Origin of the sequence: Croceibacterium soli (assembly GCF_009828065.1) — a bacterium.
GTDB lineage: Bacteria > Pseudomonadota > Alphaproteobacteria > Sphingomonadales > Sphingomonadaceae > Croceibacterium_B > Croceibacterium_B soli.
On record NZ_WTYK01000002.1, the window covers coordinates 1 to 57,671 of the forward strand.

Here is a 57,671-nt window from a genome sequence, read left to right on the forward strand (position 1 = left end):
GACAGTCGTGCCTCCCCGCTTATACCCGGGGGACCTACCGTCCGTTTATGTTGGCGACCGAAGCGGCGAGAACCGGTAGAAACCAGCAGCACCCCGTCGGTGAGAGGGCATATATGGAGGGGCTTTCGAACCGTCAACCCCGATCCTCACTTTTCTTGTTTTTCCCGGACCGCCCGCCTGTGCGGCAGGTTCAAGGGGCTTCCGCAGCCCGGCTCCACTAGGAGGAAGCGCGGCGCTCCGGTAGGAGAGCGCCCACATCCGCACCCGCTTCCTTCCCTTGCTCAGGTACAAAATGTCCGCACAACTCGACCGGCTCCTCTCGATCATGTCCCGCCTGCGCGATCCCCACACCGGGTGCGAATGGGACCGGGCGCAGGACTTCTCCACGATCGCGCCCTACACCATCGAGGAGGCCTACGAAGTCGCCGACGCCATCGAGCGGGGCGACATGGACGATCTCCGCGGCGAACTCGGCGACCTGCTGCTCCAGGTCGTGTTCCACGCGCGAATCGCCGAGGAGGCCGGGCACTTCGACTTCACTGAGGTGGCCCGGTCAATCGCCGACAAGATGGAAGCCCGGCACCCGCACATCTTCGGCGAGGCCGAGCACTCGGCAGGCTGGGAGGAACTGAAGGCGGCGGAGCGTGCAGACCGGGGTGCCCAAAGCGCGCTCGACGGAGTCGCCGCCGCGCTTCCGGCGCTGCTCCGGGCGGAGAAGCTGCAGAAGCGCGCCGCACGCGCGGGCTTCGACTGGCCGGACCCGGCGGGCCCGGCGGCCAAGGTCGTGGAGGAAGCGCAGGAGCTCGCCGAGGCGGCCGACCATGAACGTGCCGAGGAAGCCGGCGACCTGCTGTTCGCGGCGGTCAACCTGGTCCGCGCCTACGGCGTGGCGCCGGAAGAGGCATTGCGGGCAGCCAACCGCAAGTTCGAGCGCCGCTTCCGCGCGATGGAAGCCCTCGCAGGCGGGCAGGAGCGCTTCGCCGCCTTGTCTCTCGACGAGCAGGAAGCGCTCTGGAACGCGGTCAAGCGCGGCGAGCGCTGATCCTCAGAGCGAAGCGTAGCGGCCGAATTCCTTGGCGGTGAGCCGCACGTCGACTCGCCGGAGCGGCCCGTCCTCGTCCTCGCCCGCCTCCGCCTCTTCCAGAACTTCGCCGTGCGAATGCAGCCAGGCGATCCGAGCACCGTCCTTTGCCGGAACCAAGATGCTGTAGACCCGCGCGCCTTCGGTCAGCAGCTGGCTCACGCGTTCGAGCATCGGCTCCACGCCGAAACCGGTCTCCGCCGATAGCGGCAGCACATCGGGATCCTGCTCGGCCATCCCCGTCAGCTCTTCTCGCCGGTCCTCGTCGAGCAAGTCCCACTTGTTCCACAGCTCGAGGATCGGAACGCGGCTCTCGCCCCCCTCCCCTTCGATCACGCCGAGATCGCCGAGCACCCCGATCACCTGGCGTTTCTGCGCCAGGCTGTCCGGGTTGGCGATGTCCCTCACGTGGAGGATCACGTCGGCTTCGATCACTTCTTCGAGGGTCGCCCGGAAGGCGGCGACGAGCTGCGTCGGCAGGTCCGAGATGAACCCGACCGTGTCCGACAGGATCGCCTTGTCGACGCCGGGCAGCGAGATCGCCCGCATGGTCGGGTCGAGCGTCGCGAACAGCAAGTCCTCCGCCATGACGTCGGCCCCCGTCAGGCGGTTGAACAGCGTCGATTTGCCGGCGTTGGTGTAGCCGACCAGTGCGATCACCGGCCAGGGCGCCCGTCCGCGGCGCTTGCGGTGCAAGGCGCGCGTGCGCCGCACTTGCTCGAGCTCTTTGCGGAGTCGGCCCATCCGGTCGCGGATCATCCGCCTGTCGGCCTCGATCTGCGTCTCGCCCGGGCCGCCGAGGAAGCCGAAGCCGCCGCGCTGCCGCTCCAGGTGGGTCCAGCTCCGCACGAGGCGGCTCTGCTGGTAGTCCAGGTGGGCCAGCTCGACCTGCAGCCGGCCTTCGGCCGTCGCCGCCCGCTCGCCGAAAATCTCCAGGATCAGCCCGGTCCGGTCGATGACCTTGCGCTTGAGCTTCTCTTCCAGGTTGCGCTGCTGGATGCCCGACAGCGAGCCATCGACGATGACCAGCTCGGCATCCTCCAACTCGCACGCTGTGGCCATGCGCTCGATCTGGCCTTCGCCGAACAGAGTCGCCGGCCGCACCTGCCGCAGCGGCAGGACGAAAGCGTCGGCCACGACCAGGCCGATCGCCAGGGCGAGCCCTTTCGCTTCCTCGAGCCTTGCCTCGGGATCGACTCCGGCGCGCGCGCCGCGGATCTCCGGATAGACCACGAGCGCACGGGCGCCGCGGGCTACCTCGCCAATGTCTTCATCGAAGCTCAGCTTGCCTCGCCCCCACCGTCTTCGTCGTCCCAGTCGGTCGTCAGGTCGACCGGGGCGGCGGGCTGGATGGTCGAGACGGCATGCTTGTAAGCGAGCTGCACGAAGCCTTCGCGCTCCAGCAGCATGCAGAAGAGGTCATAAGCGGCGATCCGGCCCTGCAGCATGACGCCGTTGACCAGGAACATCGTCACCTGGACGCCGGCGTCGCGGACCCGGCTGAGGAACACGTCCTGCAGCAGGCGCTGCTTGCGGCCGCTGTCATTGGCGCTCGCGAACATTCCCGCGTCCACCGGTTGACTGGGCATGACCGTGGAGATGGCGTGCTTGTAGACCAGCTGCGACTGGCCGTCGCGGCGCAGCAGGATCGAGAAGTTGTCGAACCAGGTGACGATGCCCTGCAGCTTGACGCCCTTCACCAGGAACATCGTGACGGGCATCTTCTCCCGCCGTAGGTGGTTCAGGAAGATGTCCTGCAGGTTCGCGGCCTTGCCGCCGCCGGCTGCGGGACTGGGGGTCGCGGCCGCCTTCGGTGCCGGTTCACTGACGGGCTTGGGCCGAGCGGAAAGCTTTTCCTTTGCCATAAGGCGCACTCCTTCTTCTTTTTGGCGGCCGCTTGGCGGTCCGCATTCTGGCCCAGCGAGGAGCAGGGCCGATTCACGCAAGAGACTTCATGCCCTGCCCGCGCGATTCAGGAAATGCCTATTGCGGGTGTCAGTTCCGTGACTCTCGTAGCGATACCTAGTCGAGCAGATCCCGCTCGCCCATGCCCAGGAGCTTGAGCTTGCGGTGCAGGGCCGATCGCTCCATGCCGATGAAGCCGGCAGTCTTGGAGATGTTGCCCGAGAAGCGGCGAATCTGGATCCGCAGATACTCGCGCTCGAAGCTCTCGCGCGCCTCCCGCAGCGGCACGCCCATCAGCGCGGCGATGCCGTTCCCGTTTTCCGAGGAGCCGCCGGTGATCTCTTCCGGCAGCATGTCCGGCTCGATCGTCCTCATGCGGTCGCGCGGCGTCAGGATCACCGTGCGCTCGACCACGTTGCGCAGCTGGCGGACGTTGCCCGGCCAGTCGTAAGCCTGCAGCGCGGCCATGGCCTCGCTGCTGATCTCCGGCGCGGCCAGGCCTTGCTCGCGGGCGTAGCGGGTGAAGAAGTGCGTCGCCAGCGCGGGGATGTCGTCGCGCCGCTGGCCGAGCGAAGGGATCGCCACCGGCACGACGTTGAGGCGGTAGAACAAGTCCTCGCGGAAGTGCTTGTCCTCGATTTCGCGCTCCAGGTCGCGCGCGGTGGAGGAGACCACCCGCACGTCCACGCCGACCTGCCGGTTCCCGCCGACGCGCACGAAGCTCTGCTCCGTCAGCACCCGCAGGATACGGGCTTGCGTGCTCATCGGCATGTCGGCCACTTCGTCGAGATAGAGCGTCCCGCCGTCGGCCATCTCCAGCAGACCGGCGCGGACCAGCTTTCCGTCGGCCTCTTCACCGAACAGTTCCTGCTCGAAGCGCTCCGGCGTGATGCGGGCCGAGTTGACCGTCACGAACGCCTTGTCCGCCCGCGTGCTCCAGGCGTGGAGCAGCCGCGCGGCGACTTCCTTGCCGGCGCCGGCCGGGCCGGTGATCATCACCCGGCTGCCGGTTCCGGCAACCCGCTTCAGCGTGGCGCGGACCTGATTGATAGCGTTGGAGTTGCCGGTGAATTCGTCGGTCTGCACGAAGCCTTCGCGCAGCCGGGCGTTCTCGCGCCGCAGGCGCTCCGTCTCAGTCGCGCGCTCGACCAGCAGCAGCAGCCGCTCGGCCTCGAACGGCTTCTCGAGGAAGTCCATCGCCCCGCGGCTGACGGCGGAGACAGCGGTATCGATGTTGCCGTGACCGGAAAAGATGATCACCGGCATGTCCGGCTCGCGCAGCTTGATCGCGTCGAGCAGCTCGAGCCCATCCATCGCGCTGCCGTGGAGCCATACGTCGAGCAGCACGAGGCTCGGTCGGCGTTCGTCGACCAGTTCCAGCGCGCGGGTGCTGTCGGCCGCGGTCCGGCATTCGTAGCCTTCGTCGCTGAGCACCCCGGCGACGAGCTCGCGGATGTCCTTTTCGTCATCCACGATGAGGATGTCGAGCGCCATCAGATGTTCTCCGTCATTCTCATTCTGCGGCCTCTGCGTCGGCCGCGGCAAGGGGATCGCGGGCGAAGCGCAGCGTGACTTTGGTGCCGCCTTCCCCGGGTTGGGCGAAGCTCATCTCGCCGGCGTGCTCCTCGACGATCTTCTTCACGATAGCCAGGCCCAGGCCAGTGCCCTTCTCGCGCGTGGTCACGTAAGGTTCGAGGATCCGCTCAGCCCCCTGGTGCGGCAGGCCGACACCGTTGTCCGCGACCGTGACGGACAGGTAGCGCTCGTCCGCAGCCACCCCGACGGCGATTTTCCCGCGGAAGTCCGGCTCGGCATCGCGCCTCCTGGCCTCGATCGCCTCGGCGGCGTTCTTGAGCACGTTGGTCATCGCCTGGCCGAACTGGTGGCGGTCGCAGGCGATCGCCGGCAGCTCGCCTTCGGCCGAGAAGCTGTAGTCGATCTCCGGCCGGGCGACTTCCTGCAGGAACAGCGCCTGCCGCACGAGATCGACCGCATCCTCCTGGCGGAATACCGGCTTGGGCAGGCGGGCGAAGGACGAGAACTCATCCACCATCTTCCGCAGGTCGCCGACCTGGCGGATGATCGTCGCGGTCAGTTCCTCGAACAGTTCGCCGTCATGCTCGATCTGCTTGCGATAGCGGCGCTTGAGGCGCTCGGTGGCGAGCTGGATCGGGGTCAGCGGGTTCTTGATCTCGTGCGCGATGCGGCGGGCGACATCGGACCAGGCGGCCTGGCGCTGGTCGAGCAGCTGGCGCGTGATGTCCTCGAACGTGATCACCCAGCCCCCTGCCGCGGGCGCGAGCTTGACCGCCAGGGTCAGCAGTTCGCCGTCCCGGTTGGCATGGACCAGGCCATGATCGTTGCCGCTCTTGAGCAGCGCGGCGATCTCGGGAGCAATGTCCTCCAGCTTGAGGCCGAGCGGCGCCGCCGCCCCTTCGCCGAGGAGCAGGCCCTGGGCGGAGCTGTTCATCAAGCGGACCCCGCCTTCATGATCGACCGAGACGATCCCGGCGGTGACCGACTGCAGCACCGTTTCGATGAAGGCCCGCCGCTCTGCCAGCTGGCGGTTGGCGCCGACCAACGCGGCGGTCTGCTGCTCGATCTGGCCGGTCATGCGGTTGAAGGCGCGGTTGAGCAGACCGATCTCGTCGGGCCCGGTGCGGCCTTCGACGCGCAGCGCATAGTTGCCGCTGCCGACGCGGCGGGCGGCGGCAACGAGCTCGGTCAGCGGGCGCACCTGGCGGTCGGCGAAGCGCAGCGCGAACCACACCGCCAAGCCGACCAGCGCCAGAGAAACGACGAACAGCACAATGTTGAAGCGCAGCTGCATCGTGCGCGCGCGCTGGGTCAGCTGGTCGTACGACTGGATGACGCTTTGCGCCCGTTGCCACTGTTGCAGCGCCAGATCGTCCGAATTGCGGGCGTTGTAGAGGTAGATCCCGGCACCGGCGTCGATCACCGTAACGGCCTCGATCCGGTTCTGGCTGGCGCGGACGACCACGTCCTTGCCGGCCCGCAGTTCCGGCAGCGCGGCTTCCGTGGCCCGCTGCACGAGAGTGCCCTCCTGCGGATCGACGATCGCCGCGACGCGCAGTTCGCCGCCGGCCACTTCCTGCAGGATCGCGCTGCGGTCCAGCTCGCGCTGCAGCACCTGAAGCGAATAGCCTTCGGCGAACTCCGGACTATCGAGCGTAACCTGCTGCAGGTAGAAGCGCAGATCGCTGGCCATCGTGACGGTGTTGTCGGCGACGTTGCGCTGGTTCTGGTCGTAATAGCCGCGCGCCAGCTCGTTGGCGTTCTCCAGGATGCCGCGCGAATCCGCCGAGAACCAGAACTGCACGCCCGACTGGAACAGGATACTGGCGAACACCGCCACCAGCAGCGTCGGCACCGCGGCGACCAGCGAGAAGAAGAACACCAGCTTGACGTGAAGCCGCGCGCCCGAGTCCCCGGCCCGGCGTATGGCCAGGCGCCGCCCGCCCAATACGACAAGCGCCAGGGCCGATATAAGCGTCCCCATCAGCAGCGCAGCGGCCTGGAAAGGCGGCAACGGTTCCGACGGGTTGGCCGACCCCGACAGCGCCAGGTAGGCACTGGCGAGCATCACGACCAAAGCGATGCTGAACGCGATCTCGAGCCAGAGGAACAGATTGACCCGGCGCGAGGTAACCAGCGCGCGCCGCCACCAGCGCGGAAACCGGCGTAGGCGCGCAGGTTGCGCAGGCAGGGCGGCGTCAGCCATCGTTGCAAGCTTACAACGGGACTGTTGCCGGTTTGCAAGGGCTTTCTACAGCGAGGGCCTCAGCTTGCCCCGGAAAAACGATCGGGGTCGATCTCGAGCTCGCTGAGCCGCTTGCGCAGCGTGTTGCGGTTGATACCGAGCAATGCCGCGGCGCGTAGCTGGTTGCCGCCCGTGCGGGCCAGCGCGTGTTCGAACAGCGGCTTCTCGAAGGCCGCCAACGCCGCGTGGTACAGCGTTCCTTCGGCAGGCTGCGCCTCACCGAGCCAGGCCCGCAGCGCGTTGCCGAAATCGGCCTCGGCCGCGCTTTCCGCCGCCGGCGCTTCGGCCAGGAGCTGGGCAACGGCGGCGGCATCGATGGTGTCCTCCCGCGCCAGCAAGGCCGCCCGGTAGACCAGGTTCTTCAGCTCTCGCACGTTCCCTCGCCAGGGCTGCCGGGCGAGCAGTTCGGCGGCATTGGCGGAAAGCTTGCGCGATGGCAGCCCCTCCTTTGCCGCAAGCTGCAGGAAATGGCGCGCCAGCGGCTCGATATCCGCGGTCCGGTCGCGCAGCGCGGGAAGGCGGATCGGCACGACGTTCAGGCGGTAGAACAAGTCCTCGCGAAAGCTGCCGGCGGCGATCATCGGGGCAAGGTCGCGGTTGGTAGCGGCGACGATGCGGACGTCGATCGCCACTTCCTCGCGCCCGCCCACCCGGCGGATTCGGCCCGATTGCAGGGCGCGCAGCAGGCGGGTCTGCGCTTCCGCCGGCATGTCGCCGATCTCGTCGAGGAACAGCGTGCCGCCGTTCGCCTGCTCGAACTTGCCGATCGATCGCGTCACGGCGCCGGTGAACGCGCCCTTCTCGTGGCCGAAAAGCTCGCTCTCGATCAGTTCGCGCGGGATCGCAGCGGTGTTGAGTGCCACGAACGGGCCATCCTTGCGATGGCCGAGCTGGTGGATCGCCTCTGCCACCAGTTCCTTGCCGGTGCCGGATTCGCCCAAGATCAGCACCGTCAGATCGTTGCGCAGGACGCGCGTGATCATCCGGTAGACGTCCTGCATCGCGGGGCTTCGGCCGATCAGCGGCAGGCCTTCCGGGCTGTCCGCCCCCCCCTCGCCCCCGGCGTCGGACCGCTCGGCGGCCTGCCGCGCGGCGCGGACCAGCTCGTCCAGGTCGAACGGCTTGGGGAAGTACTCGAACGCGCCGGTGCCGGTCGCCCGCACTGCCGTGTCGAGCGTGTTCTGCGCCGAGAGGATGATCACCGGCATGTCAGGATGCGCGCGCTGCACCGGGCCGAGGGTCTCGATACCGTCCCCATCGGTCAGCATGATGTCGGTCAGCATGACATCGTAGCGGCCTTGCGCCAGTAGCCGGTCTCGGCCGGCGATGCTCTCGCAGCGATCGACGGTGAAGCCGTCTTCCTTCAGCGCGGCGGTGATGACGGTGGCGATCGCACCATCGTCCTCCACCAGCAGGGCGTTCCGGGCCATCGGCTTCTCCTAGCTCGCCATCGGCAACTGGACGCGGAAATGCGTCAGGCCCGCTGCTTCGTCGCGTTCGTGCGTGATGCGCCCGTTCATGTCGCGCACCAGCTTGTTGACCAGCGCGAGGCCGAGGCCCTGGCCGCCCGACTTGCTGCTGACGAATGGCTCGAAGATGTGGTCAGCCAGCGCCGGGTCCACACCGGGGCCGTTATCGGTCACCTGGATCTCTATAGGCAGCTTCACCGGCCGCCCGAGGCGGATGACGTTGAGCACCAGGCCGCTGACGAAGCGCGTGCGGATCGTGATCGTCGGTGAAGGCCGGTCACGGCTCGCGTCCCGCGCGTTGGCGAGGAGATTGATCAGGACCTGCACCAGGGCCCCGTCGTTGGCGAGCACGGGCGGAAGGGAGGGATCGAACTCCTCCTTCAGCGCCACGCCGCTCGTATCGGCGGCGAGGATCGTGTCGCACGCACGGCGGATCGCCTCGTGCAGGTTGAGCGGCGCCACCGGCTCCGGCTGTTCGCGCCCGAGCCGCTGCATCCGGTCGATCAGTTGCGCGATCCGGTCGACCTCCTCGGCGATCAGGCCGGTCAGCGCGCGCTCGCTCTCGCCCACCTTGCGGGCCAGCAATTGCGCGGCCCCGCGAATGGCCGAGAGCGGGTTCTTGATCTCATGTGCCAGGATCGCAGGTCCGCGAAGGGGAGCAGGCCGCTCCTCGTCGCCCGCGCCTTCGCCCTGCCGGGCGTCGGAGAATGTCAGCACCCGCCAGCCGGGATGGTTGGGCAGCGCGGAAACGGTGAGGTTCACCCGGTGCTCGCGCTCACCGACGCGGATCGCCACGCCGCGTGCGGTAATCTGCGCATCGGGCTCGGCAACGCGCGCGGCTATACGTGCGTCGCAGAAATCGACGATGTCGCCGATGGTCTGCCCGGTCAGCCGCCGGGCGCTGGCGCCGAGAAGGTCTTCAGCCGCGTGATTGGCGCTGCGCACCGCTAGATTGCTGTCGAGCAGCACCAGCGCAAAAGTCAGTCCGGCGATCTGGTCGGCCGCCGAGGGGGCGGCGCCCTCCCCCGCAGGGTCGCTCACGCCGCGCGGCGCCGCAGGAACGGCTCATAGAAGCGCTCGATCTCGCCGAGCACCTGGGCGGCGTCGTCGATGAAGTTCACGTGGTTCCGGAACTCGGCGGACCCGTGCATGCCCTTGGTGTACCACCCCAGGTGCTTGCGCGCGACTTTCACGCCGACGTCGCGCCCGTAGAGCTCGAGCATGCCTTCGTAGTGCTCGACCAGGATGCGGTACTGCTCGTCGTAGCCCGGCGTCGGCAGCGCCTCGCCCGTGCGCCACCAGTGCATGACCTGCCCGAGCAGCCACGGCTTGCCGTAGGCCCCGCGCCCGATCATCACGCCGTCGGCGCCGGACTGCGCCAACGCCTGCGCCGCATCCTCGACCCCGCAGATGTCGCCGTTGACGATCACCGGGATGGAAACCGCCTCCTTGACCTTGCGGATGAAAGCCCAGTCGGCCGAGCCGCGGTACATCTGGTTGCGCGTGCGACCGTGGACGGTGATCATCTTGACCCCGATGTCCTCCGCGATCCGCGCCAGCTCGGGAGCGTTCAGGCTGTCATGATCCCAGCCCATCCGCATCTTGACCGTGACCGGCACCGACACGGCCTTGACCGTGGCTTCCATCAGCTTCGTCGCCAGCGGCACTTCGCGCATCAGCGCCGATCCGGCGAAGCCGTTAGTCACCTTGCGTACTGGGCAGCCGAAGTTGATGTCGATGATCGCCGCGCCGCGATCGGCGTTGAGCCTGGCCGCCTCAGCCATGGAGACCGGATCGCAGCCGACCAGCTGCATGGAGACCGGCTCCTCGATCTGGTCCCAAGATGCTTTCTGCAGGCTCTGCCGGGTCTCCCGGATCATCGCCTGGCTGGCGATCATCTCAGTGACGTTGAGGCCCGAGCCGTAGCGGCGCACGAGCGTGCGGAACGGCATATCGGTCACGCCCGTCATCGGCGCGAGCACGACCGGGCAGTCGATCTGCAGATTGCCGACCGTGATCGGCCGGAGCGCCGGAGGGGGTGGTAGCGTCGTCATGGGAGTGGTGCCTAAAATGTGGGCAGCCGCATAGTGGATTGCTAGGGCTGCCGCAAGCCGCTAGCGGCCCGCCCTATGGCCTCGCTGCCTCCATTCGCCGCTGTGATCGTCGCCGCCGGCAAAGGCTTGCGTGCCGGGGGGCCGCTTCCGAAACAGTTCGCCGCGTGGCGCGGAAAGCCGCTGCTGCGCCATTCCGCGGAGACGTTCGCGAAGCTTGGGGCGTACCCCATCGTGGTGGCGATCCCCGAAGGCGCGGAGGAACTGGCGGCCGAAGCGCTCGCCGGAATCGACGGCCTGAGCTTCGTGAAAGGCGGCGCCACCCGCCAGCTCTCGGTCCGCGCCGCGCTGGAAGCCATTGCCTCCGCCGCGCCCTCGGCGATCCTGATCCACGACGCAGCGCGGCCCGACTGTCCGCCGACGGTGATCGGCCGCCTGCTTTCCGCCCTCGAAAGCCAGCCTGGCGCCATTCCAGTTCTGCCGGTCGTGGACAGCATCGCGATAGATCACGCCGGGCTGATGGCGGGTGCGGCGAACCGCGAGAAACTCCGCCGGGTGCAGACGCCCCAGGCGTTCCGCTTCCCCGACATCCTCGCGGCGCACCGTGCCTGGGCTGGTGCGGCGGAGGCCGGAGACGACGCCCAAGTCGCCCGTGCCGCGGGTCTGGACGTCGCCCTCGTCGAAGGCGACGAGCGCTTGCGCAAGTTGACCTTTGCCGGCGATTTCCGCACTGGCGCGCCAATGATCCGCATCGGCACCGGTTACGACGTCCACCGCCTGGCCGAAGGCGAGGAGCTGTGGCTGTGCGGCGTGCGCATCGAGCACGACCGCGGGCTCCTGGGCCACAGCGACGCCGACGTCGGGCTGCACGCCGTCGTTGACGCGATCCTCGGCGCAGTCGCCGCCGGCGATATCGGCCAGCACTTCCCGCCGAGCGACCCGCGCTGGAAAGGCGCCTCGTCTGACAAGTTCATCCTCCATGCAGTCGCGCTGGCGGAAGAAGCCGGATACCGGGTCGGCAACGTCGACGTGACCCTGATCTGCGAGGCCCCGAAGATCGGCCCGCACAGGGAAACGATGCGCGGGAAACTGGCGACATTGCTGAACGTTGATCTGGCGCAAGTGAGCGTCAAGGCGACGACGACCGAACGGCTCGGCTTTACCGGGCGCGGCGAAGGGATAGCTGCCCAGGCCGTCGCCACCCTGATTTCACGGGAGGACCCAGTGTGATGAAGCGCATCTCGAGAATGGCGGCCGTTGCGGCCCTCGCATTTACTTCGATGCTGCCCGCCGGCGCACAAGCGCAAAGCAGACTGCCCGATCTCACCGGTGACGAGGCCGCCGCGCTGGCCATCTATGCCGTGCCTGCCCTGATCGACGCGACCGAGCAGGCTTGCGCGGGCCGCCTGTCGTCCAACGGGTTCCTGGCCAAGCGCGGCCCCGCACTCGCGCAGCGTTATGCCGCACAGCAGAACGCCGTCTGGCCGAAAGCGCGCGGCGCCATGTTCAAGTTCGCCGCGGGCAAGGCCGCCGGCGAACAGTTGCGGATGTTCTCCAGCCTTCCTGACAACGCCGTACGGCCGCTTGTCGACGCGCTGATCCGCCAGGAAGCCGCCGCCCGCGTGGAGCCGAAGTCTTGCACGTACATCGAGCGGATGGCCGAAGCCCTCTCGCCACTCGAACCCGCGCAAGCCGGCAAGATCATGGGCGTCCTGTTCGACGTCGCTTCGGCCAGCGGCGAGCTTGCCGCCCGCGCCGGCGCAGCGGTTGGCCGTCCATGAGCGACTCGCTCCTCCCCGATGAGATCGTCGACCTCGCCCGCCGGGTGATCGAAGAGAACCGCGCCATCGGCCGCAAGATCGTCGTCGCCGAAAGCTGCACCGGCGGGCTCGTCGCCGCGGCGCTGACCGAGATCCCCGGCTCTTCCGCCGTGTTCGACCGCGGCTACGTTACCTACTCCAACGAGTCGAAAAGAGAATCCCTCGGCGTCGCCCGCGACGTGATCGACGCGTTCGGCGCGGTTTCGATCGCCTGCGTCTATGCGATGGCACAGGGCGCGCTGCAGCGCAGCGGGGCCGACGTGGCGGTCGCGATCAGCGGTATCGCCGGCCCGGAAGGCGGCTCGGCCCAGAAGCCGGTCGGCACGGTGGTCTTCGCCCGCGCGTTCCGCGACGCGGAGGAGCGCGACGCCGAATCGAAGCTGTTCGATTCCGAGGACCGGCGTGGCGTGCGCCTTCAGGCGACGCTGTGCGCGCTGGAACTCCTGCTGCCGTAAAGCTCTTCCGCGCGCGTCTCGAACGCGGCGACCATCTTGCGGAAGGCGCGGTCGAAGTACTGGCCGGCGAGCGCTTCGAACATCAGGTTCTTGAACTTGAACTCGACGCAGAAGTGGATCTCGCAGCCGCCGTCTTCGAGCGGTTCGAACTCCCAGACATTGTCCAGGTCCTTCAGCGGCCCGTCGACATAGATCACCTCGAGCCGTCGGGGACGCTCCTTGTAGACGCGCGAGGTGAACTTCTCCCGCAGCGCCTTGAATCCGACCAGCATGTCCGCGACCATCTCGGTTTCGCTGTCGGAACGCACCCGCGTGGCCACGACCCACGGCAGGAACTCGCCGTAGCGGTCGACATCGGCCACGAGGTCGAACATCTCCTCGCAGCTGTAAGGCAGCCGTCTGGTCTCTCGAATACCGGGCATCAGATCAGCCTTGCGTTCCGCTTGTCCTGAGTCCGATCCCGTTCGTTCCGAACCCAACCCTGCTCGTTCCGAACCCAACCCCGTTCGTCCTGAGCTTGTCGAAGGACCGTTTTTCTTCGAGCGTCGTGCTGAAACAAGGGCGGCCCTTCGACAAGCTCAGGGCGAACGGAATGGCGGAGCGGACGGGAGGGAGAGGGAGCCATCAGCCGAACTTCACCCCAGCCTGCTTGGCCAGTTTCGCTTCGCGCCGCGCCTTCATCTCGGCGAAGTCGTCGCCGGCGTGATAGCTCGAACGGGTCAGGGGGCTCGCGGCGACTTGCAGGAAGCCTTTCGCACGCCCGATCGCGCCATAGGCGTCGAAGGCCTGCGGGCTGACGAATTCCTCGACTTTCGCGTGCTTTGGCGTCGGCTGGAGATACTGCCCCATCGTCAGGAAATCGACATCGGCGCTGCGCATGTCGTCCATCACCTGGTGCACTTCGAGCCGCGCCTCGCCGAGCCCCAGCATGATGCCGGACTTGGTGAAGATCGCCGGATCGTGGGCCTTCACTTCCTCGAGCAGGCGCAGGGAGGCGTAGTAGCGCGCGCCGGGACGGATCGTCGGATAGAGCCGCGGGACTGTCTCCAGGTTGTGGTTGTAGACGTCCGGCCCCGCCGCGCAGATCGCCTCCACAGCGGGCCGCATCTTGCCGCGGAAGTCGGGCGTGAGGATCTCGATCGTGGTGTTCGGCGTGTTGCGGCGCAGGGCCTCGATCACTTTCACGAACTGCCCCGCCCCGCCGTCCGGCAAGTCATCACGGTCGACGCTGGTGACGACAATGTGCTCGAGCCCCAGCTTGGCGGCGGCGGTGGCGACATGCTCAGGCTCGAGCGGATCGACCATGCGCGGCATGCCGGTCTTGACGTTGCAGAAGGCGCAGGCGCGCGTGCAGACATCGCCCAGGATCATCACCGTCGCGTGCTTCTTGGTCCAGCACTCGCCGATGTTCGGGCAGGCCGCTTCTTCGCACACGGTGTTGAGGTTGAGGTCGCGCATCAGCTGGCGCGTCTGGTGATAGCCTTTGCTGACGGGCGCCTTGACGCGAATCCAGTCGGGTTTGCGCTGGCGCTCGGGCCGGGGCGCGCCCAGATTTGCCGGGGACAGGTCGTTCATGCAGCCCACTTAGGGAACCCTCTTGTCAGTGGCAATGGCGCGCGGCATGGCAGCGCCATGACTGAAGACACGCCCACCGAAGCGCTCGCCCATCTCCTCGACGGTTATCACAGGTTCCGGGAAAAAGGCTGGCATCCCCAGCGCGCCCGTTGGGACCGTTTGCGCGAGGGCCAGCAGCCGCAGGTCATGGTGATTGCGTGTTCCGACAGCAGGGTCGATCCGGCGCAGATCTTCGACGTCGATCCCGGCGAGATCTTCGTCGTGCGCAACGTCGCTGCCCTGGTGCCGCCGTTCGAGACCACCCCCGGCCACCACGGCGTCTCGGCCGCGCTGGAATTCGCGGTCCAGGTGCTCAAGGTGAAGGAAATCCTCGTACTCGGGCACGGCATGTGCGGCGGCTGCAACGCCGCGCTGACCCAGGCCATGCGCGGCGCGGCGCCGGGCGAAGGCGGTTTCGTGGCGGACTGGATCTCGCTGCTCGACGATGCGCGCGAGGCGGTCGTCAGCGAGTACGGCACCGAAGGCCACGCGGCCCAGCGGGCGATGGAGCACGCCGGCGTCAAGGTGAGCCTCGATAACCTGCGGACGTTCCCCTGTGTCGCCGCACGGGAGGCGAGCGGCAAGCTGACGCTGCGCGGCGCGTTCTTCGCCATTACCGACGGTGTCCTCCACCTGCTGGATGAAAGCAGCGGGAAGTTCCGCCCGGCCTAATCGCTTGTCGCCGCCGCTTCGGCGAGCCATGTAGCGCCCATGCCGGAAGCCGACCTCAAGAACATCGCCCTGCTGATCGACGCCGACAATGCCTGCCATGCGGGCATCGATCCTGTGCTGACCGTCCTGGCGGAGTTGGGCCAGGTGAACATCCGCCGCGCCTACGGCAACTGGGCCAAGCCGGCGCTGGCCAAGTGGAACCAGATCACCCACCGTTATGGCCTGCAGCCGATGCAGCAGTTCGATCTGACCAAGGGCAAGAACGCCACCGACATGGCAATGACGATCGACGCGGTCGACCTGCTCTATCGCGGCAAAGTCGACGGGTTCGGCATCATGAGTTCGGACAGCGATTTTACGCCGCTGGTCACGCGGCTGAGGCAGGATGGCCTGCTGGTCTACGGCTTCGGTAGCGCCCAGGCACCGGAAGCCTTCAAGACCGCCTGCACGCGCTACATCGATGTCGATCAGCTCATCCGCACTTCTTCGCAGGAGGAAGGCGGAAAGCCTGAAGGGCGGCAGATCGACCAGGAGCTCATCGAGCTGCTGGGCGCGGCCTGGCGCGCCGCAAGCCGCGACGAGGAAGGTTTTGCCAGGCTGCAGGAAGTCGGCCAGATCGCCGGCAACCGATCGAGCTTCGACGTGCGCAACCACGGCTTCAAGCGCCTGTCCGACCTGATCCAGGCGGCGGGCGACAATTTCAAGCTAGAGCGGCGCGAGGGCAACCAGCTCTATGTAAAGCGCTTGCGCTGAGGCACGAAACGGCAGCTTCTTCGTTGATCGTCATCAGATCGATGGAGAAGGCATGGTCGACAAGAGCGAAAAGTTCAGCTGGCTGGTCCGCCTCGGCTATGCCGCGCGGGGCGTCACGTACATCCTGCTCGGGTGGCTTGCGCTCGGCACCCGTGCCGAAGCCGGCGAAGGCAATCAGGGCGTGTTCGCGCACCTGCAGGAGATGCCGCTCGGCACGCCGATCCTCTACCTCATGGCCATCGGCCTGACCGCTTACGTCCTGTTCAAGTTCGCCGCGGCGGTCGGCGACGTCGAGAACCGCGGCAGCGACACGAAAGGCATCGTCAAGCGCATCGGCGATGCGGCGAGCGGCGTAGCCTATACCATCCTGGCCTTCGCCGCCCTGCAGTTTGCCAGCGGCTCCAAGCAGAGCGCGGCGGGCGGAGAGAGCCAGCAGACCGCGAGCAGCATCCTGGACTGGACTCTCGGTGGCTTGCTCATCGGCGCTGTCGGGCTCGGATTCCTCGTTGGTGCCCTGATGCAGGCGAAGGAAGCCGCCACCGGCCACTTCATGCACCGCGTCAGCCCGCGCGCGCCGAACGGGATCGAAGCCGTCGGCCGGGCCGGCCATGCTGCCCGAGCGGTGGTGTTCGCCATTATCGGCTGGTCGCTGGTGCAATCGGCCTGGTTCAACTCGTCCAGCGAAGTGAAAGGGCTCGGCGAAGCGCTCGTGAGCCTGCGTGAGAGCGGCACCGTTTACACGCTCGTCGCCGTGGGCCTGATGCTGTTCGGCGCCTTCAGCCTCGTGGTCTCACGCTACCGCATCATCCCCGACCTCGACAGCACAAGCTTGAAGCCAAGCTTCCGCTGATCAGACCCGGTCGAAAGCGCCGAGTATGGGACAAGGTCCGTCCCCACCCCTGGCGCAGTCGCGGGCGAGCCGGGCCAGCGATTCCCGCGCCGCCTGCAGCTTGGCGATCTGCTCGTCGAGGGCGGCGATCCGCTCGGCGGCCATGGCGCGGGCGCGCGGGCGGTCGTCGGTCCGGTCCAGCTCGATCAGCTCGGCGATCTCGGCCAGCGTGAAGCCGGCGACTTGCGCATGGCGGACATAGCGCAGGCGCTTGACGTCATCCTCGCCATAGTGCCGCCCGCCCGGCGCTTCGCCGCGGGGAACGGTCAGCAGACCTTTGCGCTGGTAGAAGCGCACCGTCTCGACGCCGACGCCACCTTTTCGCGCCAGTTCCGAAATGCGCATCATTTTTCCCATTGACTCCGTACCGTGGTACGGAAGCTATAGACCCGGGCATGACCAAGGACAACACACCGAAGATCGCCCGCCTCTACCGCATGGTGATGGAGAAGCACGTCTGCCCCTATGGGGTAAAGGCCAAGTGGCTGCTCGAGCGCAGCGGCTACACGGTCGAGGACCACTGGCTGACCACGCGCGAGGAGACCGACGCGTTCAAGCGCGAACACGACGTCCCGACCACGCCGCAGACCTTCATCGGCGGCAAGCGCATCGGCGGGTACACCGAGCTGCGCGCGTTCCTGGGCAAGCCTCTGCCTGCTGAAGGTTCAACCAGCTACAGGCCGGTGATCGCCGTCTTCGCCATCGCCGCCGCGCTTGGCCTGGCGGTGAGCCAGTTCGCCTATGGCAGCCCCTTCACGGTGCGCGCGGCCGAATGGTTCGTCAGCTTCACGATGGCGATCCTGGCCATGCTCAAGCTGCAGGATATCGAGAAGTTCTCCAGCATGTTCGTGGGTTACGACCTGCTCGCGCGCCGCTATGTGCCCTATTCCTATGCCTATCCTTACCTCGAAGCAGCCGCAGGCGTGCTGATGGCCGCGCATGCGCTCGACTGGCTATCGATCCCGATCGCCCTGACGATCGGCACGATCGGCGCGATCAGCGTGTTCTATGCCGTCTATGTGCAGAAGCGGGAGATCAAATGCGCCTGCGTCGGCGGGTCGAGCAACGTCCCGCTCGGCTTCGTCTCCCTGACCGAGAACCTGTTCATGATCGGCATGGCCGTCTGGATGCTGATCTAACTCTCAATACCGAAGGACCATCTGAATGTACTCTCGTCTCCTCGCCGGCGCCGCCGCCCTGGCCCTGTTCCCGGCAGCCGCCCCTGCCCAGGACCATTCCGGACACGCCGAGCCGGCGCCGCCGGCGGCCGCGCAGCCGGCCGCTGAACCGCAGTCCGACCACTCGGCGATGAACCACGGCGCCGCGGAACAACCGCAGCCGGATCACTCCGCCATGGACCACAGCGCCATGGAACAGCCGCAAGTGGATCACGGGGCGATGGGACATCCGCAGAAGGACCATTCGCAGATGAACCATTCGCAGATGGACCATTCCACGATGCCGATGGCCCGGGGCGATCATTCGGCTCACGTTTCCGACATGTCCGGCGAAGGCTCCGGCACTTCGCGCCTGCCGCCGAACGAGACCATGAACCATGGCGCAATGATCGGCCTCGGCGGCGATGACACGCTGATGCTGCACGGCTTCCTGTGGCCGGTCTACACGAACCAGGGCGGCCCGAGGGGCGACGACAAGCTCTATGTCCAGTCGATGGCCATGGCGACGATGACCGCTCCGTTCGAGGGCGGCAAGTTCACCTTGCGCACGATGATGAGCCTCGAACCGCTGCTGCGGCACGACGGTTATCCGAGCCTCTTCGCCACGGGCGAGGTGGCTTATGGCGAGCCGCTGGTCGATCGCCAGCATCCGCACGATTTGTTCATGGAACTGGCCGGCCGCCTGGACGTGGACATCGCCGAAGACACCAGCGTGTTCCTGTACGGCGGCCCGGTCGGCGAGCCGGCGCTCGGGCCGAGCGCATTCATGCACCGCGCCAGCGCCCGCTACAATCCCGAGGCGCCGATCACGCACCACTGGTTCGATTCCACGCACATCGTCTATGGCGTGCTCACCGGCGGCGTTGCTGGCCCCCGCTGGCAACTCGAGGCAAGCACCTTCCGCGGGCGCGAACCCGACGAGTTCCGCTGGAACATCGAGGAGCCGAAGTTCGACTCTTGGAGCGTCCGCGCCAGCTTCGCGCCTGCGCGCTCCTGGCTGCTCCAGGCAAGCTATGGCGAGATCGACGAACCCGAGGAGATGCACCCGGGCCAGGACGAACACCGCACCACCGCCTCCGCTCACTACAACAACGGCCACGGGCTCTCCGCGATGGCTGCTTACTCGGGCAAGAACCGGCAGCCGGGCGACACGCTGGACGCTTGGCTCGGCGAAGTGAACTGGGACCTGACGGACCGCCACACCGTGTTCGGCCGGGTCGAGAACGTCGAGAACGACGAGCTCTTCCCCGACCACCACGATCCCCTGCACGACCAGGCGTTCCGCGTGACCAAGTTCCAGGCCGGCTATGCCTACCGCATCCCGCTCGGCCCGTTGGATTTGGCGCTCGGCGGAACGGTCTCCGCTTTCGCCAAACCCGATGCCCTGGATGAAGCCTACGGCTCCTCCCCGATCGGATACACCCTGTTTGCCCGCTTCAGCCTGGGCGACTGACCAGCGAAAATCCTCCCCGTTTCCGCGGAGCGGGAATGGGGAGGTGGCAGACGCCGTCAGGCGGCTGACGGAGGGGTCCCGGTGCGCCATACCCCTCCACCACGACACCTGCGGTGTCGCGGTCCCCCTCCCCATTCGGCTGCGCCGAACAGGGAGGATTAGAGTCTCAGCTTCCGCATTGGACGGTGCCGATGGTAGCGTAGAGTTCCGCCCCGGCGCCGTCGACCAGGCGGACGGACCCGGTGAAGTTCACCGTCTCGTCTCCCGCCTGGGTCCCCTCCCCTTCCACGGTCAGGTAGAGCACGCGATCCTCGGCGAGGTAGCGCGTGCGCGAGCCGAGCACCGCGCCTTCGCTCTCAGGATCGACTACGAACCGCTGGATCCGACCGCCGATCTTCATCGCTGCCTGGTCAGCATTAGCGAGCACGATCGGCGCCATGGAAGCGCCGGAGGCGTAAGCGCAGCCGGCGCCGAACAGGTCGTTCGCCTCGATATCCGGGTAAGTGATCGCCTGTGGCACGACCGTGGGAGCAGGCGGCTCGGCTTCGGTTTCGCCGCAGGCCGGCAGCGCGGAGCAAAGCAGGAGAACGAACCGGCGCATCAGTGCCTCCCGAACAGTTTCTCAACATCGCCCATCGACAGCTTCACCCAGGTCGGCCGCCCGTGGTTGCACTGGCCGGAGCGCGGCGTGCGCTCCATCTCTCGCAGAAGCGCGTTCATCTCGGCGACGGAGAGCGTACGCCCCGCGCGTACAGAGCCGTGGCAGGCCATCGTCGCCAGCACGTGCTCGATCTTCTCGCCCAGCAACAGGGCCTCGCCGTGCTTGGCGAGATCGTCGGCCAAGTCAGTCAGCAGCCGATGCGGATCGGCGCCGTTGAGCGCTCCCGGCATGGCCCGCACGAGCATGGCGGAAGGGCCGAAGCGCTCGATCGCCAGGCCGAACTCGGCGAAACTGGCGGCGTGTTCCTCCAGGCGGTCGCACGCCGGCTCGTCCAGCTCTACGACCTCGGGGATCAGCAGCGCCTGGCTGGCGGCGACCTTCTCGCCCGCACCCGCCGCCCGCAGGCGTTCGAGCACGAGCCGCTCGTGTGCCGCGTGCTGGTCCACCAGCACGAGCCCGTCGGCCGCTTCGGCAACGATGTAGGTATCGGCCACCTGCCCGCGAGCAATGCCGAGCGGATAGTCGGCGGCCTCCTCGGGCAGCGGCTCGGCCTGCTCCGCCCTGCCCTGCGGCGCGTCGAGCACGCTGGCCTCGTAGCTGCGCCAGGCAGAGCTTGCCTCCCGCACCGCAGCCGAAGGCGCAGTCCAGTCGCGGCCGCGGAACAGCGAGCCGAGCGCGGGCGCGAGCTGCGGCTCCGTCTGCCAGCGCCCCATCGCGGCGGCGTCCGGGGCTTGCGCGCTACGCCGGTCGCCCGTTGCGAGAGCCTGCCGCAGGCCCGAGACGATGAAGCCCCGCACCGCCGCCGCGTCGCGGAAGCGGACCTCGGTCTTCGCCGGATGGACGTTCACGTCCACGTCTTCCGCCGCGATCTCCAGGAACAGCGCCAGGACAGCGTGCCGGTCCCGCGCCAGCATGTCGGCATAGGCGCCGCGCACCGCGCCGATGAGCAGCCGGTCCTTCACCGGGCGGCCGTTGACGAACAAGTACTGGTGATCGGCCACGCCGCGGTTGTACGTCGGCAAGCCGGCGACACCGGTCAGCCGCATGGTCCCGCGTTCCATGTCCAGGGCCACGGAGTTGTCCGCCAGCTCCCGCGCCACGATCATGGCCACCCGGGCGGCCAGGGCCTCCCCGCCTTGCAGGTCGAGGATGCACCGCTCCCCGTGATCGAGCCGGAAGGAAACGTCCGGCCGGGCCATCGCCAGGCGGCGCACGACATCCAGGCAAGCGGCGTATTCGCTGCGCGCCGTGCGCAGGAACTTACGCCGCGCGGGCACTTTGCCAAACAGCTGTTCGACCCGCACACGCGTCCCCGGCGGCAGCGCAGCGGGGCCTTCGTCCGTCAGCGCGCCGTGATCGACCACCCGCCGCCAGCCCTGCTCGGCGCCGCGCACCCGGCTTTCAAGCGTCAGCCGCGCGACGCTGGCAATCGACGGCAGCGCCTCCCCGCGGAAGCCCAGCGTGGCGACCTGCTCGATAGCGTCGTCGGGCAGTTTGGACGTGGCATGCCGCTCCAGGGCCAGGGCCATTTCCTCGGGTCCCATTCCGCACCCGTCGTCGGTGACTTCGATCCGCGACAGGCCGCCGTCCGACAGCGCAACCGCGATCCGGCCCGCGCCGGCATCGAGCGCGTTCTCGACCAGCTCCTTCAGCGCAGAGGCGGGCCGCTCCACCACTTCGCCCGCGGCGATACGGTTGACCAGCGTCTCGGGAAGTCGGCGGATTTCCGGCATGACCGCCATGGTAACGGCAGGGTGGCTGCAATTCGAGCCGGACAGTGTAAAAACCCGTCGATTGCCCCACAAAATTTTGGCCTTTGCAAAGCCCTTGCGATAAGGACCCTTGCAAGGCGGGTCCTCCCGGCCTTTCGTCATACCAACAATCCGTGGCAAAGCTCGGAAACTACGGGATCATCATGAGCTCCTTCTTCTCCCGCCTTTTCTCGTTCGGTTCTCCCAACATGGCTATCGACTTGGGCACGGCCAACACACTGGTCTATGTCCAGGATCGCGGGATCGTGCTGAACGAGCCGTCGGTGGTCGCGATCGAGACGCTGAACGGGATCAAGCGGGTCAAGGCCGTCGGCGACGACGCCAAGCTGATGATGGGCAAGACGCCCGACAGCATCGAGGCGATCCGCCCGCTGCGCGACGGCGTGATCGCCGACATCGAAATCGCCGAGGAGATGATCAAGCACTTCATCCGCAAGGTCACCGGCCGCAAGACGAGCACTTTCCGCCACCCGGAAATCGTCATCTGCGTGCCTTCGGGCTCGACCTCGGTCGAACGCCGCGCGATCCGCGATGCCGCCTCCAACGCCGGCGCTTCCGAAGTCTTCCTGATCCTCGAGCCCATGGCCGCGGCGATCGGCGCCGACATGCCGGTGACCGAGCCGGTCGGCTCGATGGTCGTGGACATCGGCGGCGGCACCACCGAAGTCGCCGTGCTCTCGCTGCGCGGCCTTGCCTACACCACTTCGGTCCGCACCGGCGGTGACAAGATGGACGAAGCGATCGTCTCCTACGTCCGCCGCCACCACAACCTGCTGATCGGCGACGCGACCGCGGAACGGATCAAGAAGGAATACGGCGTCGCCACCGTGCCGGAAGACGGCGTGGGCGAAACGGTCACCATCAAGGGCCGCGACCTCGTGAACGGGGTGCCGAAGGAAATCACCATCAACCAGGGCCACATCGCCGAGGCTCTCAGCGAGCCGATCGGGGCCATCGTCGAAGGCGTGCGCATTGCGCTGGAGAACACGGCGCCCGAACTGGCGGCGGACATCGTCGACCAGGGCATCGTCCTCACCGGCGGCGGCGCGCTGATCCGCGGGCTCGACGATCACCTCAAGGAAGAAACGGGGCTGCCGGTCAGCGTCGCGGAAGACCCGCTGTCCTGCGTGGCGATGGGCACCGGGCGCGCGATGGAAGATCCGCTCTACCGCGGCGTGCTGATGACCGCCTGATCCTTCTGGGAAGTTAAGCAGGAAGGGCGGCAATGGCTCCGCCGAAGATCCGTTCCAGTTCGAACCGAAAGGCGCAATTGAGCGTCTTCACGGGCTACCTGATCGCGGGCATGGGCACGCTGATCGGGGCTGCGCTGCTGATCATCTCGCTGATGCAGCCGCAGGCGCTCGCAGGTCTGCGCAGCATGGCCACCGACGCCGCCTCCTCCGCCGGCGAGGCTGGCGCCACGGCGCGCACCGGGGGCAAGAGCTTCTTCGAAGCGATCGCGGGGTACTACCGCGCCGGCAGCAGGAATGCCGAGCTCGAGCGGGAGATGCGCATCGCCCGCGTCAGGCTCGTCGAAGCCGAAGCGATCAGGCAGGAGAACGCCCGCCTCAAGCGCACCCTCGGCCTTCGCGAAAGAGACACCCAGCCGGTCGCGCTTGCCCGGCTGATCGGGTCCACCTCGTCCAGCGCGCGGCGCTTCGCCTACATCTCCGCCGGGCGCGAGGATGGCGTGCGGCCGGAAATGCCCGTCGTCTCGCCGATGGGCCTGGTCGGGCGGGTGCTCGAAACCGGCGCGCGCAGTTCGCGCGTGCTGCTGCTGACCGATAGCGAAAGCATGGTGCCGGTCCGCCGCTCCACGGACAACGTGGTCGCCTTTGCCGAAGGCCGCACCGACGGCTCGCTGCGGCTGCGCCTGATCAACCTCGGGATCAACCCGATCAAGCCGGGGGACGTCTTCGTCACCTCCGGCGCCGGCGGCCTGTTCCGGCCGAACGTCGCGGTGGCGGTCGCCGAAACGATCACCCGCGACGGCGCCATCGCGCGCGTTCTCAGCAACCCGGCCGCGACCGACTATGTCGCGGTCGAGCCGGTTTGGCAGCAGGAAGCCAGGGCGATGCTTCGCGCCCCGCCCGCTGCCGAAACAGAGGCCGAATGATCGACCAGATCAATCCGCGCGCGCGGCGCGATGCATTCGGCACGAAGATCAACCGCGATCACTCGCGGCTGCTGGCCTACGGCGTCCCCTGGCTGGCGATCCTGCTGTTCTCGCTCACCCCTATGCTGCCGGTGATCGCCTCGGCGCCGGTCATGCCGCCGCTTGGCTACATGTTCATGCTCGCGTGGCGCCTCATGCGGCCGGGCCTGCTGCCGATGTGGGCCGGGCTGCCGCTGGGGGCGTTCGACGATCTGTTCTCGGGCCAGCCTTTCGGCGGCGGCATCCTGCTGTTCTCGCTGACCCTGATTGCCGCCGACTTCCTCGACGCGCGGTTCCCCTGGCGCAGCTTCTGGCAGGATTGGATGATCGCCAGCCTGGTGATCGCCATCTACATCGGCTGTGCTGCGCTGGTCTCCGGCGCGGACCTCGAAACGCCGCTGCTGGTCGCTCTCGTGCCTCAGCTCTTGCTGTCGGTGCTGGCCTTTCCCATTATCGCCCGCATGGTATCCCTGCTCGACCGACTCCGGCTCCTGCGCATCCGCCGGCTCGGCTAGGCGATGCAGAGGTTTACCGCATCTTCGCTCAAGCAGAGCTTCGACCGGCGCAGCTTCGTCATCGGAGCGGTGCAAGGCGGCATTGGCCTGCTGCTCGCCGCGCGCATGGGCTACATCGCCGTCGCCGAGAACGAGAAGTACGAGATGGAGGCGGAGAGCAACCGCGTCAATCTCAGCCTGATCCCGCCGCGCCGCGGCTGGATCCTCGACCGCAACGGCGCGCCGATGGCCTCGAACCGCGCGGACTTCCGTGTCGATATCATCCCGGAACGGCTGGAGGACCCCCGCCGGACCGTCCAGACACTCGGCAAGCTGCTCAACTTCACCGCCGACGAGATCGAAGATCTCAACGTGCGGCTCGAGACTGCCGCGGGTTTCCAGCCGGTCCCGGTCGCCAGCGGGCTGGACTACGACGAGTTCGCCGCCGTCAGCGTACGCCTGCCGGAGCTTCCCGGAGTCGTGCCACAGCGCGGCTTCTCCCGCTACTACCCCACGGGGCCCGCGGTCGGCCATCTGATCGGCTATGTCGGCGCCGCAAGCCGCGAGGAGTACGAGCAGGAGCCGATCCCGCTGCTCCTTACTCCCGGGTTCAAGCTGGGCAAGGACGGGCTCGAGAAGCAGTTCGAGCAGACCTTGCGGGGGGAACCGGGTGCCCGGCGCGTGGAAGTCACCGCCGGCGGCCGTATCGTGCGCGATCTCGACACGCGCGAGGACGTCCAGGGCAAGTCGATCCAGCTGACCATCGACGGGCCCCTGCAGGACTACGCCGCACGGCGGCTGGGGCTGGAATCCGGCTCGGTCGTGGTGATGGACTGCCTCACCGGCGACCTCATGTGCATGGCGTCGATGCCCAGCTTCGACCCGAACAGCTTCTCCGACGGAATCGGCCGCGTCGAGTACCAGATGCTCAGCCAGAACGAGCGGGTGCCGCTGCGCAACAAAGTACTCAAGGGCCTCTACCCGCCCGGATCGACAGTGAAGCCGATGGTGGCGATGGCCTTTCTCGAGGCCGGTCTGGACCCGTCCGAATCCGTCAACTGTGCGGGCGGGCTCAGGGTCGGCAACCGCGTGTTCCACTGCTGGCAGCGCCGGGGCCACGGCAGGGTGGACATGGCCAAGGGCATCTACCAGTCCTGCGACGTCTACTTCTACCATTTCGCCCAGCGCCTGGGCATGGATGTCATCGCGCCGATGGCAAAGCGCTGCGGCATGGGGCAGGAGTTCCCCCTTCCCGTCGCCAGCCAGTTCTACGGCACCGTGCCCGATCCCGCATGGAAGCTGAAGAAGTACGGCCAGCAATGGCAGCCATACGACACGGTGAACGCGACGATCGGCCAAGGCTACATGCTCGCCAACCCGCTGCAGCTCGCCGTGATGGCCGCCCGCCTCGCGACGGGCAACAAGGTCATGCCGCGCATGCTCCTGCGCAAGGACAAGCCGCGCTTCGACAGTCTGAACTTCCACGGCGATCACGTCCAGGTGATGCAGCAGGCGATGAGCGACGTGGTCAACGGTCCGGGTACCGCCGGGCGTGCCCGCCTGCCCATCGACGACGTGCTGATGGCCGGCAAGACAGGCACGGCCCAAGTCGTCAGCCTCAGCGTCGGCAGCGGCAAGGGCGGCCTGTGGAAGCACCGCGACCACGGCCTGTTCATCTTCTTCGCCCCGTTCGACAATCCGCGCTACGCCGGCGCGGTGGTGATCGAGCACGGCGGCGGATCGGGCGCGGCCTATCCCATCGCGCGGGACGTCATGACGTTCATGTTCGACCCCGCCAAAGGCCTGGAAGCGCTGCACGCGCTCGAGAAGCAATGGGGCGGCACCGCGCAGGAGCGGCTCAATGCCGATTACGCGCGCTTCGCAGCCGCAGCCGGGGTCGACGTGCCCCCTGCCCCGGCCGATCCGGTCACGGTCGCGAGGCAGGTCGACGCGGAAGCGCGCAGCGCAGCCGAACCCGCCCGGCCCCATCCAGGTCCGATCGACCCCGCTCCCGAACCCGTGGGCACTGCCGCTCCGCCGGTCACTCCCACCCCCGCGAGCGCCACACCGACGCCGGAGCCACGATGAGGCACGCGATACTTCCCCCCGCGATAGCATCCCAGCCGTGGCGGGTGCTGCTGCCGCTAACGCTGCTGGTGTGCTTTGGCGCCGCCGTGCTCTTCTCGGCAGCTGGCGGCTCGATGCAGCCTTACGCCGCTTCGCACCTCGTCCGCTTCGCCGTGTTCCTGGCGGTGGCGATGATGATCTCATACCTCCCCGCGGATCTCGTCCGCTGGGCCGCTTACCCGGCTTATGGCGTCGTCGTCCTGCTGCTGATGCTGGTCGAGGCGCTCGGCCAGCTCGGCGGCGGCAGCCAGCGCTGGCTCGACCTTGGGCCGATCGTGCTGCAGCCGTCGGAACTCATGAAGCCGGTCATCGTGCTGGTGCTGGCGAGCTACTACCACTCGCTGCCTGCGGGGATGATCGCAAACTGGCGAACGCTCCTGCCCCCCGCGGCGCTGATGGGTTTCCCGATGGCGCTTGTGCTCCTTCAGCCCGATCTCGGCACGTCGCTGGCGATCGTTTTCGGCGGCGCGGTGGTGATCTTCCTTGCCGGCGTGCCGGGCAAGTGGTTCCTCGGGGCAGGCGCAACCGCCCTGGTGATCGCCCCCCTCGCCTACTTCTTCGGCTTGCACGATTACCAGCGCCGCCGCGTCACCACCTTCCTCGATCCGGAGAGCGATCCGCTTGGGTCGGGCTACCACATCACCCAATCGAAGATCGCGATCGGCTCCGGCGGGATCACCGGGAAGGGGTTCGGCGAGGGGTCGCAGAGCCATCTCGACTACCTCCCCGAACCGCATACCGATTTCGTCTTCGCGACCATGGCCGAGGAATGGGGCCTGATCGGCGGCCTGTTCGTGCTGCTGGTGTTCGGCATCGTATTGCGCTGGGGCCTAATCGTGGCCCGGCGCGCGCCCGACCGCTTCCTCCGCCTGCTCGCCGGCGGGATGACGGCAACGATCTTCTTCTACGCCGCGATCAACCTGATGATGGTCATGGGCCTCGCGCCGGTGGTGGGTATCCCGCTGCCGTTCATGAGCCACGGCGGTTCATCGATGATGACCAACATGATCTGCCTGGGCACTTTGATGATGGTCGACCGCTGCAGCCGGCGCGCCGTGACGCCCGGTCTGGGCTGAGCGAAATCTCCTCTTTTATCGCAGCGCACAACCGCTATATGAGCCGCTCCCGGCGATTCGCCGGGTACCCAGCGGCCCCAGGTTCTCCCTGGTTCCCCCGGATGGACGCATAGCTCAGTTGGTAGAGCAGCTGACTCTTAATCAGCGGGTCCTTGGTTCGAGCCCAAGTGCGTCCACCATTTTCTCTCTTCAGATCGAAGCTCTACGGAGCAGCGCGAATGCCGTTCCGACGAAGTCAGAATGGTCATTCCGACAGCTTCCAATCGAGCGGTCAGACCGGGTCGTAGCCGAGCTCATCCACCCAGGGCGCGAGTTTGGGAAGTACCTGTTCGAGGTGGGCGCGATAGCGGAGCCATCGGCCGGAGGCGCGGCGGTAGATGGGCTCGACGACCTGCGAATAGCTGGCGGTGGTAATCAGGCCGCGTGATCTGGCGGTCCTCGTATGGTCAAGCACGGCCGGATCCCATTCCAGGCCCAGCCATTCGACGAGCGGCTGCACCTGGCCTTCCACGTCATCGACCAGGTCTTCGTATTTCAGGCTGAAGACGTTGTCCGGAAACAGCTCATGCGACTTCGTCCAATGGGTGAAGGACAAGTCGTAGAACCCGGCGGCATCCTCCGGCCGCAGGAAATTGGCCATCGCCGGATTGAGCCGGAAATTGCTCATCAGGCAGCTGAGCACGACATCGCACGGATGGCGCAGTGCGAGGATGACTTTAGCCTTGGGGAACAGTCTGCGGATCAGCGGAAGGCGGTAGAGGAACAGAGGCGATTTATCGATCAGCAGCTGGCCCGGACCGACCGGCTGGATCTTGTCCACTTCCGCGAAATAACATGCCCGCGCGTCCGTGATCTGGTCCGCGCTCATGCCTGGCAGGGCAGTGAGCCCACCGAGCTTCTCCTCCACCCGGTTGAGGGGCGGCTGTTCCTCCATCACCGCCGTCCCGGGATGCCCCATCAGTATCGTGTCGAGCAAGGTCGTCCCCGACCGCGGAAAGCCGACCAGGAATGCCGGATCCGGCCGGCCATCATCGACGGCCACGTCGATCCAACCGGCTCGCCAGGCGGGGGTAATCTGCGCGATCTCCGCCTCAAGCTGCCTGCGCAGCTCCGCCGCCCTTCCCAGCGGATCGTTGGGCGTATCCTCGAGCAAAGCATTGGCCGTGGCGAAAGCCGCGAAAGCCTCGTCGGTTCGGCCGAGCCGATCTAGCAAAGTCGCGCGCATATGCGTCGTACGCACGGGCTCGACGTCTGCGGGCACCTCATCGAGTTTCACCAAGGCATCCGCGAAGCGCTTCTGGCGGCGCAGTTCGAGCGCTTCGATGAACGCGAGAGACTTGGCGGCAATCCCGTTCTTACGGCCAAGCGCAATCAGGGGCGCGAACTGATCTTCGCGATTGGTGTGCTCGAACTGGATCGCCAACCCGACGTAGGCATCGGCTTCCGACGGGTCGAGATCGATCGTCCGGCGGTAAGCCCGCTCGGCTTCCTCCGTCTCGCGCGCTATCCCGTGCTCGATCCCCAGCTTGAGCTGCACGCTGGCCGAATTGGGTTCGCGTGCCGCGGCCTCGAGCAGCGCAGCCATCGCTTCTTCTTGCCGCTGCTGCGCCTTGTAGAAGACATAGAGCTGATGCGGAGGCCGCCAGTCCGCCGGAAAATCGGCACTTGCCCTGACCAGTTCGACTTCCGCCTCGTCCGTACGATCGAGCGCCAGCAGGGCTGACGCCAAGTTGAGACGCGTCGGCGCGGCTCGCGGGTCCAACGACACGGCTCGCCGAAGGACATCGACCGCGCCGGCATAGTCCCCGGTCGCCACCAGGGCATTGCCCAGATTGTTGAGGCATTCGAAATCATCGGGAGCGCTATCAAGGACCAGCCGGTATGCAGCGACCGCTGCGGCGAAGTCCTCCAGCTTTTGCGCCAGGAAGCCGCGCAAACGTGCGACCCGCAAGCTCGGGTCGGCCTTCGCCAGATCCTCGGAAGCGACGGTCAGCGCCTGTCCATCCAGCCCGGCATCCATCAGGATGGAGATCAGGTTGCAGGCGATCGTAACGTCGTCGGGCCGCAGGGCGTGCGCCCTGAGCAGGTTCTCAGTCGCGGCCTCCAGATCCCCCGATCGGGCACAGACCATGCCGAGGAAGGCATGATGGGCGACAGCATTTTCAGGTCCCGCGTCGAGGCTCGCCGCCGCGAGTTCGCGCGCCAGGAGGAAATCGCCCTGCCGTGCTGCTATGACCGCGCGCTCGAATGGCGGCGGCCCGTCCAACTTGGATGGGGATTGGGCAGTCATTTCCTCGACCTACATGCTTACGAGAAATGGGACCAGCCCGCGCTGGCCCTATGGAGAAGGGAGGGCTCCGCCCGGAGCCCTCCGCACCCCTTTTCCTCGCCCGCCTTAGAAGTCGAACGTGATGCCCGCGAAGATGTAGCGCCCAAGGGCGTCCCAGGTCGCAGGGTAGGTGTTGCCGTTACACGGACCCGTCGGGCACAGGTTCGAACCGGCGCGCGATCCGCTCCCCGAGGTAACCAGCGGCGGTTCCTTGTCGAGCAGGTTGTTGACGCCGAGACGGAAGTTGTACTTCTCCGCCAGGTTGAACAGCAGCGTTGCGTCGAGATAGTTGAACGCCGGTATCCTCAGGCCCGGGTCGAAGTTGAAATCGCCCTGAAGCGCCTCGAAGGACGAAATCGTCTCCGCCTTGACTTTGCCGACATGGCGCCACTGGAGCGAGAGGCCCACGCCGGAATCGTGTTCGAAGGTGACGCGCGCCTTGTGGCGCCACTTGGGCAGAGGAGCGCCGGCATCGGTCGTGCCGCCCAAGCTGCAGGTCGGCCCATAAAGGCCGGCACAATCGTAGCTGGGGGCAAGACCGTTATCGACAACGTACTTGTCCAAATAAGTGCCGTTCATCTGGAAGCCGAGGCGCCCGAAGCTGAGCGGCATGGAGTAGCTGCCGGCCACTTCGACACCTGCGGTTTGCACCCGGCCGACATTGTTCGGCAGGTCATTGGTGTAGCCTTCCGGCGTCAACCAGAGCGATCCGGCCGTGTCGCGATTGATGAGCGCGCATGATTCCGGGGTGAAGCTTGCAGTCGCATTGTCCACGCAGTGATTCAGGATCGTGTCGGGACCGAACGAACGAATGGCGTTGTCGATCTCGATGTTGAAATAGTCCACCGAGAACACGAGCCGCGGGACGAACCTCGGCTGCAGGACCAGGCCCGCCGTCCAGGTCGATGCCTTTTCCGGCTCGAGGTCGGGGTTGCCGCCCAGCAGTGCGTTGTACTGGCCGGCCGGGTTCGGCGTAATCGTCCGGCCCGGGGTCAAGCCCTGGGCAAGACAGCCGTAATCGGTGGCCGTGAGAGTGAACCCTGCGCAAGGATCGACCGACCCGTTGAGCCCGACTGCGGGAGTACGGAACAGTTCCTGAATGTTCGGCGCACGAACCGCGCGATTGTACATCGCGCGAACCCGGATGTCGCTGATCGGGGCCAACTCCAGTCCCACCTTGTAAGTGTCGGTTTTATAGCTGCGGTCGGCGGTCGTTTCGTAGTCCGAGTGGCGATAGCCGGCGCTGATGGAGAAGGAATCCACGATCCCGTCTTCGATGATCGGGATCTGTGTCTCAGCGAAGAATTCGAGCACCTGGAAGCCGCCGGAAAGCGGGATCGTCGCACCGCCCTGCCCGGTCAGGTCGCCCGTCTGGAAGGCCTGATCCGTCCGCAGATCGAGTGATTCCTTGCGCCATTCGGTGCCGAAGTTCACCTGGACACCCTCGGACGCCCACGGGAATACCAGTCCGTACCCGGCGAGATCGCCGGTGAAGGAGACGTTCGCCACCTGCTCTTCGGTTTCGCCGTTCTGGAACCCTACTGCCGAAAGGTACTCGACCGACTCCTGGCTAGCGGCACCTTCACCGCCGAAGACGTTGTAAGGCACGCAGTTCGTGTCGGCGCCGGTGATAACGGAACGGCAGACGACCTGGCCATTGGTGGCGCTGCCCGGTCGATTGTCGATCACGGCGTCCAGCGCATTTCGAAGGCGCGCCACGGAGAACTCATTCTCGTAGACCTGCGAGTACTTCACCTTCCCGTACTGGTAATAGGCGTCGTAAGACCAATTTGCGCCGATATCGCCATCCGCGCCGATGACGCCGCGATAGGTGGTGTGGTCGAGCTGCCCCCTGCGCGGGCCGCCCTCGGCATTGCGGCGAAGCAGCAGGAAGTATGCCTGGTTGTAAGTGCCGCCCTGGCCATCGGCGAAGTCGATCGGCGCAGCCCCGGGGTTCGGATTGTACGGCGCGGTGGTTGCCGTGGGGAAGTTGCCGATGAACCCGTTGATCAGGTTGTCGTCGTCACAGACCACATTGCGCTGCGCGGCCGACATCAATGGATTGTCGCAGTTGATGGTCAACGTATTGCCGAAGTTGCCCGACGGCGCGATCTGCGCGGTCGTGTGGTCGTCCATGAACTGCAATTCCAGGTACGGCCGGAAGGCGGGCGATACTTCGTAATTCACGAACGCGCCGCCGGTGAAGCGCTCGTCATTGCGTTGGTAGTAGTTGAGCGGGGCGAAGTTATACAGGCCCAGGGTATTGTTGAACGCCCCACCAGGGCCGAACGTGTAGAATGTCGATGTGCCGGCGGTAACATCCGTATCGAATACGAGCACGTTGCCATTAGGGGTGGTCGCCGATCCGCCGCATTGGTTGGCGCCGGAACGCGTATTCTGGATCACGCACGCACTATAGTCGCGCTCGCCTTGGGTTACCGGCTGGATCTTCCGGTACCCGCCGTAGGCCATGAAGTGGCCACGGCCGTCGTCGAAGTTCGAGCCGAAGGCGATCGTTCCGTCGAAGGTGCCGCCATCGGTCACGCTGCCGTCCGGATAGGGGAAGTCTCGCGCCTCGAGGAACGGGCGGATGAACTTGTTGTTGTTGTTGTGCTGGTAGAAGCCGTAGTTCGCGTCGATCCGGAAGCCCTCGAAATCATTGTCGATCACGAAGTTCACCACGCCGGCGACGGCGTCCGCGCCGTACACCGACGATGCACCGCCCGTGAGCACTTCGACACGCTTCAGCATCGCGGTGGGGATGATGTTGATGTCGGCGGCCGAGCCGCTCGACGGCGAAGGATCGCCCGGTACGATGCGGCGGCCGTTCACCAAGGCGAGAGTGCGGCTGGTGCCGAGGCCGCGCAAGTCGACCGTAGCCGTGCCATCGGCGCCATTAGCGAGCGAGGACGACTGGCTGGCCGAGACCGACGGCAAGGAATTGAGGATGTCTTCGACCCGGGTCGTGCCCTGAAGCTTGATGTCTTCCGTGCCGACGACGGTCACCGGCGAGGGAGATTCCACCTCCGGGCGCGCGATGCGCGAACCGGTAACGATGATCGCTTCCGCTTCTGCCGTCCCTTCGGCATCCTGCGCGAACGCCGGGACGCTTCCCATCGCAAGTCCGATCGCCAGCGGTGCTGCACTGACCCTAAGCGCGGTGATCCTTTTCATTTTTTAGTCCCCTTTGCAGACGAGCCAGCCGCCGGCGGGCTCTTTCCCAGTAAACCGTGGCCGCCCACTCCGCGGCCATCTCCTCCACGATCAGGATGGTCCCCACGGCGATCTGGTTGCAACCGAGACTTTATCCCGACTCATATTTTCCGAGCGAACTGTTGCGGCGCTGTCACAGAAGCCCCTCGGACATCGCGCCTGCGCGGCCACATCGACCGGGGAGTGATCGACGCGCTCTGATCTGCCCGTCGGGCGTGCCGACGAACAGCAACTCGCTCGCGGCGTTGAGGACCGAGGCGACGATCGGCTCGGCCCTATCGCTCACCTACGCGTGCTTTCGAACACCTTCTCGCCGTCGATGTACGTCATCAGCACCTTGGTGTTGTGGATGTCCGTCACTGGGATAGTGAAGATGTTGCGGTCGAGGACGATGAAGTCGGCCAGCTTGCCTTTTTCCAGGGTGCCGGTCGCGTGGTCGAAGTTCATCTGTCGTGACGACTGGCGGGTGAAGATGTCGATCGCCTGCTGAAGCGTGATGCGTTCCTGCGCGCCCAGCACTTCGCCGCCGCCGCCAGGGACCTGGCGCGTGACGAGCGTCTCGATGGCGATAAACGGGTTCACGCTCGGGACGACGTTCCAGTCCGATCCGGGCACGACCATTGCGCCGGCGTCCAGCGCGTCCTTGACGGGTATCCAGCGATTCATGCGCTCTTCGCCCACGGCCTTGCGAATGTCGCCGATGATCGGAGAGGGGTACCAGATGTAGGGCGAGAACTCGAACGCCGCGCCGATCTCGGCCCCGCGCCGCAGGTCCTCCATCTGCACGAAGCTGTTGTGGCCGACATTGTGCATCGCGCCGCTCCAGCCGTTCTGCTGGCGTGCGTGCGCGATGGCGTTGAGGCCGGCACGTACGGCCGCATCGCCCGCCGCATGGAACTTCACGGTCAGGCCCTTGCGGTCGAGGTCCGCCAGCTGGACGTCGAGTTCGTTCTGCGGAATAAGAAGCAGGCCGCGTTCGCGCACGGAACTTGCGTGATCGTGCGAATGAGTCGCCACGTAGGGATCGACCATCGCCGCCGTGTGGCCGTCGGTCGGAACGCCGTCGAGCACGAGCTTCACACACGATGGCGAGAACCGCTCGCGGGCGTAAAGCATGCGCTCGTCGATCAGCGCTGCGTCCGAGCCCCACAAGCAGCCGCGCACGCGCTGCTTGAGATCGCCTGCATCTGCGAGCGAAGCGTAAGCCTTGGCCGTGGCGCGGAACACGCCGGCATCGTCGAACGCGGTGATCCCGTGGGAGAGCATCTCGTCGAGCGCCCACTTGAGGGCCTCGATCGTGCGCTCTTCCGAAGCCGGAGGGATGTGCATGGCCACAAGGCCGCTGGCGCTTTCGCGCAGGATGCCCGTCGGTTCGCCGCCCGCGCCGCGCTCGATGATCCCGCCTTCGGGGTCTGCTGTGCTCGCCGTCACGCCGGCGATCTTGAGCGCCGCCGAGTTGGCCCAGGCGCTATGGCCGGAGATGTCGCGCAGAAGCACGGGATTGTTCGGAGCGACGCGGTCGAGCATCTCCTTGTTCGGCGGCGTGCTGCCGAAGCTGTCGTTCTGATAGCCGCCGCCGTCGATCCACTCGCCCGGCTTCGCCTTGGCCACGCAGCCCGCAATGTGCGCCAGGCTCTGCTCCGCGTTGGAGCCTTGCGGGATCATGCAGCGAAACTGCGCCATGCCGCCGCCTGAGGGGTGGACATGCATGTCGTGCAGGCCCGGGATCACCAGCTTGCCGTCGAGATCCAGGGTCTGCGTCGAGACGCCGCGGTGCGCCTTCACCGCCTCGGCATCGCCGATCGCGATGATCGCGCCGTGGGCGATCGCCATGTGCGTCGCCGAACCCGCGGGCGTATAGATCGTTGCGTCCTCGACGATGAGATCCGCCTTCACCGGCTCGAACCGGGGCGTCCCGGTGAACTGCGCGCTCGCCGGAAGCGAAGCAGTCGCCGCGATCGCGGACAGCAAAACGATGCTCTTCTTCATGAATGCCTCCCGTGTGGATCAGCTTGCGGTGACGATGCGCCGGCGAGTGCCCCGCCGCTCGCCCAGGAGCGGCACGGCGAACAGCGCCAGCGCGAGCACCATCGTGACGATGCTCAACAACTTGACCGGTTCGAAGCTGTCGGTTCCCGCCAGCAGCTCCCCGGCGGCAAGCGGACCGAAAGCGAGGCCGATCATCTGGAACGCGATCGCCACCGCGATCAGCCGGCCGGAGGGGGTCAGGACCGCCGCCAGGGCCAGGATGAAGGGCAGCGCGAAGTTCCACAGCGTGTTGAACACGATCAGAGTCAGCAGGAACTCGCCGTAGCTCGGCGTGCCCAGGGTCAGGCCTATGGCCGCGGCCCCGCCGATCGTGCCGACGAGAATGGGCCAGAGCTGCCCACCCCTCCCCGCCAGCCAGACCGCCGCCAGGGCGCCGCCCACTGCAGTGAACTGGCAGATCAGCAGCGCATCGGCGATGGGCTGCTCTGCAAGGCCGGCGTCGATGCCGATCAGGAACAGGTTGGCCCACGCGATGCCGATGGAAACGTTGTAGATCAGCACGCCCGCGAGCATGAGCGCGATCGTCACCGGCGATGCGGACCGGTCGCGGCCTTCCGCCTGGCGGACTTCCTCGCTGATGTCTGTGCCGTCGGGCAATCTCCAAGCCACGGCGATGGCCGCCAGGCTGGCGAGCGCCCAGGCGTAGAACACCGCATCCAGGCCGAACAGGTCGAGGATCGTCGGCATCCCCCACAGGCCCAATGCACCGTACGTGAGGAGCAGGACCAGGTAGAGCCCCAGGTTGCGTTCCGGACGCGGCGCCGACCCGACCACCGAGAAGCTTATCGAGATCACGAAGCCGCAACCGAAGCCGGCAATCAGCCGCGCCATCGAAAGCAGCTCCCCGCCGGCGGCGAAGCCCGACAATGCGTGCCCTGCAGCGGCGATCACCAGCGCGGCGGTGGTCTGCGCCCTCCACGACACGCGCGTGCCGATCAGGGCCGCCAGCACCGTGGCGGCGGCAATCCCGAGCATCTCGGTGAAGGCGAGCCCATTGGCCGCGGATTCGCTGAGCGCGTATTCGGTGACGAACCCCTGGACGAGCCCTGGCTGAACGATGAAGCTGAGAACGCCGATCGTGCCGAGGATGATGGCTGCCGCCACGCCTTGTCCCGCTCGGGGTTCGTTCATGCTAAGGCCCTCACAGGTTCCGGCAGATCAGCGGAACGTAAGTCCCCTTCCCCGCGGGGCTTGGCTGAAGCGGCCATTTCTTGCCCGCGTCAATTCGCCGGTCTCAGGGAGACGAGAATCTCGGGCGCCATGCGGAACTCCCAGCCATGGAAGCTCGGCTCATGCCTAGCGAGCAGCCGCACATCCGGATAGGCGCGGAACAGCACGTCGAGCATGATCTCCATGAGCGCTACGGAAAACCAGCGTCCGGCGCAGAAGTGCTTGCCGAAGCCGAACGCCGCGTGGCCGCCATCTTCCCGGAAGATGTCGAAGCGCCCGGGGTCGCGAAACCGCGCCTCGTCATGGTTGGCGGAAGCGAGGATCGCCGCAACCGGCGTTCCCTTGGGGATGAAGACGCCGCCGATCTCGGTATCTTCGAGAGCGGTGCGCAACTGCGTTCCGATCGGGGCGACCCAGCGAAGCCCCTCGTTCACCGCCCGTGTGAGCATGTCCTTGCCGCCCTGCTTCACGGCGTCGAACTGCGCCCGGTCCTGCATCAGGCCGACGAAGACGCTGCCCGCCCCGTGGCCCGGCTCCTGCATTCCGCCGAGCAGGGTTACCTTGACGCTGGGCAGGACCTGCTCGACCGGCCGGCTCTCGCCCTCGGGCATGTTGAAGTGCAGCATGTGCGACAAGGGCGTGTTCGCCGGCTCGCGCGACAACTGCCGGAGCTTCGGCACGAGCACCGCCTCGATCTCCGCGCAAGCATCGAGGCAGATCGCATGGCGGCGGGGATCGTTTTCGTAGTTGATCGCCCCCTGCGAGAGGCCATGGAACCACCGCAGCAGCACGGCGGCAGGGATATCCTCCAGCCCGAGCGTCTGGGCCAGGGCCAGAGCAGAGACGGGTTCGAAGTACCGGTCCATGAGGTTCACCGGTTCGCCGGGCGGCAGTTCCGACAGCACCCTCTCCGCGATCGGACGCGCCAGCCCTTCGATGTAGCCTTCCACTTCGCGCGCCTTGTACCGCGCTTCCACGCCCCCACGCAGATCCCGGTGCACTTCGCCCTCGCTGGTGAGGATCGTCGGACAGCCGAACGAACGTTCGACGGGCGAGTCCGCCGCTTCCGCGGTGAACAGCGAGGGTGTCTTCACGATCGTTTCGACGTCCGCCCACCGCGTGGCGAACCACACGTTGGCGGCCGGGACCCGCGTTATCGGCGCTTCGCGGCGGAGACGCGCGTAGATCGGATAGGGATCGCGCTCGAGATCCTCGATCGTGATGGCCTCGGCAAACGTGACCGTCACAGCCACTGCACGTCTCCCCTCGCGGCCCGGCTACTGCGCCTGGTAGACCACTTCGCCGCCGATCATCGTCATCAGCACGTTGGTCTTGTGCACATCGGTGATCGGCACCTCGAAAATGTTGCGGTCGATCACGATGAGGTCGGCGAGCTTCCCCTTCTCGAGCGTGCCGGTGGCATGGCCGAAGTTCATCTGCTGCGCGGACTGCCGCGTGAAGATGTCGATCGCCTGCTCGAGCGTGATCCGCTCCTGCGCGCCGAGCACTTCGCCGCCGCCGCCCGGAACCTGCCGCGTGACCAGCGTTTCGATCGCGATCCACGGATTGACCGACGGGACCACGCTCCAGTCGGAACCCGGCACCACCAGGGCGCCGGCGTCGATCGCGTCCTTCACCGGGATCCAGCGCTTCATCCGCACTTCGCCGACAGCCTTGCGGATGTCGCCGATGATCGGAGAGGGGTACCAGATGTAAGGCGAGAACTCGAACGATGCGCCCAGGTCGCGGGCCCGCGCGATGTCGCTCATCTGCACGAAGCTGTTGTGGCCGACGTTATGGTACTGCCCGCTCGGCCCGTTCGCCTTGCGTGCGGCTTCGATGGCGTTGAGGCCGGCGCGCACCGCCGCATCGCCGGCGGCGTGGAACTTGACGGTAAACCCGCGCTTGTCGAGGTCCGTCACCAGCGTGTTGAGTTCGTCCTGCGGGATCATCAACAGCCCGCGCTCGCGCGCGGTACTGTCGTGCGCGGCATGGTCGAGCGGCTCATAAGGGTCGACCATCGCTGCCGTGTGGCCGTCGGTCGGAACGCCATCGAGCATGATCTTCACGCACGACGGCGAGAAGTTCGGCCGGGCATAGAGCATGTGCTTGTCGATCAGCGCCGGATCGCGGCCCCACAGGCAGCCGCGTACCCGCTGCTTGAGCTTGCCGGCATCGGCCAGCCGGATGTAGGCCTGGGCCGCAATCTCGGCCACTCCGGCATCGTCGAACGCCGTGATGCCGTGGGAGAGCATGTTGTCGAGCGACCAACCCAGCGCGGCTGCCGCCTTCTCGACCGGCACTTCCGGAATCTTCATGGAAACCAGCATCGCGGCGCTTTCGCGCAGGACGCCGGTCGGCTGGCCGTCGGCTCCGCGCTCTATGATGCCGTTGGCGGGATCGGCTGTCGCAGCTTCGATGCCGGCAATCTTGAGCGCCGCCGAGTTCGCCCAGGCGCTGTGGCCGCTGATGTCCCGCAGCATGACCGGATTGTTCGGCGCTACGCTGTCCAGCATCGCCCTGTTCGGGGGCGTGTCGCCGTAGCTGTCGTTCTGATAGCCGCCGCCGGTGATCCACTCCCCGGGTTCGGCACGCTCAACACAGCCTGCGACGATCTGGAGGATGGCCGCAGGAGTCGACCCGTGCGGAACCTCGCAAGCGGACTCGGCCAGGCCGGCGCCCATCGGATGCACGTGCATGTCATGCAGGCCCGGCAGCACGACCTTGCGGTCGAGATCCAGCACTCTCGTGCTTGCCGCGCGGTGGGGCGCCACGGCCGCGGCATCGCCGATCGCGACGATCGCCCCGTCGGCGATCGCCATGGCGCTTGCCCACCCGCCCGGCGTATAGATGCGGGCATCCTCTATGATGAGGTCGGCTTCGGCCGGCGGGACGGGTTCGGCCTGGTTGAACTGGGCGATGGCGGGCGTGGAGAGGAGCAGCGCCGCTCCCACAAGGTACTTCGTCGAACGCATCAAGGAATTCCCTCTGTCAGAAGCTCTTGGTCAAGCGGCGCGGTCCCCTGTCTAGCGCGCGGTCAGCGGCGGGGGATTGGCAGCATCGTAGACCAGTTCCCCTTCGATGTAGGTCCGCAGCACCTTGGTGGCGTTGACCTCGGTGATCGGCACCTTGAACGGATTACGCTCGGTGACGATGAAGTCGGCCATCACACCGGGCTCGATCGCGCCCCACTGCGACCGCTGGCCAAGCTGGGCAGCACCATTCTCGGTGAAGATGCGGAACGCCGTATCGATGTCGATCCGCTGCCCCTCCCCCAGCGTTTCCGCGCTGCCGCCGGGGATCTGCCTGGTCACCATCGTCTCGATCGCCAGCCAGGGATTGACCGAGGGCACCACCGACCAGTCCGAACCCGCGACCACGAGAGCGCCGCTTTCCACGGCGTCGCGGATCGGGATCCAGCGCTTCATCCGCTCGTCTCCGACGGCGCGGCGGATGTCCTGCGCGGCGATCGGCGTCGGGTACCAGATGTAGGGCGAGAACTCCCAAGTCATCTGAGCATCGCGCGCGCGCGGGAAATCGGCCAAGTCGACGAAGCTGTTGTGGCCGACATCATGCATCGGTCCGCCGAAGCCGTTCACCTTTCGGGCATGGGTCACCGCATCGATGGCTGCCCGTACCGCCGCATCCCCTGCGGCGTGGAACTTGATCAGCAGGCCCTGGCGATCGAATTCCGCCACCGCCTTGTTCAGCACGTCCTGCGGGATCATCAGCAAGCCGGTATCGCTCGCCCCGCCATGCGGGTGCGTGTCCACGTAAGGGGCAAGCATCGCCGCGGTGTGGCTTTCCGTGGGAACGCCGTCGAGCACGATCTTCACGCAGTACGGGCTGAACTTGCCCTTCCGATAGAAGGCGCGGTCGCGGATCATCGCCACGCTTTCCTCGTGCCCCGGCGCTCCCGGTGCGGCCCAGCGAATGCAGCCGGTAACTCGCTGCTTGAGCTCTCCCTTACCCGCGAGATCGGCCATCACTCCAATATTCTCGCCGTTGACGCCGGCATCGTTGAATGAGGTGATCCCGTAGGACAGCATCTGCGCCGAAGAGAGCCGCATGGCCTTCGAGCGATCTTCCACGCTCGCCGGGGGCATGACCCGATGCACCAGCCCTTCGGCAGCTTCGCGCAACAGACCGGTCGGTTCGCCGTTGCCGTCGCGATCGATGATGCCGTTCGGCGGATTGGGAGTGTTCCGGTCAATGCCAGCCAGTTCCAGAGCGCGTGAATTGACCCAAGCGCTATGGTGGGATTCGTCCGTCAGGATGACGGGGTGGTTCGGTGCGATCGCATCGAGGAATTCTTTCGTCTGCTGCCCGGGCTCGAACACCGCCGCGACCCAGTTGCCGCCGCTGATCCACTCCCCGGCTTTGGCCCGATCCACGCAGGCCTTGACCGCGCTGGCGATCTCCGCGGGCTTCGCCCCAGGCGCGAAGCCACAGGCAAACTGCTCCATGCCGGCGAACAGGGAGTGCACGTGGGCATCGTGCAGGCCCGGAAGGATCGTGCGGCCGGCCAGATCGACGCGCGTCGTGCCGGCGCCTTCCAGCTTGTTGATCTCCTCGTTCGAACCGGTTGCCATGATGACCCCGTCCGCCACCGCCATGGCCTGAGCCCAACCGGTCGGAGTGCGGACCTCGGCGTTGTAGTAAACGGTGTCCGCCTTCGCGGGAGGCTGGACTTCCTGCGCCTGCTGGGCCGCCAGGGGCGCCGCGGCGACGCCGAGGGAAAGCACGGTGAGAAGCTTGCGTAGTTTCATGTGAGTGGTCCCTTCGGGCAAATCAGTATCGCGCCGACACCGTCATGCCGAACGTCCGCGGCCGGACAGTGATCGAGCGGTAGAGCGGCGAAGCGGCGGTGTCGTGCTGACGGAACAGCGCCTTGTGCGTGTTGAACACGTTGTTGACGAACAGCGAGATGTCGAAAGCATCCATGCGTACACCGGACCGGAGCGACAACTGATGCAGTTCCTGACGGCCGATCAGCGTCAGGTCCGAACCGCCGTTCAGAGGGTTGAGAGCCGGCGTGGTGGCCTTCTGCTCGCTCTGGAACTTGTAGTCGAACCGGCTGTAGCCGTCGTGGCCCGCCAGGTCGTAGCTGTACTGACCGTTGAGGTTCACCTGCCACGGGTTAAGCGGAATGTCGTCGCCCTCGGTGACCAGATTTCGCGCAGCACTCGGACCCGCTCGCACCGTCTCGTCGAACTCGGCCTTCACGTAGCCCACCTGTCCGCCAAGCGTGAGGGCATTGGTTACAGCCGCTTGAACGGCGAAGTCGAAGCCCTTGCTGGTTGCCGAACCGAGGTTGTCGGTGAAGGCAAAGCCGCAGGCCAGGCCGACGTTCTGCTGGATGTTCTGCCAGTCGATGTAGAAGGCGCTCGCATCCACGCTGACGCGGCTGCCGAACATCTGGCTCTTGGTGCCTACTTCGTAGCTCCAGACACTGTCGGACTCGAACAGCGGCGGCCGGTTGGACAGGCCGATATTGCCCAGCGGCGTACCGGGCCTCGGGTCGCCGGCCGAAACACCGCACGGAACGCCCACTGCAGGGTTGTAACCGCCGATCCGGAAACCCTTCGCGGCGTTCGCGTACAGCAGGAGGTCGTCATTCGGCTCGTAGGTTACGCCAAACTTCGGCGTGATCGGCGTCTCCTTCTGCTCGCCGGTGTCGTCCACCGGCGGGCCCACGACCGGGCCGGCGAACTGGGCGCGGATGTTGAACTTCGTCTGCGAGACGCGCACGCCGGCGGTGAGCGTAAGTTTGTCCGTCAGGCGCCAGTCGAGCTGGCCGAAGCCCGCCAGCTGCTTGTCGACCGACCGCGCGTCGTCGAGCACGAACGTGTACAGTCCGTCGACGAGGCCCTGGCCGAATACGACCTCGAACGGAACGCCCGTGCGGTTGAAGAACAGCTCCGGCAGGAACGTGTCCTGCACCAGTTGCGCGGCGACCTGCTTGCTGTGTGAGTAGAACGCGCCGAACACCCAGCTAAGCCGCGCTTCGGGATTGTTCGACTGCAGGCGGATCTCCTGCGTGAAGTTTTGCTGCTCGTTGTTCTGGAAGGCCGGGGCGAACATGCCCGCGGGATAATAGGGAGAGCCGGTCCACAGCGCCGCCTCGAACACGGTGTAGTCGTTGACCGCGCTCTGCTTGCGGTCGAAGTAGGAGGTGTTGGAGAACAGCGAGGCGCCGCCAAGGTCCAGCTCGACGGCCAGCGCCGGCAAGATGAAGCGGTCGGTGCTGGTGTTGAGGACTGCGTTACCGCTCCTGAACTCGCCGTCGTCCGGATCGGACAGGTCTTCCCAATAGTAGTTGCCATCGCCGATATCGATGTCCTGGTAGAACACCGAAGGGGTGATCGTCAGGGTCTCGGTCGGCTGCCACTTCAGCGCAGCCTGAAGAACGATCGTCTCGCTATGATTGGCGTTCTTGTCGAGAACCTCTCCGCTCATGTAATTCACACGGTCGATATAGCCGCCGTCACGGCGGTGGTATCCGCTGACCCGCGCCGCGAGGCTGCCTTCGACCAGCGGCACGCTGACTGCCGCGCCGGCCTCGTAGCTGGCAGCGCCACCTTCGGTCATAGCCACTTCTGCGCGGCCGTAGACTCGCATGAAATCCAGATCGGGCTTGGGGGTGATGAAGCGAACGGTGCCGCCCTGGGACCCGGCGCCGAAGAGCGTGCCCTGCGGCCCGCGCAGGACTTCCACGCGCTCGAGGTCGAACACGGCGGGAAACGGCGAGAAGGCGCTGAAGCCGATGTTGCGCACCTGGATCGGGGTGTCGTCGATGTAGATGCCGGTGGTGGAGGACCCTGCCGTCGAGGAGATGCCGCGGATGGCGATGTTGGCGGCGCCGGCGTTGCGCTGGTCGCCGCGCGTCAGGGTCACGCCCGGCGTGATCTGCGAGATGTCGTCGATCGAGCGGACGCCCTGCTTGTCGAGCGACGCCTGGTCATAGGCCGCGATACTGATGGGAACGTCGGCGAGGCTTTCCTCCTGGCGCCGCGCGGTGACGATGATCGTACCCGGAGGTGTCTGGCTTTCGGCACGGGCGTCCGCCTGGTTGGTGTCTTCATCCGTGGCGTCCTGCGCCAGCGCAGGCACCGAACAGAATAGGACGGTGCAAGTTGCGAGAAGAGAGGACCTTAAGTAGCCAAGTTTCTGCATTGCCATTCTCCGCATCAGCGATGGCCGATCAGAGTTGCTATGGCTGTCGATGGCTTGGCAGATTTGGCCATCCTGCGAACGGCTGCGGGCTTCTCTGCCGCATATCGGCCTTTACTGCCCGAGTGGGACTTAAATGCAACGCAGAAGCTCCGCTCGGGCCTGCGCCAGCGCCTTCGCGTCGTTGATGCAATCCGCCGCAATCAACCGGCCGTCAGCCAGGTAGCGAACGGAGAACTTCCGTTCCGCCGGCGCTCCGCTCACGACCTCTTCTTCGAAGCCGGAGAGCAGGCCAACGGACTGCATCCTGATGTCGTACTGGTTCGACCAGAACCATGGCGGGACATCGTAGGGGACCGGGTCGTCACGGATATGACGCACCGCCACGGCCGCCATGTCGCGAGCGTTCTGCACCGACTCCAGGCGAATGGTCGCTCCGCGCGCATATGGGTTGCGGTGCGCGGCGCAGTCGCCGACGGCGTACACATCCGGCAGGCCCGTTCGGCAGAACTCGTCGACCGCCACGCCGTGGCTGCCGTCGCCGCCCGCCCCGTTCAGCGGTGCTACCGCGGGCACGACCCCAATGCCCACGATCACCAGCTCCGCCGGCAGCAGCGTGCCGTCCTCCAGACGCACACCGGCCACCCGGCCCGAAGTGCCTTCGAAGCCCTGCAGCCTGGCTCCAAGGCGCACATCGACTCCTTGCCCCCTATGCTCGTCGAGAACGAACCGGGCTACCGTCGGTCCGGCGACCCTGCTGAGCAACCGGTCCTGCATTTCGAGCACGACGACCGAACACCCGAGCTGACGCAGCACGGCTGCCGCTTCGAGCCCGATGTACCCGCCACCGACGACGACCACCCTCCGGGCTCCGGATCCCAGTCCGGCCCTGATTCCGTCGACATCCGCGCGATCGCGGACGGACCAGATGCCGGCGAGTTCCGCCCCAGGGCAATCCAGGCGCCGCGGGTCCGCGCCGGCCGCCCAGATGAGCTTGCCGTAGCCGATCTCCTGCCCCGACTGCAGCACCACGCGCCGACCCTGCGCATCGACTTCGTTGACCGTTTCGCCGAGGCGAAGAGCGATCCCGTTCTCGGTCCAGAACGCCACTGGCCGCACATGCAGGCGCTCGAACGGCTTGCTGCCGGCAAGGTACTCCTTGGACAACGGCGGCCGCTCGTAAGGCGCGTTCGCGTCCCTGCTCACGATGGCGACGGAGCCGGCGAAGCCTTGCTGCCGCAACGCAATGGCGGCCTGCGCGCCGCCGTGCCCGCCGCCGACGATCAGGACGTCGAACCGCTCCATTTGCCGTCGTTCAGCCCAGGGTCTTGCGCGCGAGCGTGGTTCCGGCGCGCCAGGACACCCCGATCTCATGCCAGTACCCGGCAATCTTCTCTTGCGGTGCGATATCGAGCAGCTCTTCCACCGGGCTGTCGAAAAAGGCGAGGTCGAAATCCCCCTCGAAGCAGCGGCCTTTCTCGACATCGAAGCCGGACATCGTCACGACCTCCTCGAGGCTCTGCGTGCCGTCCGTCTCGATCGCCGGGACCCACCGGCTGTGAGCCATCGGGTGCCCGTTTACGAAACCGGCGCTCTCGCTCTCCTTGCGGATGGTGAAGCGTGCCTCCGCCAACCGCCGGTCGAACGCCGCCAGCGTCAGCCCAAACGTACCGCCCGGCTCCAGCCTCGGCCCTGCTTTGCCGACCGTTACGGGCCGGCTCATCTGGATGCTGCCGAGCTTCTTGGGATAGCCCTGATGCTGCCCGCGCAGCATCGCGAATTCCTTGTCGACCCAGATGTAGAGGCAGCGGGAGTAGGTCTTGCCCTGGAACCGGCAGCGGCAGACGATGAACATCTCCTTGTACTGCACGCGGATCGGATCGAGCAGTTGCTCAGGATCGTCTCCGGTCGATTGCCAGTCGGCCCAGATCGCGGCCAGGGCCCCCGGATCTTCCTCGGCAAGCTCGAACCCTTCAGGGAGGAGAGCGGCGACCTTCTTGGGGTCGGTGCGATATTCGAGTGTGACGAGTTCCCCGGAATAGTGCCACGGTGTCGGCGGCACGATGCTGGCCTTGCCCGTGGGCGTTCTCGGGTAGAACAGGCCCTTCAGTTCGCTCATCTCGTTTCCCTCGGCACTTTGCGGACCGCGTGTCTGTGACGGTGGCGAACGGAAAGCTTGGCCGCAACGGCCAAAGCTGGGGCGGCACGATCGCGCTAGGCAAGCGCCTGCAGAACTGGAGAGCGGAATGACCGTCGAATATCGCCGTATCCTGCTGGACGGCTACCCCATACTCGCAACCCGGGAAGGCGACGAACTGGTCACCCGGGACGGGCGCAGCATCGGCCTGGACGAAGCCGTCCACCTGGCCCCCGTCTCGCCGAGCAAGATCATCTGCGTCCACCTCAACTACCACAGCCGGGTGGAGGAGTTCATCACCAAGCTCCCCGCGGCGCCGACCTACTTCCACAAGCCGATCACCGCACTGAACACGCACAAGGGCGCCATCGTGCGTCCGCAGCGGTGCAAGTACCTGAACTACGAAGGCGAAATCGCGATCGTCATCGGCAAGACTTGCCGCAACGTCTCGCAGGAAGAAGCCGGCGACTGCATCCTCGGCTACTCCGTGGCGAACGACTACGGCCTGCACGACTTCCGCGACACCGATGCCGGATCGATGCTCCGCGTGAAGGGATCGGACACGCTGTGCCCGGTCGGCCCGGGGCTGGTCACCGGCTGGGACTTTCGCGACAAGATGATCCGGACGATCGTGAACGGCAAAGTCGTGCAGGAAGACACCACGGCCAACATGGAGTGGGACATGCACTATCTGGTGGCCGACATCGCGCGGACCATCACGCTCGAGCCTGGGGACGTCCTCCTCTCGGGCACGCCGGCCAACAGCCGCCCGGTGCAGCCCGGAGACGTGGTCGACGTGGAAGTCGAAGGGCTCGGCCGCCTCTCGAACACGATCGTCGAGGGGCCCACGCCCGTTCGCAGCGATGTCGGTGCCCAGCCCAGCGAATCCGAGGAAGTGATCTCCACCGCGATGGGCGGGGATTGGGAGCATCGCGGAAAGCGCGCTGCCGGTGGGCAAGGCGCGCAGTTCTACAAATCCGCGCTGGAGGATTGAGTTGGCCCTGCCCGACGCGACACGGTTCTACATCGGCGGTTCGTGGGTCGAGCCACAGGCCAGCAGACGCGGCCAGATCGTCGACCCGGCGACTGCCCGGCCGATTGCGCCGATCGCCCTGGGCAACGCCGCCGATGCGGAAAGCGCTATCCTGGCCGCGCGCGCTGCCTTCGCCGAATGGTCCCGAACCCCGGTTGCGGAGCGGCTGCGCCTGATCCGCAAGATCGATGACGGACTGAAAGCGCGGCAGGACGAGATCGGCGACGCGATCAGCGCCGAAATGGGCGCTCCGCTGCGCCTCGCCAGGGGCGCGCAGGCCGGTTCGGGGCCGCAACACTTCGAGGAGATCGTCCGCCTGCTGGAAAGCTACGAGTTCGAGTCCGCCATGGGCTCTACCCTCGTGCGGCGCGAACCGATCGGGGTGTGCACGCTCATCACGCCCTGGAACTGGCCGATGAACCAAGTCGCCACCAAAGTGGCGCCGGCCCTGGCGGCAGGCTGCACGATGATCCTCAAGCCGAGCGAACTGGCGCCGCTCGATGCCGTGATCCTGACCGAGATCATCGACGAAGCCGGAGTTCCGCCAGGCGTGTTCAATCTCGTGCACGGCACCGGCGAGGACTTGGGCGATACCCTGACCGGCCACCCGGAGGTCGACATGGTGTCCTTCACCGGCTCCACCCGCGCCGGCATCGCCATCGGGCAGAACGCAGCGCGCACGGTAAAGCGGGTCGCGCTCGAACTCGGCGGCAAGTCGGCCAACATCGTGCTTCCCGATGCGGACCTGAGCCGGGCCATCCCGGCCAGCGTGCGCGGCTGCATGCTCAACAGCGGGCAGAGCTGCAACGCCCCGACGCGCCTGCTCGTACCGCGGGAGCGGCTCGAAGAGGTCTGCAGCCTTGCCAAGGAGGCCGCGGAAGCCCTCACTGTCGGCATGCCCGCGGACGATCCCGATCTCGGCCCCCTCGCCAATGAAGCGCAGTATCGCCGCGTCGTGGCGATGATCGAGCAGGCAGAAGGCGAAGGCGCGCGGCTGCTGACCGGCGGGACTGCAAAACCGGGCGAGCTGGACGGGTTCTTCGTACGCCCGACCGTCTTCGCCGATGTAACCCGGGATATGGCGATCGCCCGTGAAGAGGTATTCGGCCCTGTCCTGGCGATCATCGGCTACGACAGCGTCGCCGAGGCGGTCGAGATCGCCAACGATTCTCCTTACGGCCTGTCCGGCTACGTCTGGGGAGAGAACCAGTCCGAAGTGCGGGCGGTCGCGGCCGCCCTGCGCACGGGCATGGTGCACCTGAACGGCGCGGACCTCGACAGCGCGGCGCCCTTCGGCGGCTACAAGATGTCCGGCAACGGCCGGGAATGGGGTCTCTACGGGCTCGAGGAATTTCTCGAGGTGAAGTCGGTCTACGGTGCGAAAGCGGCATAGAAGCATGAAGACGATCGATGTTACGCTGCGAAGCGGCGGCAAGCGGGAAATCGAGGTGGACGAGAACCTCACGCTGATGGAAGCGCTGCGGGACAACGGCGTCGACGAAGTGCTGGCGCTATGCGGCGGCTGCTGCTCCTGCGCCACCTGTCACGTCATCCTGCCGGAGAATGTCTTCGCAGCGCTGCCGGCAATGAGCGACGACGAGGACGACCTGCTCGACAGCTCGGATCACCGCACCGAAACGTCGCGCCTGTCCTGCCAGGTGTCCGTGGCCGATCTCCCGGCGACCTGCAGCGTGAGCGTTGCCCCTGAAGATTGAGATAGGATCGATGGCTACGACAGGGCATAACCGGTAGCGATGTCCGAACCGACGATCTCGGTCCTGCTTCTGCGTCACATCGCGAACTGCGTCGAGCTTACGGGTCGGCCCTGTCAGCCATTGCTCTCTCGGTTGAACCTGGACCGGGCCGACCTGGAAGACCGCGACGCCACTATTCCGCTGCGGGACTACCTCCGCTTCTTCGAGCTCGCCGCAGCCTCCCTCGACAACGCGCACTTCGGTTTGCAGGCCGGGCGCTTTGCGGGATCCGACAGTCTCGGCCCATTGAGCTTTCTGTTCCTTTCGGCGCCGACGCTGGATCACGCGTTCAGGTCGTTCGTGCGCTATCTCGAAACGATGCAGCAGGCGGCACGCAACACGATCACGGTCCGCGACGGAGCCGCGATCTTCGAATACCAGATCCTCGACCCGGCGCTCGGCATTCGGCGGCAGGACGCCGAATATTCGCTCGGCGCGACTTACACATTGGCGAAGAACTTCTGCGGCGGCCGGTTGCCGCTGCGCGAAGTCTGCTTCGAGCACTCGCAGACGGGAGACTACTCGGCCTACCGGGATTTCTTTGGTTGCGAGGTGTTCTTCGAGCAGTGTTCCAACTCGATCGCCTTCGACGCGCAGTACCTCAGCGTGCAAGGCCGCAGCCTGAGCCCGGACCTGTTTCCGATTCTGGTCGACCACCTGCAGCGCAAGGCGGTGAACCTCGACCACACGAAGGATGCCATGAACTCGCTCTGCGCATGGCTGGCCGCCTCCGACGTATCGCAGCCGCTCAGCCTGGCAGATGCGGCCTGCGCGATCGGGCTGCCGGTGCAGAGCCTGCAGCGGCGCTTGCAGCAGGCCGGCACGTCATGGCGCGAACTGCTTCACCGCAGGCGGGTCGAGGCAGCCAAACGCATGCTGCTGGAAAGCCGGCGGAGCGTGGCCGATATCGCGATTGCGACCGGCTACTCCGAAAGCGCGAGCTTCATCCGCGCGTTCAAGAGCGAGACCGGCTGCACGCCGACCTGCTTCCGCAGGGCCGGATAACCGGCGCGCCGCCTCAACGGTCGCCGAAGGGCACTCGCAGCGTCAGGCCGTAAGTGCGCGGCGGAGCGAAGAACGACGTCGTGCCGAGAATGCCGAGGTTGAGCGTGTAGGAGCGGTACTCCTGGTCGAACACGTTCCGCACCCAGCCTTGCAGTGAAACCCCGCTGTCATCGTGCGTGTACATCAGCGACGCGTTCGTCACGTTGTAGGCACGCTGGAGCGACGAGCGGCCGTTGGTCACTTCCAGATACTGATCGTCGAACCAGGCTCCATCGACTTGGAAAGCCGCATTGCCGGCGGCGACATCCACGTTGTAGCGCAGCAGATAGTTGAAACTGAATTGCGGCGCGTTGGGAAACTCCGCGTCGGTGATGAAATCCTCCGGATAATCGCAGAAGAAGAACCCGCCCTGGTTGGTGCAGTATTCGGCATCGGGCGCGCCGGGGAAGAACTCCGGCCCAAACTGCTCGCCGGGCCCGCGCACCTGGTCGACGCTGGACGTTTCCCACGCGCCGCCCAGGATCGCGTCGAACCGCGGGGACGGAGACCAGAACAGCTCGAGCTCTGCACCCGTTGCGCGGGCGTCGCTGTTGGTGACGAACGGCACGCCGCCGGTGAGAGCGAACGCCTGGTAGTCGTCGAATATGTAGTGGAACAGCGTGCCGTTGAGACGGAGCATGCCGTTCGCAAGAGTGCTCTTGAACCCGGCCTCGAAGCTGTTGAGCGTCTCCTCGCCGTGCTTGAAGTTCTCCGCGACCACATCCGCGCCCAGCGACCAGTTGCCGCCCTTGATACCGCGATTCCAGGAGGCGAACACGAGAAGGTCCGGGTTCGGCTCGTAGCTGAGCACGACGCGCGCCGCCCAATCGCCATAGTCGATGTCGTTCACGCCAGGGACGACCGTTTCAAAGGCCGAGCTCGAGGCGATTGTGGCGTCCGGCGCGACCTCCGGATCGGTGAGGATGGCCAGATAGTCCATCGACTTGTCGTCCTGCGAGTAGCGCAAGCCGGTGGTCAGCGTCAGCCGGTCGGTGAGAAGCCAGTCGGCCTGGCCGAACACGGACCAGTTCTTCGACCGGATCGCGTAGGACTGCAGCACCGTGGGATTGACGGCATCGCCGTTCGCATCGAGTGCGACACCGAGCACCGGAGCGCCCTGCAGCGCGATCGTGCCGTCCATATCGATGTCGAGATAGTAGAGCCCAGCCTGCCAGCGAAGCAGGCTGCTCTCGCCCGAGAGCCGCAGTTCCTGCGAGAACTGCCTGTAGTTGTTGGTCGTATCGAAGTTGATCACCAGCACGGGGATGGCATCGCCGTCCTCACCGTAGCTTTTCTCCAGGTCGGTGTAGTTGGTGATTGAGGTCAGCGTAAGCTGGTCGGCGATGTCCCAGGTCAGGTCCGCCTGGTAGATTTCCACGCTGCGATCCAGGAAGCCGCGGCGCTCGCCGAAATGCTCGAACGGCGAAGCCGGCTCGCCCGTAATCCCGTTGATGACCCCGCCCGACCCATTCCCGAGGCCGTACTCGTCCACCGAGCAATAGCCGTTGGCGAGGAAGTCGCAGTTGTCGAACACGTAGCCGCCGGTCGCGACGTCGTTGTCCTCGGCATGCTTGTACCAGAGATCTATCGTTGCGGTGGAGCCGAGATCGGCCTGCGCGGTGATGCGCCCTGCCCAGCCGTCCCTGCCCCCCAGATCCTGTCCGCTGCCGACCAGGCCCGCCGCCGCATCGGTGTCGCGCGACCGCACGTAACCGTCCGCCGTCTCGTAGCGTCCCGCGGCCCGCACCCGCACCCCAGGGGCCACGGCGCCGCCGATCGCCCCTTCGAGCGCCATGTTGTCGAACCGGCCGTAGCTGCCTTCGGCGTACCCGTTCCAGTCGTCGTCGTCCGCCCGGCGCGAAAGGTAATGGATCAGCCCACCCGTGGCGTTGCGCCCGAACAGGGTCCCCTGCGGGCCGCGCAGCACTTCGACCCGCTCGATATCGTAGATCTGCCCGCTGATGCCGTTGATCGAGCCCATGTAGGCATTGTCGAAGTACACCGCGACCGGCGCTTCGAGGTTATCGGTGAAGTTGTTCTGCGAAACGCCGCGCAAGTTGAAGATCGTGAGATTGGGCGACCACTGGTTCACCTGGAGGCCGGGGACTTGCTGGGTGATCCCCGTGGTGTCGGTCACCCCTAGCGCCGTCAGCTGATCGCCTGAGAACGCGGAGATCGATATCGGCACGTCCTGCACATTCTCGTCGCGCTTGTTGGCCGTGACGATGATGTTGCCGAGGACGCCGGAAGGCTCTTCGCGCTCAGCCTCAGCAGGCGGATCCTGGCCAGCCTGCGCAGACGCAGCAGCCGGCAGCGCAGCAGCAGACAGGAGGCCGCAGCACGTGAGGAGTGGCCTGAGACGCATGTCTTGTCCCCTGAGCAGCGCCCGCTCTTCCGGCAGGCTATTTGCCCAAGGGTGGCGACTGACACGGGAGACTGCTTGGCCGTTGCGGCCAAGTTCCACGGCTCCTCAGCCGAGGCGCGTGAGAACCTTCTCGAGACGTTCGAGCCCTTCGTCGAGAACGTCGGCCGGCATCGTCAGCGCGGGAAGGAAGCGCAGGACGTTGCCGCGCAACCCGCAGGAGAGCAGCAGCAAACCCTCCTCCGCGCCTTCCATGACGATCCTGCGCGTCATCTCGGGATTGGGCCGACCCGGATCGCCATCGTGGACCAGTTCCAGCGCGATCATCGCGCCCGGCCCACGCACGTCGCCGATGAAGTCCATCCCGCCCTGCTTCAGCGTGCGCAGGCGCCGCTTGATCGTCTCGCCGATCTCGCGGGCACGGGCGCAGAGGCCTTCCCGATCGATGATGTCGAGCACTTCGAGCCCGGCGACGCAGCCCAGCGGCGATCCGCCGTAAGTGCCGCCCAGGCCGCCCGGGTCGGGCGCGTCCATCAGATCGGCGCGGCCGATCACGCCGGAGATCGGGAACCCGCCCGCCATGGCCTTGGCCACGGTCATCAAGTCCGGCTTGACCCCGTTCTCCCGGGCAACCCAATCCATCGCGAACATCTCGCCCGTCCGCGCGAAGCCGGACTGGACTTCGTCGGCGATCAGCAGGATGCCGTGCTGGTCGCAGATCTCGCGCAAGGCGCGGAAGAAGGCATAGGACCCGGTGTAGAACCCGCCCTCCCCCAGCACCGGCTCGAGCACGATCGCCGCGACCGCGCTCGGCTCGATGGCCGAGGCGAACAGCGCCTGCAGGCTTTCGATCGCCTGCTCGTCGCTGAAGCCGTGGTAGGGGATCGGGAAGCGCGTGTGGAAGATGTCGCCCGGCATCGGCCCGAACCGCGCCTTGTACGGCGTGACCTTGCCGGTCATCGCCAGGGTCAGCAGCGTACGTCCATGATAGCCGCCCTGAAACGTGACGATCCCCCGACGGCCCGTCGCCGCGCGAGCGATCTTGACCGCGTTCTCGAGCGCCTCCGCGCCGGTGGTGAAGAAGATCGTCTTGGCATCGCCCTCGATCGGCGCGCGGGCGTTGAGCTGCTCGGCCAGGGCAATGTAGCTCTCGTAGGGCGTGACCTGGAACGAACAGTGCGAAAAGCGATCCAGCTGGTCCTTCACCGCATCGACGATCTGCCGATTGCCGTGTCCGGTGTTGCACACGGCGATGCCGGTGGCGAAATCGACGTAGCGCGTGCCTTCCGCATCGTACGCCAGTGCGTTGTCGCCGCGTTCGAAGAAGCGCTGGTGCATCGAGGCCACGCCGCGCGGCACCGCTGCTTCGCGCCGCGCCCATAGCTCCGAATTGCTGGTCATCTGTCGACGCCTCCCAACAGGAAATACTTGAGTTCGAGATATTCATCGAGCCCGTGGCGCGATCCTTCGCGGCCGAGGCCGGACTGCTTGATCCCGCCGAACGGCGCGACTTCGGTCGAGAGGATGCCGTCGTTGACCGCCACCATCCCGTATTCGAGCGCTTCCATCACTCGCCAGATCCGCCCCACGTCGCGGGCGTAGAAGTAGGCCGCGAGGCCGTAAGGCGTGTCGTTGGCGATGCGGATCGCCTCTTCCTCGCTTTCGAAGCGGATCACGCCGGCGACCGGGCCGAAAATCTCCTGGACCGCGATGTCCATCGCCGGCTCGACCCCCGTGAGCACGGTCGGCTGGTAGAAGTTGGCGCCCATCTCCGACGCAGCCCCACCGGTCCGGGCCACCGCGCCGGAGGCGAGCGCCTGGCCGACCAGCCGCTCCACTTTGTCCTTGCCGGCCGAGTCGATCAGCGGCCCCACTTGCGAGCCGTCCTCCGCCCCGGGCGCGACCTTCAGCGCGGCCACCCGCGCCGCAAGCTTGTCGACGAAGGCATCATGCACCCCCGCCTGCACCAGGAAGCGATTGGCGCAGACGCAAGTCTGCCCCGCATTGCGGAACTTCGATGCGATCGCGCCGTCCACCGCGGCATCGAGATCCGCATCGTCGAACACGATGAACGGCGCGTTCCCGCCGAGTTCCAGGCTGAGCCGGGCAACGTTCTCCGCCGCCTGGGCCATGAGGATCTTGCCGACCGCGGTTGAGCCGGTGAAGCTCAGCTTGCGGATCCGCGGATCGCTGCAGAACAACTGTCCGATGGCTGCTGGATCTTGCGTGGGCACAACGCGGAAGAGATCCGCCGGTATGCCCGCATCGTGCGCGAGCACTTCCAGCGCCAGGGCGGAGAGCGGCGTCGCTTCCGCCGGCTTGACCACGATCGCGCAGCCGGCGGCGAGCGCGGGCGCCACCTTCCGGGTGATCATCGCCAGGGGGAAGTTCCACGGCGTGATCGCGGCGCAGGTGCCGACCGGCTGCTTCAGCGTCAGGACCCGCTTGCCGTCGGCGAAGCTGGGGATCGTCTCGCCGTAGGCTCTCTTCCCCTCTTCGGCGAACCACTCGATGAAGGCCGCGCCGTAAGCCACCTCGCCCCGCGACTCGGTCAGCGGCTTGCCGCATTCCGCGGTCATCAGCTGCGCCAGGGCTTCCTGCTGCTCCATCACCAGATCGAACCACGCGCGAAGGATCCTGCCGCGGTCCTTGGCGGTACGCTTGGCCCACGCACGCCCGGCCGTGTCGGCTGCCGCGATGAGGCCCGTGACTTCGTCCGGCGCGTAGGTGCGCACGCGCGCCACGAGCTTCCCGGAAGCGGGATCCGTCACCTCGAGCGAGCCGGCCGCATCACCGATCCTGTCGAGCAATACCTGCATGAGCATCTTTTCCTGAGATCGCGCTGCGCACCGCTCTCGCGTCGGCCGCAGCATTGGGCTTGGCAGCAACGGACAAACCTCGGTCCGCGTCAGAATTGCTACTAAATGTCAATTTGAAGACATGTACTATCAATCCAACAAGGCTGCGGGATTGATAGCTTACCGTCAAGCTTTGGGGAGAGCTTGGATATGAGGGATGTAAAAGTACGCGCATCGGCGCTCGACGGGTGGCGTTCGAACCTTCGCGAGCATGGTTACGAGCCCGAACGCATCGGCGCCCTGAGTGCGGTTCCGCCGCGCGAGCTGCGCGGGACATCGCCGATGCCGCTGCGGGATTTCGTCGGCTTCTCCGAAAGCCTGGTGCGTGAGACGCGGGACATGTCGATCCCCTGGCTTGTCGGGCGCAACTACGATCTTTCGTCCCTCGGGCCCGTGGGCGATGCGATCAGGGCCTCTTCCACCGTCGGCCTCGCCCTTCGCCGCTTCGTCGAATACTTCGAGCTGCTGCAGGACTGCACCGACATCCGGCTCGAGTGCGACGAGCAGAGCGCCTCGCTCAGCTACCGGATCCTCGATCCCAACATCTGGCCGCGCCACCACGACGCCATGTTCAGCCTCGGCATCCTGACGCAGATCATCCGCGCCGGCACCACCGACGGGTGGGACCAGGTGGAGTTCCTGTTCGAAGCCGACCAGTCGGAGATGGTCGGGCACGTCAACCGCCTGGTCGAGGCGCCGTGCAGTTTCGGTGCGGAAACCAACATGCTGCGCTTCCCGGTGCGCTTCCTCGACTGCCGGCTGGAAACCACTTTCGCCCAGGCGCCGATCCGCGAGATCAACCAGGCCATCGCCGTTCGCAAGCGGAGCACGCCGCTGGCGGAGCGGCTGGCACGGGTGGTCTACCGCGACCTCGATCGGCTCACGATCGACCAGGAACGCGTGGCCCGCGAAGTGGGAATGTCTGGCCGCACGATGCGCCGCAAGCTCGCCAGCGAAGGCAGCTCGTTCCAGGAAGTGCTGGACGAATGCCGCTTGCGCCAGGCGGTGTTCGAGTTCCAGACGAAGCCGAACCTCTCGATCGCGCAAATTGCCTTGCGCCTGGGCTATTCCGAGCACAGCACGTTCACTCGCGCGTTCCACCGCTGGAGCGGCATCTCGCCGCAAGCATTCCGCGAACGCCTGATGAACAAGGTCAACTGAAGGCAGGCATTCGATCATGGCCCGACTCGTTCTCCTGGAGGGAAACACCGCAGAGAAGCGCGCGCTCGGTGCCAAGCTGGGCGTACGCAGTTCCAGTGCGATCTACGCGAAAGCCATCCGCCGCCATTTCCCGGACCTCGCGTTGGATGTCGTGAACGGTGCCGATCCGGACTGGACCTTGCCCGATGCGCGCCGCTGGTCTGATTACGACGGGCTGGTGATCACCGGCTCCTCGCTCCATGCCTACGACCCGGAGTTCGCGGTCACCAACCAGATCGATCTGGTGAAGCAGGCGAGCGAAACCGGAATGCCGATCTTCGGCTCCTGCTGGGGCCTTCAGATCGCTGCCGTCGCCGGCGGCGGCAAGGTGGAATACAGCCCGCGCGGGCGTGAAGTGGGCCTGGCGCGCAAGATCGTTCCAAACGAGCGGGGACGCGCGCACCCGATGTTCTCGCTCAAGGGGCCGGCGTTCGACGCGCCCTGCATCCATTACGACGAGGTGACGCGCCTGCCCGACGGCGCCGAAGTGCTTGCGTCCAACGCTCACAGCGCAATCCAGGCCGCGCTCATCCCCGTGGGCAGGAGCACGGTCTGGGCGGTGCAGTACCACCCGGAGTTCGACCTCCTGCAGCTGGTCCAGCTCTACCGGCTCTATTCGCGCAGCATGATCCAGGAAGGGTTCTTCTCGAGCCAGGCCGAGCTGGATGCCTACGTCGCGAAGCTGCAGCAGCTGATCGAGCAGCCCGACCACATGGGCCTGCGCTGGCAGCTCGGGATCGACGAGGACGTGATCGACGACCGCCGGCGCAGCGGGGAGATCATCTCATGGATCGATCACGCCGTGCTCGCGAAAGGCTAGCTCAGGCCCACCCGTCGCCGGCCCTGTCGAACCACACGTGCACCTGGCTGGTGCCGGTGGCGTTCTCGTAATCGGAGAACAGGCGTCCCCTCGCCTTCCACTCGCGGCCGCCGCAGGCCGCCGCCATCATCAGGTAATGACCGAAGCGCGCTTCGGGCAGATGGCGGAGGAACTCGTCCATCGTATCGATCACGCGGGCGTGATCGCCCTGCTTCATCCACTCGATCCGCTCCAGGTCCGCCTCGCGCGCCTCGGGAGTCGAGATGTGTCTCGGGTCGGAAGCTTCGTGGTTGGGGATTTCCAGGAACGGCCAGAAACGGTGGCTCATGGAGCCACTGGCAATCAGCACCACGCGGCGGTCGCTTTCGGCGATGGCCTTGCCGATCCCTTCCCCGACCTTGAGGAAAGTCTCAGACTCCGCCGTGTAGGCGTGGCTTACCGAGATCCACTCCTCGCCCCCGTGCAGGTACGTCGCCAGGTTCACGGTCGGATAGTGGATCGGCAGCCAGGGATCGTCGATCGGATTGGTCCGCACGCCGCATTCGGTCGCCCGCTCGGCCATGGCCGTCGCCAGCGCCGGATTGCCTTTCAGGTCGTAGGGGATCTGCTTCATCCCGCGCGGCAACTCGTCCGAAGTATAGAGCCCGGCGCGCCGCGAGTGGGAGGAGATGCAGAACTCCACGATCGTGTGCCAGTGGGTGTCGAGAATGACGATCGTGTCGGGCTTCAGCTCGTCCAGAACTTCCGTTCGCAGACGATGGAGCCCGGGGACGAGGCTGATCTCCTTGCCCTCGTTCAACTCGTACCGGGTTTCCTTGGGCAGCATGATCGTCGGCGCGTGAGCGACGATTCCGGCTCCGACTATCTGGCCCATTTTCGCTTCCTCGGCAGTTGAACGAGCCCTCGTATAGCGCCGCGCCGTTTTCGGCAGAATAGGGGCGGGGCAGGTTGTCCGGTTATGCCAAGTGTGAAGTTGGCAGCTTCCATAGCAGGCGAACTGGAGTTCGACCTGATGCAATATCCGTTCTCAAGATCCGAAGATCCGTTTGTGGACCTTTCATCGCAAGATGCGTTCACGGACGGTGCGCCATTCGCGACTTTCGACCGCCTGCGCGAAGCGGAT

The 57,671-nt window shown here is 66.3% G+C and carries 47 protein-coding genes and 1 tRNA gene (1 of these 48 running past the window's edge); 22 read left to right on the forward strand and 26 right to left on the reverse strand.

Annotated elements, in window-relative coordinates:
• The first annotated feature begins 292 nt into the window (after positions 1-292).
• Positions 293-1,042 (forward strand): nucleoside triphosphate pyrophosphohydrolase, encoded by a 750-nt coding sequence (gene mazG, locus GRI75_RS03265; protein WP_160745543.1) that lies wholly within the window; start codon positions 293-295, stop codon positions 1,040-1,042.
• A 3-nt stretch (positions 1,043-1,045) separates the two neighbouring features.
• On the opposite strand, the gene hflX is transcribed toward mazG, so the two are convergent.
• The 7 genes from hflX to dusB form a co-directional block, all read right to left on the reverse strand.
• The gene (gene hflX / locus GRI75_RS03270; RefSeq protein WP_328597919.1) at positions 1,046-2,314 is read right to left on the reverse strand and encodes a GTPase HflX; all 1,269 of its coding nucleotides are present in this window, start codon (positions 2,312-2,314) and stop codon (positions 1,046-1,048) included.
• A 47-nt stretch (positions 2,315-2,361) separates the two neighbouring features.
• Positions 2,362-2,946, reverse strand: a complete 585-nt coding sequence (gene hfq / locus GRI75_RS03275; protein WP_160745544.1) for an RNA chaperone Hfq — start codon at positions 2,944-2,946, stop codon at positions 2,362-2,364.
• A 157-nt stretch (positions 2,947-3,103) separates the two neighbouring features.
• The gene (gene ntrX / locus GRI75_RS03280) at positions 3,104-4,480 is read right to left on the reverse strand and encodes a nitrogen assimilation response regulator NtrX (protein WP_160745545.1); all 1,377 of its coding nucleotides are present in this window, start codon (positions 4,478-4,480) and stop codon (positions 3,104-3,106) included.
• A gap of 19 nt (positions 4,481-4,499) precedes the next feature.
• Positions 4,500-6,728: a sensor histidine kinase gene (locus tag GRI75_RS03285; protein ID WP_160745546.1), complete on the reverse strand. Its 2,229-nt coding sequence runs from the start codon at positions 6,726-6,728 to the stop codon at positions 4,500-4,502.
• 59 nt (positions 6,729-6,787) lie between these two features.
• Positions 6,788-8,197, reverse strand: coding sequence for a nitrogen regulation protein NR(I) (ntrC, locus tag GRI75_RS03290; RefSeq protein WP_160745547.1), 1,410 nt, complete (start codon positions 8,195-8,197; stop codon positions 6,788-6,790).
• A gap of 9 nt (positions 8,198-8,206) precedes the next feature.
• Entirely contained in the window at positions 8,207-9,277 is a 1,071-nt protein-coding gene (locus GRI75_RS03295; protein WP_160745548.1) for a two-component system sensor histidine kinase NtrB, read from the reverse strand.
• Positions 9,274-10,290 carry a tRNA dihydrouridine synthase DusB gene (gene dusB / locus GRI75_RS03300; protein ID WP_160745549.1) on the reverse strand — a complete coding sequence of 339 codons (1,017 nt, stop codon included), beginning with the start codon at positions 10,288-10,290 and terminating at the stop codon, positions 9,274-9,276. The genes GRI75_RS03295 and dusB overlap by 4 nt, the downstream gene beginning before the upstream one ends.
• A 75-nt stretch (positions 10,291-10,365) precedes the next feature.
• Here dusB and GRI75_RS03305 point away from each other — a divergent pair, with 75 nt between their 5' ends.
• The 3 genes from GRI75_RS03305 to GRI75_RS03315 are packed head-to-tail and all read left to right on the forward strand — an operon-like array spanning position 10,366 to position 12,562.
• Positions 10,366-11,517: a bifunctional 2-C-methyl-D-erythritol 4-phosphate cytidylyltransferase/2-C-methyl-D-erythritol 2,4-cyclodiphosphate synthase gene (locus GRI75_RS03305; RefSeq protein ID WP_160745550.1), complete on the forward strand. Its 1,152-nt coding sequence runs from the start codon at positions 10,366-10,368 to the stop codon at positions 11,515-11,517.
• Positions 11,517-12,068, forward strand: coding sequence for a hypothetical protein (locus GRI75_RS03310; RefSeq protein ID WP_160745551.1), 552 nt, complete (start codon positions 11,517-11,519; stop codon positions 12,066-12,068). The genes GRI75_RS03305 and GRI75_RS03310 overlap by 1 nt, the downstream gene beginning before the upstream one ends.
• Positions 12,065-12,562, forward strand: coding sequence for a CinA family protein (locus GRI75_RS03315; protein WP_160745552.1), 498 nt, complete (start codon positions 12,065-12,067; stop codon positions 12,560-12,562). Before GRI75_RS03310 ends, GRI75_RS03315 begins: the two co-directional genes overlap by 4 nt.
• Here the strand turns inward: GRI75_RS03315 and GRI75_RS03320 are convergent.
• Positions 12,523-12,984, reverse strand: a complete 462-nt coding sequence (locus tag GRI75_RS03320; RefSeq protein WP_160745553.1) for a type II toxin-antitoxin system RatA family toxin — start codon at positions 12,982-12,984, stop codon at positions 12,523-12,525. The genes GRI75_RS03315 and GRI75_RS03320 overlap by 40 nt on opposite strands.
• 202 nt (positions 12,985-13,186) lie before the next feature.
• Positions 13,187-14,137, reverse strand: coding sequence for a lipoyl synthase (gene lipA, locus GRI75_RS03325; protein ID WP_160745554.1), 951 nt, complete (start codon positions 14,135-14,137; stop codon positions 13,187-13,189).
• Positions 14,138-14,194: 57 nt separating this feature from the next.
• Between lipA and GRI75_RS03330 the strand changes: the two genes are divergently transcribed.
• The 3 genes from GRI75_RS03330 to GRI75_RS03340 are packed head-to-tail and all read left to right on the forward strand — an operon-like array spanning position 14,195 to position 16,451.
• A complete protein-coding gene (locus tag GRI75_RS03330; RefSeq protein ID WP_160745555.1) occupies positions 14,195-14,848 on the forward strand; it encodes a carbonic anhydrase in 654 nt (217 codons plus the stop codon).
• Positions 14,849-14,887: 39 nt separating this feature from the next.
• Positions 14,888-15,601, forward strand: coding sequence for an NYN domain-containing protein (locus tag GRI75_RS03335; protein WP_160745556.1), 714 nt, complete (start codon positions 14,888-14,890; stop codon positions 15,599-15,601).
• Positions 15,602-15,653: 52 nt separating this feature from the next.
• A complete protein-coding gene (locus tag GRI75_RS03340; RefSeq protein WP_160745557.1) occupies positions 15,654-16,451 on the forward strand; it encodes a DUF1206 domain-containing protein in 798 nt (265 codons plus the stop codon).
• On the opposite strand, the gene GRI75_RS03345 is transcribed toward GRI75_RS03340, so the two are convergent.
• Complete coding sequence (locus tag GRI75_RS03345) at positions 16,452-16,838, reverse strand: MerR family transcriptional regulator (protein ID WP_202389577.1); 387 nt, start codon at positions 16,836-16,838, stop codon at positions 16,452-16,454.
• 47 nt (positions 16,839-16,885) lie between these two features.
• Here GRI75_RS03345 and GRI75_RS03350 point away from each other — a divergent pair, with 47 nt between their 5' ends.
• The gene (locus tag GRI75_RS03350) at positions 16,886-17,629 is read left to right on the forward strand and encodes a MauE/DoxX family redox-associated membrane protein (protein WP_160745558.1); all 744 of its coding nucleotides are present in this window, start codon (positions 16,886-16,888) and stop codon (positions 17,627-17,629) included.
• 25 nt (positions 17,630-17,654) lie between these two features.
• A complete protein-coding gene (locus GRI75_RS03355) occupies positions 17,655-19,121 on the forward strand; it encodes a hypothetical protein (protein ID WP_160745559.1) in 1,467 nt (488 codons plus the stop codon).
• Between the two features lie 166 nt (positions 19,122-19,287).
• On the opposite strand, the gene GRI75_RS03360 is transcribed toward GRI75_RS03355, so the two are convergent.
• Together GRI75_RS03360 and mutL are read right to left on the reverse strand one after the other, a co-directional pair.
• Positions 19,288-19,722 carry a hypothetical protein gene (locus GRI75_RS03360; RefSeq protein ID WP_160745560.1) on the reverse strand — a complete coding sequence of 145 codons (435 nt, stop codon included), beginning with the start codon at positions 19,720-19,722 and terminating at the stop codon, positions 19,288-19,290.
• Positions 19,722-21,515, reverse strand: a complete 1,794-nt coding sequence (gene mutL / locus GRI75_RS03365) for a DNA mismatch repair endonuclease MutL (RefSeq protein ID WP_160745561.1) — start codon at positions 21,513-21,515, stop codon at positions 19,722-19,724. The genes GRI75_RS03360 and mutL overlap by 1 nt, the downstream gene beginning before the upstream one ends.
• 182 nt (positions 21,516-21,697) lie before the next feature.
• Between mutL and GRI75_RS03370 the strand changes: the two genes are divergently transcribed.
• The 6 genes from GRI75_RS03370 (at position 21,698) to GRI75_RS03395 (ending at position 27,585) form a co-directional block, all read left to right on the forward strand.
• Positions 21,698-22,747, forward strand: a complete 1,050-nt coding sequence (locus GRI75_RS03370; protein WP_160745989.1) for a rod shape-determining protein — start codon at positions 21,698-21,700, stop codon at positions 22,745-22,747.
• Between the two features lie 32 nt (positions 22,748-22,779).
• Positions 22,780-23,670 (forward strand): rod shape-determining protein MreC, encoded by an 891-nt coding sequence (gene mreC, locus GRI75_RS03375; RefSeq protein WP_160745562.1) that lies wholly within the window; start codon positions 22,780-22,782, stop codon positions 23,668-23,670.
• Positions 23,667-24,224 (forward strand): rod shape-determining protein MreD, encoded by a 558-nt coding sequence (locus GRI75_RS03380; protein ID WP_160745563.1) that lies wholly within the window; start codon positions 23,667-23,669, stop codon positions 24,222-24,224. Before mreC ends, GRI75_RS03380 begins: the two co-directional genes overlap by 4 nt.
• Before the next feature lie 3 nt (positions 24,225-24,227).
• Positions 24,228-26,291 carry a penicillin-binding protein 2 gene (gene mrdA / locus GRI75_RS03385; RefSeq protein WP_160745564.1) on the forward strand — a complete coding sequence of 688 codons (2,064 nt, stop codon included), beginning with the start codon at positions 24,228-24,230 and terminating at the stop codon, positions 26,289-26,291.
• On the forward strand, positions 26,288-27,406 hold the full coding sequence (gene rodA / locus GRI75_RS03390; RefSeq protein WP_160745565.1) for a rod shape-determining protein RodA: 1,119 nt from the start codon (positions 26,288-26,290) through the stop codon (positions 27,404-27,406). The genes mrdA and rodA overlap by 4 nt, the downstream gene beginning before the upstream one ends.
• A 103-nt stretch (positions 27,407-27,509) precedes the next feature.
• Positions 27,510-27,585, forward strand: a tRNA-Lys gene (locus GRI75_RS03395).
• A gap of 92 nt (positions 27,586-27,677) precedes the next feature.
• Here the strand turns inward: GRI75_RS03395 and GRI75_RS03400 are convergent.
• The 10 genes from GRI75_RS03400 to GRI75_RS03445 form a co-directional block, all read right to left on the reverse strand.
• A complete protein-coding gene (locus tag GRI75_RS03400; RefSeq protein ID WP_160745566.1) occupies positions 27,678-29,696 on the reverse strand; it encodes a tetratricopeptide repeat-containing sulfotransferase family protein in 2,019 nt (672 codons plus the stop codon).
• A 105-nt stretch (positions 29,697-29,801) separates the two neighbouring features.
• Positions 29,802-32,909: a TonB-dependent receptor domain-containing protein gene (locus GRI75_RS03405; protein WP_160745567.1), complete on the reverse strand. Its 3,108-nt coding sequence runs from the start codon at positions 32,907-32,909 to the stop codon at positions 29,802-29,804.
• A 321-nt stretch (positions 32,910-33,230) separates the two neighbouring features.
• A complete protein-coding gene (locus GRI75_RS03410) occupies positions 33,231-34,937 on the reverse strand; it encodes an amidohydrolase (RefSeq protein ID WP_160745568.1) in 1,707 nt (568 codons plus the stop codon).
• A gap of 18 nt (positions 34,938-34,955) precedes the next feature.
• Positions 34,956-36,128 (reverse strand): MFS transporter, encoded by a 1,173-nt coding sequence (locus tag GRI75_RS03415; RefSeq protein ID WP_160745569.1) that lies wholly within the window; start codon positions 36,126-36,128, stop codon positions 34,956-34,958.
• Positions 36,129-36,217: 89 nt separating this feature from the next.
• Entirely contained in the window at positions 36,218-37,420 is a 1,203-nt protein-coding gene (locus GRI75_RS14725; protein ID WP_202389578.1) for a cytochrome P450, read from the reverse strand.
• Between the two features lie 24 nt (positions 37,421-37,444).
• Positions 37,445-39,142, reverse strand: coding sequence for an amidohydrolase (locus GRI75_RS03425; protein ID WP_160745570.1), 1,698 nt, complete (start codon positions 39,140-39,142; stop codon positions 37,445-37,447).
• A gap of 51 nt (positions 39,143-39,193) precedes the next feature.
• A complete protein-coding gene (locus GRI75_RS03430; protein ID WP_160745571.1) occupies positions 39,194-40,936 on the reverse strand; it encodes an amidohydrolase in 1,743 nt (580 codons plus the stop codon).
• A 22-nt stretch (positions 40,937-40,958) separates the two neighbouring features.
• Entirely contained in the window at positions 40,959-43,280 is a 2,322-nt protein-coding gene (locus tag GRI75_RS03435; protein WP_160745572.1) for a TonB-dependent receptor, read from the reverse strand.
• A 192-nt stretch (positions 43,281-43,472) separates the two neighbouring features.
• Positions 43,473-44,645, reverse strand: coding sequence for an NAD(P)/FAD-dependent oxidoreductase (locus GRI75_RS03440; protein ID WP_160745573.1), 1,173 nt, complete (start codon positions 44,643-44,645; stop codon positions 43,473-43,475).
• Between the two features lie 10 nt (positions 44,646-44,655).
• Positions 44,656-45,459, reverse strand: coding sequence for an acetoacetate decarboxylase family protein (locus tag GRI75_RS03445; protein WP_160745574.1), 804 nt, complete (start codon positions 45,457-45,459; stop codon positions 44,656-44,658).
• Positions 45,460-45,586: 127 nt separating this feature from the next.
• On the opposite strand from GRI75_RS03445, the gene GRI75_RS03450 reads away from it, so the two are divergent.
• From GRI75_RS03450 to GRI75_RS03465, 4 genes are read left to right on the forward strand one after another with little or no spacing between them, the layout of a single operon-like run.
• Complete coding sequence (locus GRI75_RS03450; RefSeq protein ID WP_160745575.1) at positions 45,587-46,471, forward strand: fumarylacetoacetate hydrolase family protein; 885 nt, start codon at positions 45,587-45,589, stop codon at positions 46,469-46,471.
• A gap of 1 nt (position 46,472) precedes the next feature.
• Entirely contained in the window at positions 46,473-47,903 is a 1,431-nt protein-coding gene (locus tag GRI75_RS03455) for an aldehyde dehydrogenase family protein (protein ID WP_328597920.1), read from the forward strand.
• A gap of 4 nt (positions 47,904-47,907) precedes the next feature.
• The gene (locus GRI75_RS03460; protein WP_160745576.1) at positions 47,908-48,225 is read left to right on the forward strand and encodes a 2Fe-2S iron-sulfur cluster-binding family protein; all 318 of its coding nucleotides are present in this window, start codon (positions 47,908-47,910) and stop codon (positions 48,223-48,225) included.
• 39 nt (positions 48,226-48,264) lie between these two features.
• Positions 48,265-49,269: an AraC family transcriptional regulator gene (locus tag GRI75_RS03465; protein ID WP_268891490.1), complete on the forward strand. Its 1,005-nt coding sequence runs from the start codon at positions 48,265-48,267 to the stop codon at positions 49,267-49,269.
• Between the two features lie 13 nt (positions 49,270-49,282).
• Here GRI75_RS03465 and GRI75_RS03470 read toward each other — a convergent pair whose 3' ends face one another.
• The 3 genes from GRI75_RS03470 to GRI75_RS03480 all read right to left on the reverse strand — a co-directional run bounded on the left by GRI75_RS03470 (position 49,283) and on the right by GRI75_RS03480 (position 54,495).
• A complete protein-coding gene (locus tag GRI75_RS03470) occupies positions 49,283-51,673 on the reverse strand; it encodes a TonB-dependent receptor (protein ID WP_160745578.1) in 2,391 nt (796 codons plus the stop codon).
• 105 nt (positions 51,674-51,778) lie between these two features.
• Entirely contained in the window at positions 51,779-53,071 is a 1,293-nt protein-coding gene (gene gabT, locus GRI75_RS03475) for a 4-aminobutyrate--2-oxoglutarate transaminase (RefSeq protein WP_160745579.1), read from the reverse strand.
• On the reverse strand, positions 53,068-54,495 hold the full coding sequence (locus GRI75_RS03480; RefSeq protein ID WP_160745580.1) for an NAD-dependent succinate-semialdehyde dehydrogenase: 1,428 nt from the start codon (positions 54,493-54,495) through the stop codon (positions 53,068-53,070). The genes gabT and GRI75_RS03480 overlap by 4 nt, the downstream gene beginning before the upstream one ends.
• Before the next feature lie 183 nt (positions 54,496-54,678).
• Between GRI75_RS03480 and qhpR the strand changes: the two genes are divergently transcribed.
• Both qhpR and GRI75_RS03490 read left to right on the forward strand, forming a co-directional pair.
• The gene (gene qhpR, locus GRI75_RS03485) at positions 54,679-55,689 is read left to right on the forward strand and encodes an AraC-like transcriptional regulator QhpR (protein WP_160745581.1); all 1,011 of its coding nucleotides are present in this window, start codon (positions 54,679-54,681) and stop codon (positions 55,687-55,689) included.
• A gap of 16 nt (positions 55,690-55,705) precedes the next feature.
• A complete protein-coding gene (locus GRI75_RS03490; RefSeq protein ID WP_160745582.1) occupies positions 55,706-56,548 on the forward strand; it encodes a type 1 glutamine amidotransferase in 843 nt (280 codons plus the stop codon).
• A gap of 1 nt (position 56,549) precedes the next feature.
• Here GRI75_RS03490 and GRI75_RS03495 read toward each other — a convergent pair whose 3' ends face one another.
• Positions 56,550-57,422 carry a 3,4-dihydroxyphenylacetate 2,3-dioxygenase gene (locus GRI75_RS03495; RefSeq protein WP_160745583.1) on the reverse strand — a complete coding sequence of 291 codons (873 nt, stop codon included), beginning with the start codon at positions 57,420-57,422 and terminating at the stop codon, positions 56,550-56,552.
• A gap of 99 nt (positions 57,423-57,521) precedes the next feature.
• Between GRI75_RS03495 and GRI75_RS03500 the strand changes: the two genes are divergently transcribed.
• Positions 57,522-57,671, forward strand: partial view of a cytochrome P450 gene (locus tag GRI75_RS03500; RefSeq protein WP_235911273.1) — the start only. 1,155 nt of this gene lie beyond the right edge of the window; 150 of the gene's 1,305 nt are visible here — the first part of the coding sequence; the start codon lies at positions 57,522-57,524; its stop codon lies beyond the right edge, outside the window.

Excerpts from the sequence above, each read along its gene's own strand:
- mazG (WP_160745543.1), top strand. The coding sequence starts at position 293 with ATGTCCGCACAACTCGACCGGCTCCTCTCGATCATGTCCCGCCTGCGC.
- hfq (WP_160745544.1), bottom strand. The coding sequence starts at position 2,946 with ATGGCAAAGGAAAAGCTTTCCGCTCGGCCCAAGCCCGTCAGTGAACCG.
- ntrX (WP_160745545.1), bottom strand. The coding sequence starts at position 4,480 with ATGGCGCTCGACATCCTCATCGTGGATGACGAAAAGGACATCCGCGAG.
- GRI75_RS03285 (WP_160745546.1), bottom strand. The coding sequence starts at position 6,728 with ATGGCTGACGCCGCCCTGCCTGCGCAACCTGCGCGCCTACGCCGGTTT.
- ntrC (WP_160745547.1), bottom strand. The coding sequence starts at position 8,197 with ATGGCCCGGAACGCCCTGCTGGTGGAGGACGATGGTGCGATCGCCACC.
- dusB (WP_160745549.1), bottom strand. The coding sequence starts at position 10,290 with ATGACGACGCTACCACCCCCTCCGGCGCTCCGGCCGATCACGGTCGGC.
- GRI75_RS03305 (WP_160745550.1), top strand. The coding sequence starts at position 10,366 with ATGGCCTCGCTGCCTCCATTCGCCGCTGTGATCGTCGCCGCCGGCAAA.
- GRI75_RS03310 (WP_160745551.1), top strand. The coding sequence starts at position 11,517 with ATGAAGCGCATCTCGAGAATGGCGGCCGTTGCGGCCCTCGCATTTACT.
- GRI75_RS03315 (WP_160745552.1), top strand. The coding sequence starts at position 12,065 with ATGAGCGACTCGCTCCTCCCCGATGAGATCGTCGACCTCGCCCGCCGG.
- GRI75_RS03320 (WP_160745553.1), bottom strand. The coding sequence starts at position 12,984 with ATGCCCGGTATTCGAGAGACCAGACGGCTGCCTTACAGCTGCGAGGAG.
- lipA (WP_160745554.1), bottom strand. The coding sequence starts at position 14,137 with ATGAACGACCTGTCCCCGGCAAATCTGGGCGCGCCCCGGCCCGAGCGC.
- GRI75_RS03330 (WP_160745555.1), top strand. The coding sequence starts at position 14,195 with ATGACTGAAGACACGCCCACCGAAGCGCTCGCCCATCTCCTCGACGGT.
- GRI75_RS03335 (WP_160745556.1), top strand. The coding sequence starts at position 14,888 with ATGCCGGAAGCCGACCTCAAGAACATCGCCCTGCTGATCGACGCCGAC.
- GRI75_RS03340 (WP_160745557.1), top strand. The coding sequence starts at position 15,654 with ATGGTCGACAAGAGCGAAAAGTTCAGCTGGCTGGTCCGCCTCGGCTAT.
- GRI75_RS03345 (WP_202389577.1), bottom strand. The coding sequence starts at position 16,838 with ATGATGCGCATTTCGGAACTGGCGCGAAAAGGTGGCGTCGGCGTCGAG.
- GRI75_RS03350 (WP_160745558.1), top strand. The coding sequence starts at position 16,886 with ATGACCAAGGACAACACACCGAAGATCGCCCGCCTCTACCGCATGGTG.
- GRI75_RS03355 (WP_160745559.1), top strand. The coding sequence starts at position 17,655 with ATGTACTCTCGTCTCCTCGCCGGCGCCGCCGCCCTGGCCCTGTTCCCG.
- GRI75_RS03360 (WP_160745560.1), bottom strand. The coding sequence starts at position 19,722 with ATGCGCCGGTTCGTTCTCCTGCTTTGCTCCGCGCTGCCGGCCTGCGGC.
- mutL (WP_160745561.1), bottom strand. The coding sequence starts at position 21,515 with ATGCCGGAAATCCGCCGACTTCCCGAGACGCTGGTCAACCGTATCGCC.
- GRI75_RS03370 (WP_160745989.1), top strand. The coding sequence starts at position 21,698 with ATGAGCTCCTTCTTCTCCCGCCTTTTCTCGTTCGGTTCTCCCAACATG.
- mreC (WP_160745562.1), top strand. The coding sequence starts at position 22,780 with ATGGCTCCGCCGAAGATCCGTTCCAGTTCGAACCGAAAGGCGCAATTG.
- GRI75_RS03380 (WP_160745563.1), top strand. The coding sequence starts at position 23,667 with ATGATCGACCAGATCAATCCGCGCGCGCGGCGCGATGCATTCGGCACG.
- mrdA (WP_160745564.1), top strand. The coding sequence starts at position 24,228 with ATGCAGAGGTTTACCGCATCTTCGCTCAAGCAGAGCTTCGACCGGCGC.
- rodA (WP_160745565.1), top strand. The coding sequence starts at position 26,288 with ATGAGGCACGCGATACTTCCCCCCGCGATAGCATCCCAGCCGTGGCGG.
- GRI75_RS03400 (WP_160745566.1), bottom strand. The coding sequence starts at position 29,696 with ATGACTGCCCAATCCCCATCCAAGTTGGACGGGCCGCCGCCATTCGAG.
- GRI75_RS03405 (WP_160745567.1), bottom strand. The coding sequence starts at position 32,909 with ATGAAAAGGATCACCGCGCTTAGGGTCAGTGCAGCACCGCTGGCGATC.
- GRI75_RS03410 (WP_160745568.1), bottom strand. The coding sequence starts at position 34,937 with ATGAAGAAGAGCATCGTTTTGCTGTCCGCGATCGCGGCGACTGCTTCG.
- GRI75_RS03415 (WP_160745569.1), bottom strand. The coding sequence starts at position 36,128 with ATGAACGAACCCCGAGCGGGACAAGGCGTGGCGGCAGCCATCATCCTC.
- GRI75_RS03425 (WP_160745570.1), bottom strand. The coding sequence starts at position 39,142 with ATGCGTTCGACGAAGTACCTTGTGGGAGCGGCGCTGCTCCTCTCCACG.
- GRI75_RS03430 (WP_160745571.1), bottom strand. The coding sequence starts at position 40,936 with ATGAAACTACGCAAGCTTCTCACCGTGCTTTCCCTCGGCGTCGCCGCG.
- GRI75_RS03440 (WP_160745573.1), bottom strand. The coding sequence starts at position 44,645 with ATGGAGCGGTTCGACGTCCTGATCGTCGGCGGCGGGCACGGCGGCGCG.
- GRI75_RS03445 (WP_160745574.1), bottom strand. The coding sequence starts at position 45,459 with ATGAGCGAACTGAAGGGCCTGTTCTACCCGAGAACGCCCACGGGCAAG.
- GRI75_RS03450 (WP_160745575.1), top strand. The coding sequence starts at position 45,587 with ATGACCGTCGAATATCGCCGTATCCTGCTGGACGGCTACCCCATACTC.
- GRI75_RS03460 (WP_160745576.1), top strand. The coding sequence starts at position 47,908 with ATGAAGACGATCGATGTTACGCTGCGAAGCGGCGGCAAGCGGGAAATC.
- GRI75_RS03465 (WP_268891490.1), top strand. The coding sequence starts at position 48,265 with ATGTCCGAACCGACGATCTCGGTCCTGCTTCTGCGTCACATCGCGAAC.
- GRI75_RS03470 (WP_160745578.1), bottom strand. The coding sequence starts at position 51,673 with ATGCGTCTCAGGCCACTCCTCACGTGCTGCGGCCTCCTGTCTGCTGCT.
- gabT (WP_160745579.1), bottom strand. The coding sequence starts at position 53,071 with ATGACCAGCAATTCGGAGCTATGGGCGCGGCGCGAAGCAGCGGTGCCG.
- GRI75_RS03480 (WP_160745580.1), bottom strand. The coding sequence starts at position 54,495 with ATGCTCATGCAGGTATTGCTCGACAGGATCGGTGATGCGGCCGGCTCG.
- qhpR (WP_160745581.1), top strand. The coding sequence starts at position 54,679 with ATGAGGGATGTAAAAGTACGCGCATCGGCGCTCGACGGGTGGCGTTCG.
- GRI75_RS03490 (WP_160745582.1), top strand. The coding sequence starts at position 55,706 with ATGGCCCGACTCGTTCTCCTGGAGGGAAACACCGCAGAGAAGCGCGCG.
- GRI75_RS03495 (WP_160745583.1), bottom strand. The coding sequence starts at position 57,422 with ATGGGCCAGATAGTCGGAGCCGGAATCGTCGCTCACGCGCCGACGATC.